This is a genomic window from Corallococcus sp. AB030, from assembly GCF_003668965.1.
Classification (GTDB): domain Bacteria; phylum Myxococcota; class Myxococcia; order Myxococcales; family Myxococcaceae; genus Corallococcus; species Corallococcus exiguus.
This window is the reverse complement of the sequence record NZ_RAWQ01000060.1, coordinates 1-45275: the sequence shown is the minus strand read 5'-3', so window position 1 is coordinate 45275 and position 45275 is coordinate 1. Positions and strand designations below refer to the sequence as shown.

37 protein-coding genes and 1 pseudogene are annotated in these 45275 nt (G+C 69.0%); 31 read left to right on the top strand and 7 right to left on the bottom strand.

Annotation, left to right across the window (positions count from 1 at the left end; all coding sequences use genetic code 11):
* Positions 1 to 250 precede the first annotated feature (250 nt).
* The 3 genes from D7Y15_RS16645 to D7Y15_RS16635 all read left to right on the top strand — a co-directional run bounded on the left by D7Y15_RS16645 (position 251) and on the right by D7Y15_RS16635 (position 4521).
* Positions 251 to 1774: a hypothetical protein gene (locus D7Y15_RS16645; RefSeq protein ID WP_148712785.1), complete on the top strand. Its 1524-nt coding sequence runs from the start codon at positions 251 to 253 to the stop codon at positions 1772 to 1774.
* A gap of 24 nt (positions 1775 to 1798) precedes the next feature.
* On the top strand, positions 1799 to 3715 hold the full coding sequence (locus D7Y15_RS16640) for a hypothetical protein (RefSeq protein ID WP_121753194.1): 1917 nt from the start codon (positions 1799 to 1801) through the stop codon (positions 3713 to 3715).
* Positions 3716 to 3777: 62 nt separating this feature from the next.
* A complete protein-coding gene (locus tag D7Y15_RS16635; protein ID WP_121753193.1) occupies positions 3778 to 4521 on the top strand; it encodes a glutathione S-transferase family protein in 744 nt (247 codons plus the stop codon).
* Positions 4522 to 4539: 18 nt separating this feature from the next.
* Here D7Y15_RS16635 and D7Y15_RS16630 read toward each other — a convergent pair whose 3' ends face one another.
* Positions 4540 to 4923, bottom strand: coding sequence for a hypothetical protein (locus D7Y15_RS16630; RefSeq protein ID WP_121753192.1), 384 nt, complete (start codon positions 4921 to 4923; stop codon positions 4540 to 4542).
* 153 nt (positions 4924 to 5076) lie between these two features.
* Here D7Y15_RS16630 and D7Y15_RS16625 point away from each other — a divergent pair, with 153 nt between their 5' ends.
* From D7Y15_RS16625 to D7Y15_RS16605, 5 genes are all read left to right on the top strand, one after another.
* Positions 5077 to 6264: a hypothetical protein gene (locus tag D7Y15_RS16625; RefSeq protein ID WP_233604978.1), complete on the top strand. Its 1188-nt coding sequence runs from the start codon at positions 5077 to 5079 to the stop codon at positions 6262 to 6264.
* The gene (locus tag D7Y15_RS16620; protein WP_121753190.1) at positions 6261 to 6623 is read left to right on the top strand and encodes a hypothetical protein; all 363 of its coding nucleotides are present in this window, start codon (positions 6261 to 6263) and stop codon (positions 6621 to 6623) included. Before D7Y15_RS16625 ends, D7Y15_RS16620 begins: the two co-directional genes overlap by 4 nt.
* 409 nt (positions 6624 to 7032) lie before the next feature.
* Positions 7033 to 8217 carry a TIGR02269 family lipoprotein gene (locus tag D7Y15_RS16615; protein WP_233604977.1) on the top strand — a complete coding sequence of 395 codons (1185 nt, stop codon included), beginning with the start codon at positions 7033 to 7035 and terminating at the stop codon, positions 8215 to 8217.
* A complete protein-coding gene (locus D7Y15_RS16610; protein WP_120581761.1) occupies positions 8214 to 8576 on the top strand; it encodes a DUF2019 domain-containing protein in 363 nt (120 codons plus the stop codon). Before D7Y15_RS16615 ends, D7Y15_RS16610 begins: the two co-directional genes overlap by 4 nt.
* A 10-nt stretch (positions 8577 to 8586) precedes the next feature.
* Positions 8587 to 8949, top strand: coding sequence for a hypothetical protein (locus tag D7Y15_RS16605; protein WP_121753188.1), 363 nt, complete (start codon positions 8587 to 8589; stop codon positions 8947 to 8949).
* On the opposite strand, the gene D7Y15_RS16600 is transcribed toward D7Y15_RS16605, so the two are convergent.
* Genes D7Y15_RS16600 through D7Y15_RS16590 form a run of 3 tightly spaced genes read right to left on the bottom strand, consistent with a single transcriptional unit; the run spans position 8950 to position 11892 of the window.
* Positions 8950 to 9723: a hypothetical protein gene (locus tag D7Y15_RS16600; RefSeq protein ID WP_120580756.1), complete on the bottom strand. Its 774-nt coding sequence runs from the start codon at positions 9721 to 9723 to the stop codon at positions 8950 to 8952.
* On the bottom strand, positions 9720 to 10700 hold the full coding sequence (locus D7Y15_RS16595) for an RNA ligase family protein (RefSeq protein ID WP_120580755.1): 981 nt from the start codon (positions 10698 to 10700) through the stop codon (positions 9720 to 9722). The genes D7Y15_RS16600 and D7Y15_RS16595 overlap by 4 nt, the downstream gene beginning before the upstream one ends.
* A 4-nt stretch (positions 10701 to 10704) precedes the next feature.
* Positions 10705 to 11892 carry a DUF4388 domain-containing protein gene (locus tag D7Y15_RS16590; RefSeq protein ID WP_120580754.1) on the bottom strand — a complete coding sequence of 396 codons (1188 nt, stop codon included), beginning with the start codon at positions 11890 to 11892 and terminating at the stop codon, positions 10705 to 10707.
* A 244-nt stretch (positions 11893 to 12136) separates the two neighbouring features.
* On the opposite strand from D7Y15_RS16590, the gene trpS reads away from it, so the two are divergent.
* The 23 genes from trpS (at position 12137) to D7Y15_RS16475 (ending at position 41029) form a co-directional block, all read left to right on the top strand.
* Entirely contained in the window at positions 12137 to 13150 is a 1014-nt protein-coding gene (trpS, locus tag D7Y15_RS16585; RefSeq protein WP_120580753.1) for a tryptophan--tRNA ligase, read from the top strand.
* Positions 13151 to 13288: 138 nt separating this feature from the next.
* Complete coding sequence (locus D7Y15_RS16580) at positions 13289 to 14164, top strand: ScpA family protein (protein WP_120580752.1); 876 nt, start codon at positions 13289 to 13291, stop codon at positions 14162 to 14164.
* On the top strand, positions 14151 to 15152 hold the full coding sequence (gene scpB / locus D7Y15_RS16575; protein WP_120580751.1) for an SMC-Scp complex subunit ScpB: 1002 nt from the start codon (positions 14151 to 14153) through the stop codon (positions 15150 to 15152). Before D7Y15_RS16580 ends, scpB begins: the two co-directional genes overlap by 14 nt.
* Positions 15153 to 15179: 27 nt before the next feature.
* The gene (locus tag D7Y15_RS16570; protein WP_121753187.1) at positions 15180 to 17771 is read left to right on the top strand and encodes a pseudouridine synthase; all 2592 of its coding nucleotides are present in this window, start codon (positions 15180 to 15182) and stop codon (positions 17769 to 17771) included.
* Between the two features lie 97 nt (positions 17772 to 17868).
* Positions 17869 to 19986 (top strand): HEAT repeat domain-containing protein, encoded by a 2118-nt coding sequence (locus tag D7Y15_RS46755; protein WP_121753186.1) that lies wholly within the window; start codon positions 17869 to 17871, stop codon positions 19984 to 19986.
* The gene (locus D7Y15_RS16560) at positions 19987 to 21894 is read left to right on the top strand and encodes a cyclic nucleotide-binding domain-containing protein (RefSeq protein ID WP_121753185.1); all 1908 of its coding nucleotides are present in this window, start codon (positions 19987 to 19989) and stop codon (positions 21892 to 21894) included. It begins immediately after the preceding gene.
* 108 nt (positions 21895 to 22002) lie between these two features.
* The gene (locus D7Y15_RS16555) at positions 22003 to 22917 is read left to right on the top strand and encodes a hypothetical protein (protein WP_126935366.1); all 915 of its coding nucleotides are present in this window, start codon (positions 22003 to 22005) and stop codon (positions 22915 to 22917) included.
* Positions 22918 to 22923: 6 nt separating this feature from the next.
* Positions 22924 to 24639, top strand: a complete 1716-nt coding sequence (locus D7Y15_RS16550; protein WP_120579052.1) for an AMP-binding protein — start codon at positions 22924 to 22926, stop codon at positions 24637 to 24639.
* Positions 24640 to 24653: 14 nt separating this feature from the next.
* The gene (locus D7Y15_RS16545; protein WP_120579051.1) at positions 24654 to 25040 is read left to right on the top strand and encodes a DUF4280 domain-containing protein; all 387 of its coding nucleotides are present in this window, start codon (positions 24654 to 24656) and stop codon (positions 25038 to 25040) included.
* The gene (locus D7Y15_RS16540; protein ID WP_121753183.1) at positions 25033 to 26112 is read left to right on the top strand and encodes a type VI secretion system protein IglI family protein; all 1080 of its coding nucleotides are present in this window, start codon (positions 25033 to 25035) and stop codon (positions 26110 to 26112) included. Before D7Y15_RS16545 ends, D7Y15_RS16540 begins: the two co-directional genes overlap by 8 nt.
* Before the next feature lie 5 nt (positions 26113 to 26117).
* Positions 26118 to 27014 (top strand): hypothetical protein, encoded by an 897-nt coding sequence (locus D7Y15_RS16535; protein WP_120579049.1) that lies wholly within the window; start codon positions 26118 to 26120, stop codon positions 27012 to 27014.
* Positions 27015 to 27150: 136 nt separating this feature from the next.
* Positions 27151 to 27795: a type VI secretion system contractile sheath small subunit gene (tssB, locus tag D7Y15_RS16530; protein WP_121753182.1), complete on the top strand. Its 645-nt coding sequence runs from the start codon at positions 27151 to 27153 to the stop codon at positions 27793 to 27795.
* A gap of 41 nt (positions 27796 to 27836) precedes the next feature.
* Entirely contained in the window at positions 27837 to 29324 is a 1488-nt protein-coding gene (gene tssC, locus D7Y15_RS16525) for a type VI secretion system contractile sheath large subunit (protein WP_120579047.1), read from the top strand.
* 55 nt (positions 29325 to 29379) lie between these two features.
* Positions 29380 to 29964 (top strand): hypothetical protein, encoded by a 585-nt coding sequence (locus D7Y15_RS16520; RefSeq protein WP_120599257.1) that lies wholly within the window; start codon positions 29380 to 29382, stop codon positions 29962 to 29964.
* Positions 29965 to 30050: 86 nt separating this feature from the next.
* On the top strand, positions 30051 to 31301 hold the full coding sequence (gene tssK, locus D7Y15_RS16515) for a type VI secretion system baseplate subunit TssK (protein WP_120579045.1): 1251 nt from the start codon (positions 30051 to 30053) through the stop codon (positions 31299 to 31301).
* 5 nt (positions 31302 to 31306) lie between these two features.
* Positions 31307 to 31696 carry a GPW/gp25 family protein gene (locus D7Y15_RS16510; RefSeq protein ID WP_120579044.1) on the top strand — a complete coding sequence of 130 codons (390 nt, stop codon included), beginning with the start codon at positions 31307 to 31309 and terminating at the stop codon, positions 31694 to 31696.
* A complete protein-coding gene (locus D7Y15_RS16505) occupies positions 31696 to 33384 on the top strand; it encodes a hypothetical protein (RefSeq protein WP_120579043.1) in 1689 nt (562 codons plus the stop codon). Before D7Y15_RS16510 ends, D7Y15_RS16505 begins: the two co-directional genes overlap by 1 nt.
* Positions 33385 to 33397: 13 nt before the next feature.
* Positions 33398 to 34024 (top strand): hypothetical protein, encoded by a 627-nt coding sequence (locus tag D7Y15_RS16500; RefSeq protein ID WP_120579042.1) that lies wholly within the window; start codon positions 33398 to 33400, stop codon positions 34022 to 34024.
* Positions 34025 to 34076: 52 nt separating this feature from the next.
* Positions 34077 to 35723, top strand: a complete 1647-nt coding sequence (locus D7Y15_RS16495; RefSeq protein WP_120579041.1) for a type VI secretion system baseplate subunit TssF — start codon at positions 34077 to 34079, stop codon at positions 35721 to 35723.
* A gap of 12 nt (positions 35724 to 35735) precedes the next feature.
* A complete protein-coding gene (locus D7Y15_RS16490; protein ID WP_120579040.1) occupies positions 35736 to 36377 on the top strand; it encodes a DotU family type IV/VI secretion system protein in 642 nt (213 codons plus the stop codon).
* A complete protein-coding gene (locus D7Y15_RS16485; protein WP_233597241.1) occupies positions 36374 to 36691 on the top strand; it encodes a hypothetical protein in 318 nt (105 codons plus the stop codon). Before D7Y15_RS16490 ends, D7Y15_RS16485 begins: the two co-directional genes overlap by 4 nt.
* Before the next feature lies 1 nt (position 36692).
* Positions 36693 to 40520: a type VI secretion IcmF C-terminal domain-containing protein gene (locus D7Y15_RS16480; RefSeq protein WP_120579039.1), complete on the top strand. Its 3828-nt coding sequence runs from the start codon at positions 36693 to 36695 to the stop codon at positions 40518 to 40520.
* A complete protein-coding gene (locus D7Y15_RS16475; protein WP_120579054.1) occupies positions 40517 to 41029 on the top strand; it encodes a hypothetical protein in 513 nt (170 codons plus the stop codon). The genes D7Y15_RS16480 and D7Y15_RS16475 overlap by 4 nt, the downstream gene beginning before the upstream one ends.
* Positions 41030 to 41035: 6 nt before the next feature.
* Here D7Y15_RS16475 and D7Y15_RS16470 read toward each other — a convergent pair whose 3' ends face one another.
* From D7Y15_RS16470 to D7Y15_RS16460, 3 genes and pseudogenes are all read right to left on the bottom strand, one after another.
* A complete protein-coding gene (locus D7Y15_RS16470) occupies positions 41036 to 43159 on the bottom strand; it encodes a hypothetical protein (RefSeq protein WP_121753181.1) in 2124 nt (707 codons plus the stop codon).
* Complete coding sequence (locus D7Y15_RS16465) at positions 43156 to 45081, bottom strand: hypothetical protein (RefSeq protein ID WP_121753180.1); 1926 nt, start codon at positions 45079 to 45081, stop codon at positions 43156 to 43158. The genes D7Y15_RS16470 and D7Y15_RS16465 overlap by 4 nt, the downstream gene beginning before the upstream one ends.
* Positions 45082 to 45088: 7 nt before the next feature.
* Positions 45089 to 45275, bottom strand: a pseudogene (locus tag D7Y15_RS16460) (hypothetical protein); the annotation flags it as partial.

Genomic DNA, 45275 nt, shown 5'->3' with positions numbered 1-45275 from the left:
ACCCTGGACCGCGGGGAGGGGGCGGGGCGTGCGTCACGCGAGAACGCAATCGCTTGCGGTGAAGACGCGCTTCGAGCGGGTGGGCGTGCCGCCGAAGCCGGCTCGCAGAGGAAACGACGCATTCCTGGGAAGTGGATCGCCGTGTGCAGTGCAGGGCGGACGCGGCGGACAGCGGGTCCGCCGCCCTGTCGCACGGTCTCGCGTACCACCCCACTCGGGCGCGGTGTGGCCCACGAAGGTCTGCTCGTCCATGAAGCGTTCTCGCCAATCCCTGATGTCAGGCGTCCTGAGCCTTACCGGCTGCGTGGCGCTGTCCCTCTCCGGCTGCAAGGTGCCGGAGGCCGACGCGGCGGAATCAAAGTCTCCGCCCAAGAAGGCGCCCACCGCCAACGTGGTGCCGGTCTCCGCCACCGCGCCCGCGGAGCCCGCGAAGGCCCGCACGCCGTTCGCCGCGGCCCGCGAGGCGTTCGAGCGCAACTCCGTGAACGCCAACCCCTTCGCGGACAGCAACGGCAGCATTCCGCCGTCCTGGCAGTACTCGGGCCCGATGTTCAGCCTGAGCCACGACTATCCGCAAACGCCCGTGGCGCCGCCCGCCAATCCGCCGTGGATCGCCGCGCTCAGGGGGCAGCCCATCTCCAAGGCGAACGCGCTCGCGTACGTCAACGCGCTGAAGGCCTACATCGCGCCGTCCATGCAGACGCTGCTCTACAACTATCCCCGGTGGGATGCGGCGAAGGAGGGTTGGTACAACGAGCCGTGGCTCGCCTCCATCCGCGAGAGCATCCACGGCACGTACGTGGGCTCCGAGTTCCCCGCGGCCACCTTCGCCGCGTCCGGCCTCAAGGTCGACATGACGACGTACGTGCTCACCTACTACGACAAGGTGGCGGCGTCCGCGCTGGGGCAGGTGTGGGGCAAGACGGCCATGAGCCCCACGCTCACCAACACGTCCGCGCAGTTCCCGGAAGGGTCCATCGTCATCAAGGTGGCGTTGACCAGCGCGCTGGCGAAGGACTGGCCGGTGATGCAGGGCGCGTCGCTGTGGCCCGTCTACGTGCCGCCGCCCAACGGGCCCACGGGCGCGAAGCCGGTGACGATGAACGCGTCGATCATGCAGTTCGACATCATCGTCAAGGACACCAAGTCGTCGCCCAAGACGGGCTGGGTGTTCTCCACGCTCGTCTACGACATGCGAGTGCCGGGCAGCCCCTGGGACAAGATGATCCCCCTGGGCGCGATGTGGGGGGATGATCCCAACGTCAACTCCACGCTGAACCCGGGCACGCCGCTGCAGGAGACGGTCATCAACCCCGCGGCGCCCGCGTACTCCACGGCGACGCTGGGGTGGGGTGGCCGTCTGTCCGGCCCGAACGACGGCGCGGTGGTGGCACCGGCCTCCATCAACGGGCAGATCGTGCCGGCCGTGCAGGCCTCGTCGTGCATGAGCTGCCACAGCGTGGCGGAGTGGCCCATGAAGACGTTCCTGCTGCCCACCACCACGATGCCGCCGACGGTCGTGGGCGACGCGCTGGTCCTCGAGCAGCCCGGTTCCGCGGCCTGGATGAAGTGGTTCCAGGACAACCCGGGCAACGTGCCGCTGGATCCCGGGACGGTGCCCATGGACTTCGACATGGTGTTCGCCTTCAAGTCGCTGCCCGCGTGGCAGGCGGCGACGCAGGGCAACAGCGGCATGAAGGCCTTCGAGGCCGTCGACCTGCTCCGTGGCACGCAGCCCGTGAACCCGCGCGACCTCAAGTACAACGGCCAGTAGGCCCGTGACCTCCGGGAGGACCCCATGTCCATCTTCGACAAGGCCATCATCGGCGCCGGTGGCGGTGCCATGTATTACCTCGATGCGCGCATGGGGTCCGACCTCACGTCGGACGTCCGGGAGCAGTTCAAGAAGCAGTTCGGGAAGATCAAGAACGAGGAGGCTCGCAGGAAGGCGCTGAAGCACCTGCTGTTCGTCGGTGACAAGGACATCGACATGCAGAAGGCCCCGGAGGACAAGTCGCTCCTGGACCTCACGTCCGAGCGCGCCGTGCTCAAGAACACGGTGCTCATCGGCATGAGCAATCCGTGGCACATCGGCAAGAACGACCGGTACACGGGGCGAGGCGGCAACTACGTCGTCAATCACACCCGCCAGGTCATCAGCACCCGGCCGCTCTCTTCCTTCAAGAACACCCAGTCCCGGAGCAAGGTGAAGGAAGAGTGGGAGCGGGTCTTCAACACGAGTGACCCCGTCGACGGAGAGGATGTCCTGTTCGAGCAGTCCCAGGGCTACACGACCCGCGAGAGCTTCAAGGACGAATGGTTGAACGTCATCGGCCGCGCCATGAACCGGGGCCTGACCCGTGTCTGGGGCAACGTGACGAAGATCGAGTGGAAGCCGAACATCGACGAGGACAAGGCGCACTTCGAGATCACCTTCACGCCGATGAAGTCCGAGAAGGTGCGTGACCCCATCAAGGCCCGCGAGCTGCTCCTGATGACGGGCAACGGGAGCTACCTCAAGCCCACGGAGGCCAACGGCATCAAGGTCCCCAAGGGGTGGGAGCGGGACCGGCGGATCATGGACATGGATCAGCTCATGCGCTTCCTCGTGGTGAACGGGAAGAAGCGCAAGCGGATCGTCGTCCAGGGTGGGAACGCGGCGATCGACGCGGTCGAACAGGCCATCCGCTATGGCCATGAGGTGCACTGGCTGGTGCGGTCCGGCGTGAACATCCTCGCCAACTCCCTGCTCGTGCACGCGCCCAGGCTCGCCAAGAGTGGGACCTACGTGAACCAGTCCGTCACGTCGGAGTTCAAGAAGGGGGTGAGCCTGGCGGAGGTCGCAAGCTCCAGCAGCACGCAGCTCCGCGTGCAGGCCTACTCGCTGGAGGATGAGAAGGCGGGCAAGGGCGAGAACGAGGTCATCACGAAGAAGAAGACGCTCGTCACGGACATCCAGGACGTCGACATCTACGTCTACTGCATCGGCCAGGAGGTGAATGACAGCCCTTCGGGGGTGGCGAAGCTGCTGGTCAGCAGCGACCTCCTCAAGCAGAAGGGCCGGGGGGTCGACGAGTCAGAGCTGGAGCTCATCTGCGACGAAGGCTGGCTCTTCCGGAGCCTGTCGCACCGCGAGAACGCCGTGAAGGAGGCCGCCATCGGGCTGCGGAAGAGGTTCTCGGAGCGATGCCGCATCGACGTCCTGGGCGCGGCTTCCTTCATGCTGGTCTCGCCCCAGGGAAATCTCGGGAGCAAGCTGAAGCCCCTGACGAACTATCAGATTCAATCCGTCGCGGACGTGCGCCAGTTGGCGGCGCTCAAGGACGTGATGCGGGCGTACTGCAACACCCTGAGCGGCGCCTCGCTGGATCCGAAGAACGTCAACTTCCTGGGCGGCACGAAGAACGAGATCGCCGCCTTCATCGCCATGCACCACGAGTTCATCCCCCCGGTCGTCGCGGACGAGCTCACGCACTTCCTCATGCGCGTGCGGACCCGCGAGGAGTTCACCAACGGCTACACCGGGGACGAGATGGCGGACATCCGGGAAGCACTGAAGGGGATCGACGACTACTTCAGGATCCGTGAAGAGGTCCGGACGTTCCTCGAAACGAAGATGACCCAGGTGGTGATGGACTACCGGAAGCTCATGCTCGCTCCGTTCCAGGAGGAGATCTCCACCCTGAAGTGGGCAGACATCCTCCGGGAGGACTGAGCCGGACCGCCTTCACACTATCCTGACAGACGGCTGTCACAGCGGAGGCATAGCGTGGCTTCATGACCCCGAACGCCTTGCCACCCCTGACCCTGCTGGAGCTGGCCGACACCGGCCTGCCTGGCGTCGAGAGCTACTCGCCGTTCTGCCTGAAGGCCCACCGGGCCCTGAAGTACGCGGGGCTGCCCTACGCGCGAGGCTGCGCGGACAACCCGGCCTCGCACCGCGCGCACAATCCCACGGGACAGGTGCCTGTGTTGCTGGTGGGGGCGGAGGCGGTGCCGGACTCCACGGCCATCCTCGCGCGCATCCAACAGCTGGCGCCGGGCCGCATCGACGCGTCGCCAGAGGCGCTGCTCTGGGAGGAGCTGGCGGACACGTCCCTCAATGGCTTCCTGGTCGCGGCGCGCTGGGCGGATGACCGCAACTGGCCCCGGACGCGCGCCACGTTCTTCCACTTCATGCCGGCGCCAGTGCGCGCGGTGGTTCCGACGCTGATCCGGCGCAAGCAGGTGGAGCGGTTGGTGGCGAGGGATGTCTGGCGCGCGGGCCCGGAGGCCTGCTGGCGCCGGTTCGGGGCGCTGTTGGATCAGCTGGATGCGCGGGCGCCGGAGCAGGGCTTCTGGTTGTCAGGGGCGCTGAGCGTGGCGGACCTGGCCCTGTTCGCGCAGCTGCACAGCCTGCGGACGCCGCTCACGCCGTGGCAGGGCGCGGAGGTGGATCGGCGCGAGCGGTTGAGCGCGTGGCTCGGGCGGGTGGATGTGGCGACCCGGATGGCGAGCGTGCCCCTGCGCGCCGCGAGCTGATGGCGACTGGAGGCCGGCTCACCGGACGAAGCCGGCCACGGGACTTTCGAAGACCTTGCTCACGACGTTCATGGTCCGGAGCCAGGCCTGCGCCTCCTCGCTGAGCCGACCGTAGACGCGCACGTCCACGGGCTTCGCGACGCCGAGGAGCGCCTTGAACTCCGGCCACCCGGAGATCCTCCGGATGTGTTCCATGACCTGGCGCGAGTCCGCGAACGCGATGACCGCGCCGACCTCCGTGTCGTCGGGCCGGGCGTGAAATTGGATGCTGAGCAGGCTGCTCACGCCTTCGGTCTCCAGACGCTGCACCGCGGCCTGAAGGGTGGCGTTGAAGACAGGGAAGGGCGCCGTCCGTTCAAGCACCTCAACGAGGGTGATCCGCTCACGGGCTGCTGGGTCCATCCGCGCGCTCCCTTCTTCAAATACCCACCGGGCTTCCCCTCGGGTCGAGCCACACGCTAGGGAGTGGACCCGGAGGGGTCCATGGCCTTTCGAGTCCAGATCGCTGTCCTGATCCTCGCCTTGCTCAGTGCGTGTGCCACCCCAAGGGGCAGGGTGCGGCTGGATACCGGCGAAGGTGCACCCATCGAGTACAGCCCGCCTTCTCCCATCCAGGCCGTGACCGTGGGGCAGGGTGCCTTCGAGAAGGCGCTGACCGAGCTGGTTCTGGTGACACCCCTGCACCTCCGGGCTTCGCGGTCAGTGGAATGGGTCCGCGCGTCCTTCTCCCGAGGGCCGCAGGCGTCGGACCGTGCCTTCGGGGGCTACTGCGAGCCGGGACTTCGTAGGGGCGACTGCATCTCGCTGCTCGAAGACGTGATGGGGCTGAGCGACTGGGACAAGTTCGGCGTGGCGCTCGCGCTGTCCCTGGACCCACTCAAGGAGAGCATCTCCAGGGCCGTTGAGGAGACCCTGGCGCCCCAGCTCTTCTACTCGATGATTGCCACCGGACTCGTGACCTGGGCGGCGCTGGCCGCGAATCCCGAACCGGCCTTCACCAAGGCCGCCGCGGTCATCTCGGCGCTGCTGCTGATCTACCTGGGCGCGGAGACGTTCCTGGAACTGATTGAAGCAAGCCAGGACCTGAAGCTCGCGACGGACGGGGCCACCACCTGGAAGGAACTGGATGCATCCGGCCAGCGCTTCGCGGCCCGGGTAGGGCCATCCATCGCGCGAGTCCTGGTCCTCGCGGTCACGGTCGCTGTGAGCCATGGCATGACCGGTGGCGCGTCGTTGCTGGCGGCCCGGGTTGCGCCGCTGCCGAACTTCCCGGGAGGCGCGGCAGGGGCCTCACGTGTTGGCGTCAACGTCGCGAGCCTTGAGCAGGTGAGGGCGGTGTCCGTCTCGGGCGGCGTCATCACGCTCGCTCTGCCGTCCACGGCCGTCGCCATGGCGGCGAAGCCTCCGGCCAGCACCACGCCAGGCGGGGCGCGTTCCTGGAACTCCTTCAGCGGCCTCAAGCAGGCCCGAGGACCCGCAGGGCCAGGAAAGCAGTGGCACCACATCGTCGAGCAGACGGACGGCAACGTGCGGCGGTTCGGTCCCCAGGCCCTGCACAACACCGAGAACGTGATCGCCCTCGACGAATCCGTCCACCAACAAATCAGCAGGTACTATTCATCGAAGGATCCCTTCACCACGGGAGTACAAACGACTGTGCGGCAATGGTTGAGCGGTCAATCCTTCCAGGCCCAACGGGACTTCGGGATGATGATCCTCATGCGCTATGGCGTCGCCCCATGAGTGCCCGCAAATTTCAGAAGGCCAGCATCGAAGAACTCGTCCAGTGGTACGCGGAGGGGTCGGTCGCATACGGGAAGGCCCTGGAGGCCGCCGACTCGCGGGCAGCAAACCGCGCCAACGACAAGCTCGTGGGAGCCTACCAGGAGCTCCGGAGCCGTGGTGCGACGTCCCAGCTCATCCCGCTGCTCAAGAGCGAGGACGAAACCCTCCGGATGCACGTCGCGGCCCATGTCCTGGAATTCGCCCCCGAGCTTGGCGAGCCGACTTTGCTCTGGCTCGCCAAGCGTCCCGGGCTCCTCGGGTTCCGTGCAGAGTACGTCCTCAAGGCCTGGCGCGAGGGCACGCTCAAGTTCCCCTGAGTGCGTCCCGGATTTTCAGCTTCCGCCCTGGGAGGTGCGGAGGTGGAGCGGCCGGGTGGACGCGGCGACCCGCATCGCGAGCATGCTTCTGCGTGCCGTGAGCAGGGTGGCGACAAAGACAGGGAAGGGTGCCGTCCGTTCGAGCACCTCCACGAGGGTGATCCGCTCACGGGCTGATTGCTCCAACCGCGCCTTCGCTGTGGGATCTCATGACGCGTACCCATGGCCTGCGGTTTAGGAAACCGCAGGCTCCGCCTTCGGACCTGGCGCTCGGATCCCGCCCAGGCTCTTCCCCTCGGGTCGAGCCACACGCTAGGGAGTGGACCCGGAGGGGTCCATGGCCTTTCGAGTCCAGCTCGCTGTCCTGATCCTCGCCTTGCTCAGTGCGTGTGCTGCCTCAAGGGGCAGGGTGAGGCTGGATACCGGCGAGGGCGCCCCCATCGAGTACAGCCCGCCTTCTCCCGTCCGGGCCGTGACAGTGGGGGAGGAGGCCTTTGAAGAGGCGCTGACCGAGCTGGTTCTGGTGACACCCCTGCGCCTCCGGGCTTCACGGCCGGGGGAATGGGTCCGCGCGTCCTACTCCCGAGGGTCGCAGGTGTCGGACCGTGCCTTCGGGGGCTTCTGCGAGCCGGGGCTTCGTAGGGGCGACTGCATCTCGTTGCTCGAAGACGTGATGGGGCTGAGTGACTGGGACAAGTTCGGCGTGGCGCTGGCGCTGTCACTCGACCCACTCAAGGAGAGCATCTCCAGGGCCGTGGAGGACACCCTGGCGCCCCAGCTCTTCTACTCGATGATTGCCACCGGACTCGTGACCTGGGCGGCGCTGGCCGCCAATCCTGAGCCTGCCTTCACAAAGGCGGCCGCGGTCATCTCGGCCCTGCTCCTGGTCTACCTGGGCGCGGAGACGTTCCTGGAGCTGATTGAGGCGAGCCAGGACCTGAAGCTCGCGACGGACGGGGCCACCACCTGGAAGGAACTGGATGCATCCGGCCAGCGCTTCGCCACCCGGGTCGGTCCATCTATCGCGCGAGTCCTGGTCCTCGCGGTCACGGTCGCGGTGAGCCACGGCATGACGGGTGGCGCGTCGTTGCTGGCGGCCCGGCTTGCGACGCTGCCGAACTTCCCGGGAGGCGCGGCGGTGGCCTCACGCGTTGGCGTCAACGTCGCGGGCCTTGAGCAGGTGAGGGCCGTGTCCGTCTCGGGCGGCGTCATCACGCTCTCGCTTCCGTCCACGGTGGTTGCCATGGCGGCGAAGCCTCCGGTCAGCACCACGCCAAGCGGGGCGCGTTCCTGGAACTCATTCAGCAGCCTCAAGCGGGCCCGAGGACCCGCAGGGCCAGGAAAGCAGTGGCACCACATCGTCGAGCAGACGGACGGCAACGTGCGGCGGTTCGGCCCCCAGTCCCTGCACAACACCGATAACGTGATCGCGATCGACGAAGCCGTCCACCAGCGGATCAGCGCGTACTATTCATCGAAGGAAGTCGCTCTTACGGGAGTGCAGACGATTCGGCAATGGTTGAGCGGCCAGTCCTTCCAGGCTCAACGAGACTTCGGCATGAAGACCCTCATTCGCTTTGGAGCTGTCCCTTGAGTACCCGCAAGTTCCAGAAGGCCAGCAACGAAGAGCTCGTCCAGTGGTACGCGGAGGGGTCGGTCGCATACGGGAAGGCCCTGGAGGCTGCGGACTCGCGGTCAGCCAATCGCGCCGCCGACAAGATCTCTGGAGCATACAGAGAGCTTCGGAGCCGTGATGCGACGTCCCAGCTCCTTCCCCTTCTCCAGAACGAGAACGAAACTGTCCGAACCAACGTTGCGGCCCATGCCCTGGAGTTCGCTCCTGAGTTCGGCGAACCCGTACTGCTCTGGGTCTCTAAGCGTCCGGGGCGCAATGGGCTCGCTGCGGAATACGCACTCAAAGCCTGGCGCGAGGGCACGCTCAACTTCCCCTGATCGTCAGCCCATGAGTGCCCGCAAGTTCCAGAAGGCCAGCATCGAGGAACTCGTCCATTGGTACGCGGAGGGCTCCATCGCCTACGAACAAGCGCTGGAGGCTGCGGACTCGCGGTCCGCCAATCGCGCCCAGGACAAGGTAACGGGGGCGTATCGCGAGCTTCGAAACCGGGCAGCCACCTCGTTGCTCCTTCCCTTGTTGCAAAGCAAGGACGAGATCATCCGGTCCTTCGTCGCGACACATGCCCTGGAGTTCGCACCCGAGTATGGCGAGCCCGTCCTTCTTTGGCTCGCGGCTCGGCCGGGGCCCAACAGGACCCCTGCAAAGTACGCGCTCAAGGCCTGGCGCGAAGGCACGCTCGAGTTCCCCTGATCAGGTTCCGGCCGCGTGGGGAACGGGCTCCTGGTCCGCATCCAGGAAGACCTGCCGTGCGGCGTCCACCGTGTTGCGCAGATACTGAAGGTAGCTGGCCGAGCCCCCGATGCTGGCACCCGGATCCTGGCGCTGGAGTTCCTCGAAGAAGCGCTCTCCATACCGGTCCAGTGTGAGCCGGAGGACCGCGAGCCGGAGCACCGCGGCCGTCTCACTGGAGTCCCGCGAAAGCAAAGCCAGCGCCTGGATGTGGTGGCGCACGTCCAGGTGTCCCGCGAGGGAGACCGCAGCCACCCACTCGTTCGCGCACTGCTCCGGATTTTCTTCCGCGACGAGCGGCGCGTAGTGCGTCCACGCGTCTCCACAGAGTGGATCCAACTGGAGGGCTTCGCGAAGGCCCGCCTTTCGTGCCTCGGGCTCGGAGAGCCGTGAGGCCTCGGCGGCGCGCATGGAGGCCCGCCGCACTTGACGGTGTCCCTCGCCAAAGTCCTGCTGGAGCAGGGGCGTGATGTAGTGGCGCAACACGCGGGCCGCGTCCAACCGGCTGTTTCCGTCAAACCACTGCGCATAGAGTCGCGACGCCGTGTCGAAACTTCGCAGCGCGAAGTGCGCGTCCGCGAGCAGCGCCGTGGCGAGCGGATCATTACCTCGCTCCACGAGCTGCTCGGCACATGCCCGGGCCTGCCGACGACAGCCACGCGCGAGCAGGGCGCGTACCTGGTCGTGCGGCTTGAGGCCCGATGCGAGCGGGGACGTTCGTTGGCGGAGCGTCATTCGGACTTCAACGCGACATCCACGGCCTCCCGGATGAGCGGCCGGGCAAGCTCACGAACATGTGCGGACAGCCGTTCCTCGCTCGCCGGATCCAGGGCCTGACACGCGGTGGGGAAGGCCAACTCCAGATCCACCCGGACATCCAGCTCCACCTCGCTCAACACGGCCTCGGCATCATCGCGCCCGCACTTCGAGAGGGCACTGGAGATCCGCGCGGGATTCACCAGACGTGAGGACCAGTCCTGCAGCTCCGCGAAGGACAGCCGCTGGTGGGCATCCCATGCCGTGCTCTCGTCGAAGCGGGCCTCGTTGAACTCCTCGATCTTCCGCTTGAAGGCGACGCGCTGCCCCGGTGACACGGGCTGCTCACTCTTGATGACGAGCCCCTCCGCATGGTTGTCGGCCAGCGGGGGCAGGCCCAGCATCGCCGGGAGCCGCGTCAGCGCTCGCGTGGGCGCGGCTTCCATCTGCGCCCGGGTTCCTCGCGCCACGAGGGGAGGGACGAGCACCCCGGCGGCCCTCGCGGCCGTCTCCACGTCGCGATGCGAGAGCATCACCCCTTCGTCCTCGTCCGACCGGGCCACGAGGATATCGAACAGCACCCAGTGAAGGCCCGGCGCGTACCAGATGCCCGTCTGGACCGGCATCATTCCAGGCACGGCCGGGACCTCCGGGTGGGGATAGCGGCCTCCCAACAGCTCTCCGTACAGGTAGACGCGCGCGCCGGTGAGCCCCAGCGTCCGGACCGCCTCCAGCGCCGCGTTGCTCAAGGACAGGCGCAACAGCTGCCATCCAAAGAAGGAATCTCCCTCCTCGAGCCAGGCCTTGCGCTTGCCAAAGTGCACCGCCCCGTCCTGCACGCCCAGGACGAGCTGCGCGCCATGGAGCTTCTCCAGTGCCACCCAGCTCCCGGAAGGACTGGCCTGCCCCCGTGCATCACCCGCGGAGGACATCTTCAGGAAGGGTCGGAAGCGCATGGCCTCAGTTTCCGCCGAGGTCCCCCAGATTCAAACCGTAGGGATCCGTCGTCGTCCGCCTCGGTGCCGGCTCCGGCGTACCAGGCGCCAGCGGGGCCACGCGGATCAGCCCCGCGGCCCTCAGCCGCTCCACGGACCGTGACGCGGCCAACTCACCCATCGCCGCCGTGCGCAACGCCTGACGGATGCTCCGGCTGCCCCTCAGCTTGGAATAGAGATACAGGTCGTCCGCCGTCAGATCCGCCGGGGCAGGGCGGGGAATGGGCTCGAACACCAGCCTCCCGTCCAACGCGAACAGCGCGTCACTCAACGCCAGCGTCAGCCCCACCTCCGCCTCGCGGTACAGCGCGTGCGCCTCCGGCACCGGCCCCCGCTCCAGCACCTGTGCCGCCAACGCCACCGCCAGGTCGTACTTGCGCGACGACAGGAACGCGCGCACCAGCGCCAGCAGCTCCGTGAACTCCGTGGACTCGCCCACCGTGAGGCCCGTCGCTCGGTGCGGCGCCAGCGCTCCCCGCCGGTACAGGTGCAGCACCCAGCGCGCCGCGAACAACGGGGCCTCCCTCGCGCTCGCCAGCAGTTCGCCCAACGTCGCGCCTCCGGCCGCCAGATCCAGGAGCACGTCCTCCTCCTCGGAGAACGTCTCCACCGCGAACTCGCGGAACACCCGGAACGTGGTGTCCAGGCGCGGGAAGATGTCCCGGAACTGCGCCCACTCCTGCACCCTCGCCACCGCGTCCCGGTGCAGCGTGCTCAATGGCAGCCGCAGGCCCACCGCCCGCCCGGACAGGGGCAGCCCCGGCGTGAACTCCACCTCGCCCGACTCCCAGGCGTAGCAGTCGAACAGCGCCTCGCGCGCCTTGTGCTCCATGGCCTCCGTCAGCTGCGACAGCTCCACGAAGCAGCGCTGCACCAGGAACGTGCCGTAGGGCAGGTTCGCCCCTTCCGCCGCCTCGAACGCCGCCGCCGCCCGGGGCGCGTCCAGGATGCGCAGGTTCACCAGCACCTGCGCCAGATGCTCCCTCGGATCCGTGGAGGCCACCCCCACCAGGTGCCCGTCCCGCAGGTAGAACTCCCGGCGCACCGCGCCCCGCTCCACCCGCAGCGTCCCCTCCACTCCAGGCGTCGCGAACAACGGAGGCAACACCAACTGGAGCCGGTAGCTGGCCAGGTTTCCTGTGAACGCTTCCATCCGTGGGCGCCCTCCAAGGCACGTCGCATGCTGCGCCGGCCGCCAGGGTACCTGGGAGACTTGAGCCCTCTCAACCCCCTGAAACTGCTGGTCTTTTCCTGCCCGGACGAAATGTTCCAGAAATGCCGGGCGCGCGAGTGTCAGGCATTGGAATGGCTCACCTGTCCCAACGGAAGGTTGCAGCATGACGGCGGGTGTGCGAACGAGCCGTGTCCTCCACCCGTCATTGGGAGCACGAATCGCGATGCGGATTCTCTCAGGCGTCCAGTCGTCCGGAAAGCTGCACATCGGCAACTATTACGGGGCGATGCGGCAGTTCGTGCAGCTCCAGGACCAGGGCGAGGCCTACTACTTCATCGCCAACTACCACGCGCTCACCACCGTCCGGGACCCGAAGCTCGCGCTGGAGCTGACGCGCGACGCGGCGCTCACGTACCTGTCGCTGGGCCTGGATCCGAAGAAGGCCGTCCTCTTCCGCCAGAGCGACGTGAAGGAGGTGCTGGAGCTCAACTGGATCCTCGGCACCGTGGTGCCCCAGGCCCACCTGGAGCGCGCCCACAGCTACAAGGACAAGGTCGCCCGCGGCATCAGCGCGGACTTCGGCCTCTACGCGTACCCCGTCCTCATGTCCGCGGACATCCTGCTCTACAGCGCGGATCAGGTGCCGGTGGGCAAGGATCAGATCCAACACATCGAGTTCGCACGCGACTGGGCCGTGAAGTTCAACACCCAGTACGTCCCCGGCTACGACCCGGCGGATCCAGAAGGGAAGGAGCGGGGCCACGCGCCCGGCATCCTCAAGCTTCCTGCCGCCTTCGTGCAGGAGAACGCCGCCACCGTGCCCGGCATCGACGGACAGAAGATGTCCAAGTCCTACGGCAACACGCTGGAGCTGTTCGGCGAGGAGAAGGACATCAAGAAGCGCATCATGTCCATCAAGACGGACTCCACGCCCGTGGACGCGCCCAAGCCCACCGTGGACGCGCCGCTGTATGACCTCCTCAAGTTGATGCTCCCGCCCGGCGAGTTCTCCGACGTGGACGCGTCCTGGAAGGCCGGCGGCAAGGGCTACGGCGACTTCAAGAAGAAGCTCCTGGAGGCCTTCCACGTCACCTTCGGCCCCGCCCGCCAGCGCCGGCAGGAGCTGCTCAACGACCCCGGGGAACTGGAGCGCATCCTCGCGGACGGCGCCAACCGCGCCCGGGCGGAAGCCACCCGCCTGATGGACCAGGTGAGGCGGGCAGTGGGAATCCCCTGAACGCCCGTTCCTGTTCAAATGTTTGACCCCCCTGGGAGGCATTGCTAAGGAGGTCTGTCCCCCCGGCGCGCGTAAAGGCCGGAAATTCGGACCCTTACGCATGACGAAGTTCCCATCCCCCCAGAAGGACGCCGGCCGGTGAGCGAAGGTCGCAAGCCCCCACCGCCGGACGACCTCCCGCCGGACCCCGACGGGGAGGGATTGCCGCGCACGCCCGGAGACGCCTTCCGGGTGGCGCTGCCCAACTTCGAAGGTCCCCTGGACCTGCTGCTCCATCTCATCAAGGAGCACCGGGTTGACATCTTCGACATCCCGCTGGCGCTGATTACCGGCAAGTACCTCGAGTACCTGGAGCGGATGCGGGAGCTGAACCTGGACATCGCCGGGGAGTTCCTGGTGATGGCCTCCACGCTCGCCCACCTCAAGAGCCGCATGCTCCTGCCCCGGCAGGACGCGGCCCAGGTGCCGGAAGGGGCGGACGCGCTCGCGGCGGTGGAGGAGGCGCAGGACCCTCGCGCGGAGCTGGTGCGCCGACTGTTGGAGTACCAGAAGTACAAGGACGCCGCGGAGCACCTGGCCAAGCAGGACATCCTGGACCGGGACGTGTTCGCCCGGAAGGTGCCCGTGGAGGCGGTCCCCATCCCCGAGGACGAGGTGGGGCTCCAGGAGATCTCCGTCCTGAAGCTGGTGGAGGCGCTCGACCGGGTGCTCGAGCGGCTGACGCCCAAGGTGCAGCACGAGGTGGTGCTGGAGCGCGTCAGCCTGTCCGAGGCCATCCTCCGGTTGGCGGAGCGCGTGAAGAAGGACGGGCAGGTGGTGTTCGAGGCGCTGTTCACGGAGGCGGCCACGCGCCAGGAGGTGGTCATCACCTTCATCGCCATGCTGGAGATGGTGAAGCGCCGCCTCATCAAGGTCTTCCAGGAGGAGCCCCTGGGCCCCATCCAGGTGACGCCCAACGGGGACGCGCTGGAAAAGCTCATCCCCACGGAGGTCGACGAGAGTGACTACCGGTAACGGTCCCGACGACGGTGACGAGACGCCCGCCCCCGGCACGCCCGGCGGCCCCGGACAGTTCTCCGAGGAGGAGATCGCCGCGGTCACCGGCCCTGGCCCGGACGACGCGGAGCTGGACGGGGTGGAGGCGGCCGCCATCGAGGAGGACTCGGACGACACCGAGAACGTCCCGGACCTCCAGTCCTCCTTCGAGAAGCTGCTCGCCAAGAGCCGCAACCTCTCCCCGGACCGCATCCGCACGGTGCTGGAGAGCGTGCTCTTCGTCGCCGAGCGCCCCCTGTCCGTGGACGAGCTCTACCAGGCCACCGGCATCCCGAGGGATCCCATCCTCCAGGCGCTGGATCAGCTCTCCGGCATCCACCGCGAGGGCATCAGCGGCGTCGTCCTCTACGAGGTGGCGGGCGGGTGGCAGTTCCGCACGGACCCCCACTCCGCGGAGTACGTCCGGCGCTACCTCCGGGTGAAACCGCAGCGGCTCACCCGCGCGGCGGTGGAGACGCTGGCCATCATCGCGTACCGCCAGCCCGTCACCCGGCCGGAGCTGGAGGACATCCGCGGCGTGGACTGCGGCGCGGTGCTCAAGGCGCTGATGGACCGCAAGCTGGTGAAAATCCTGGGCAAGCGGGAAGAAGTCGGCCGCCCCATTCTTTATGGAACCACGCGCGAGTTCCTGGAGTTCTTCGCGCTGAAGGACCTCTCCGCGCTGCCCACGCTCCGGGAATTCCATGAGTTGACCCAGGAGCACCGGGAAATCGTGGAGAAGGAGGCGGCTCCGCCGGTACCGGTGGCGTCGGGGACGGTGGCGGCGCTGTCGGACCCGGGGTTCACGAAGCGGATGGAGAAGAACGAGGCGGCCAGCGAGGCAGCCTTGGAGGAGCTGGAGGAGGCCATGGCGGCCGCGGAGCGGAGCCAGAAGGTCAGCGCCAGCATCCTGGAAAGCCCCCCTTCGCCCGAGAAGGGTGATAGCGAGGGCCCCAAGCCCGAGTGATGGGCGGCAACTGGAAGAAGGCACGGAATGGCGGCGGAACGTTTGCAGAAGTACCTGGCTCGCGCGGGAGTTGCTTCGCGCCGGCACGCGGAAGAACTCATCACCTCCGGTCGCGTCGGAGTGAACAACGAGACGGTGACGGAGCTGGGCAGCCGGGTGGAGCCCGGAGTGGACCTGGTGACCGTCGATGGGAAGCTCGTCACGCCGCCGGAAGAGTCGTCCTACTACCTGCTGTACAAGCCCGTGGGCGTCGTGACGACGCTGTCGGATCCGCAGGGCCGGCCCACGGTGGCCAGCTATGTGGAGGAGACGGGCCGCCGCCTGTTCCCCGTGGGACGTCTGGACTACGACGCCGAAGGGGCGCTGCTCTTCACGGATGACGGCGCGCTGGCGCACAAGCTCACGCACCCGAGCTTCCAGGTGCCGCGCACGTACCTGGCGAAGGTGAAGGGCGTGCCGGACTTCCCCACGCTGGAGAAGCTGCGCGGTGGCGTGCGGCTGGAAGACGGCATGGCCACGCCGGTGTCCGTGGACATCTTCGAGAAGGCCGAGCGCAACACCTGGCTGAAGATCGTCGTGGCGGAAGGTCGTCCGCACCTCATCAAGCGCCTGTGCGCGGCGGTGGGGCACCCGGTGGTGCGCCTGTTCCGTCCGAACTACGCGGGCGTGGGCGTGGAAGGGCTGCGCCCTGGCGAGCTGCGGCCGCTGAAGGTCGCGGAAGTGCTGCAGCTCACGGAGGTGGCGGAAGGCCGTGCTCAGCCGGCGTCCTCGGACCTGAAGCTGCCGCCGCGCCGTCACGGGCGTTCGGCGCCGGGCTTCGGCGGGGCGGATGACGACGACATCGAGTTGTCGATGGACGACGACGCACCGGCCGCGCCGCGCAAGACGGAGCGCGCGGCGAAGAAGGCTCCGACGGGGCCCAAGACGCGCGAGGCGCGCCCGGAGCGCAAGGAGTGGAAGGGCGTGCAGGACGGAGGCACGCGTCCGCCGAAGTTCGCGAAGCGCGGGGCGACGCTGGAGACGGACAACGACGCGGATCTGGATGACGTGCCGACGTTCGACGACGACGGTGACGAGGCGGAGTCGGACGTCGCCGAGGGAGCCACCTACGGCAAGGCCGCGCGAGGCGCGGGCCGTTCCGGCAAGCCCGAGGGTGAGCGTGCCCCCCGTGGCGCCGCGCGGTTCGGCAAGCCGGCCGGTGCGGGTCGTTCCGAGGGTGATGCGCCGCGCGGTGGTAGCCGGTTCGGCAAGCCGGCGCGCGGTGGTGACGAGGGCGGTGCTCCGCGCGGTCGCAGCTTCGGCAAGCCGGCCGGTGCGGGCCGTGGCAGTGATGAGGGCGGTGCTCCGCGCGGTCGCAGCTTCGGCAAGCCCGCCGGTGCGGGCCGTTCCGAGGGCGGTGCCCCTCGCGGTCGCAGCTTCGGTGACGAGGGTGGAGCTCCTCGCGGTCGCAGCTTCGGCAAGCCCGCGGGTCGCTTCGGTGACGAGGGCGGCGCGCCTCGCGGTCGCAGCTTCGGCAAGCCCGCCGGTGCGGGTCGTGGCGGTGACGAAGCTCCTCGCGGTCGCAGCTTCGGCAAGCCCGCGGGCCGCTTCGGTGACGAGGGTGGTGCTCCTCGTGGCCGCAGCTTCGGCAAGCCTGCTGGCCGTTTCGGTGACGAGGGCGGCGCTCCTCGCGGTCGCAGCTTCGGCAAGCCTGCCGGTGCGGGCCGTGGCGGTGACGAGGCTCCTCGCGGGCGCAGCTTCGGCAAGCCTGCTGGCCGTTTCGGTGACGAGGGCGGTGCGCCTCGCGGCCGCAGCTTCGGCAAGCCGGCCGGTGCGGGTCGGGGTGGTGACGAAGCTCCTCGTGGTCGCAGCTTCGGCAAGCCCGCAGGCCGTTTCGGTGACGAGGGCGGTGCGCCTCGCGGTCGCAGCTTCGGCAAGCCCGCCGGCCGCTTCGGTGCGGAGGGCGGCGCTCCTCGTGGTCGCAGCTTCGGCAAGCCTGCCGGTGCGGGTCGTTCCGAGGGCGGTGCCCCTCGCGGTCGTAGCTTCGGTGACGAGGGCGGCGCTCCTCGTGGCCGCAGCTTCGGCAAGCCCGCCGGCCGCTTCGGTGCAGAGGGCGGCGCTCCTCGTGGTCGCAGCTTCGGCAAGCCTGCCGGTGCGGGCCGTGGCGGTGACGAGCGCGCCCCGCGCGGTCGCTCCTTCGGAGACGAGGGCGGCGCTCCTCGTGGCCGCAGCTTCGGCAAGCCCGCCGGTGGTGGCCGTTTCGGTCGTGAAGAGGGCGGCGCTCCTCGTGGCCGCAGCTTCGGCAAGCCCGCCGGTGCCGGTCGCTCCGAGGGCGGTGCTCCTCGTGGCCGCAGCTTCGGCAAGCCCGCCGGCCGCTTCGGCGCGGAGGGCGGTGCTCCTCGCGGTGGTGCCCGCTTCGGCAAGCCCGCCGGTGCAGGCGGTGCTGCTCGCGGAGACCGTCCCGAGCGTCGCGAGTGGAAGCCCCGGGGTGAAGACTCCGGCAGCCGGTCTCGCGGCGGCGGTGAGTCCTCGTCCAGCGGCACTGGCGAGCGCATCGTCCGCGCGGGCGTGAGGAAGGCCCCCCCGGGCGAGCGTGGAGGGGCAGGCCGTCCGCCCCCTCGTGGTGGCCGCTCCCGCTAGAACACCCCTCCTCCTGGGTCGCTCCGTCGGTGGGCGGCCCGGGAGGGCGTTGATATAACCGCCGCCTACCTCCAGCGTCCGCCGCTCCGGGAGAACGATGCGAATCCGCGTGCGACCCCTCTTCCTCGCCCTGACCCTCCTCGTCGGGTGCAACGGCAACCGGGATCAGCTCCTCGCGGAGATCCAGGACCCCCGTCCCGAAACCCGCGCTGCCGCCGTAAGGAAGCTGGCCGAGCAGAACAACGCGGACGACCTGGTCCTCTTCACCCGGGCCGCCAAGGACCTCTCCGCCTTCGTCCGCGGTGAAGCCGCCAGCGCGCTCGGGGAGAGCCAGGACCCGCGCGTCGTGGATCTGCTCGGAGAGCTCCTGGAGGATCCGGACGAGGCCGTGCAGGGCCAGGCCGCCCTGGCGCTCGCCAAGGTGAAGAACGACAAGGCCAAGGCGTACCTCACGCTCCAGTACGGACGGCGGGGTCGCGCCACGCGCCAGGTCATCGTCCAGGCCCTCAAGAGCACCAACGTCCCTGGCGCCATGGCCTCCGTCGTCGCCGCCGAATCCAAGGGCCTCTGGGACCGCAACCTCCTGGCCCTGACCGAAGGCGTGCTCCCGGAACGCGTGGGCGCCGCGGAGGAGCTGGGCAAGAGCGGCCGCCCGGAGGCGGTGAACCGGCTGCTCCCCATGGTGCGTGACAGCCAGGTCATCCTCGCCGCCGCCGCCGTGCGCGGGCTGGGTGACGCGGGCGACACCCGCGCGGTGGCCCCCATCGCGCTGCTCCTCGACGAGAGCTTCCCGGAGCTTCGTGAGTCCGCCATCAGCGCGCTGATGAAGCTTCAGGATCCCACGGCCGCGACGAAGCTCCAGGCGGTGGCGGTGGAGAAGAGCGCGGTGAGCCCGCTGGCCACCGACGCCATCCTGACCTTCCCGCGCACGCCCGCGACGGACGCCGCGCTGTGCGCCATCGCGCTCGACGGCGCCCGGGACGAAGCCCTCGACGCCGCCCGCGCCATGCGTTCGCGAGGCGGCTGCCCGGCGGACCCCATCGCGGACCGGCTGTCGCGCCCCGCCTCCGCGGCTTCAGGGCTCCAGGCGGTGACGGGCCTGGGCCCGGCGGCGCAGGCGCTGCTGCCCAAGGTGACGCCGTGGCTCAACCAGCCGGACGTCGGGCTGCGCACGCTCGCGGTGGAGGCGGTGACGCACGTGGGCGATGCCTCCGTGGTGCCCGTCATCCAGAAACTCTACGAGCAGGAGGTCGCCGGGCTCGCGGCGCTGCGCGCGGACTGGATCCCGCAGGCGCTGCCACGGAAGTACGCCGCGGACCTGGATCCGTCGGCCCCGCGTGCGGAGGTGGCGAAGGCGAAGGAAGACAACCGGTCGTCCAAGCACGCGCAGCTCTTCGAGCGGCTCCAGGCGCTCAACGCGGCCCGCGCCAAGGAGGCCGGGCGCGTGGTGGTGCCTCCGCGAGTCCCCTCGGAGCTGAGCGACGACGTGGAGCCCGCGAAGCTGCAGCCGCTGGCCACGCTGCTCACCGCGCTGGGTGCGCTCAAGGCGCCCGGAGCGCTGGAGATCCTCAAGGGCTACACGGACGACGCGAGCCCGGTGCTGCGCGCGGCGGCGCTGGTGGGACTCGCGTCCGTGGGGCCGGAAGGCATCGAGGTGACCCGCACGGCGCTGCTGGAGCCCGACCGCGAGCTGCAGAAGACGCTGGCGCTGGCGCTGGCGGAGCAGGGTGAGGCCGGGCAGCTCGCCCTGGTGGCGTCGCTGCCGAAGATGGGCAGCGAGAAGCTGGTGGTCCTGGATGCGCTGACGCGCGTGGGACCGCCGCCGGCGTCCGCGTCCGAGGCGTTGCAGGGCGTGGTGAAGGAGGGTGGGGCGGAGGCGGCGCTCGCGGCGCAGCTCCTGGGGCGGATGGGCGCGAAGGACGCGGTGCCCACGCTGCTCAAGGCGCTGGACGACTCCAACAGCGTGGCCCGGCGCGACGTGCTGCTGGCGCTGGGAGTCATGGGCGACGCGAAGTCCGCGGAGGTGGTGGGGCGGGACCTGTACCACGACCTGCCGGAGATCCGGGCCGCGGCGGCCACGGCGCTGCGCAAGATGAACACGGGCGCGCAGGCCGAGCCGCTGGACGCGCTGAAGGGCGACTACTTCCGCGAGGTCCGCGTCGCGGCGGGGGCCTCGATGACGAAGGAAGGCACGGCGGCTGGCGGGGCGCGGTGAATGGAGTCGCGCGCGCTCAAGGACAAGGCGACGGAGGCCTTCGGCAAGGGCCGCTTCGCCAAGGCCGCCGAGCTGTACGAGGACTACTGCCAGGCGGAGCCGAAGGATCACCAGAGCCGCTTGCGCATGGGGGATGCGTGGTCCAAGGCCGGTCAGCGTGACCGCGCCGTCTCCGCGTACCAGTCCGCGGCGGAGGGCTTCGCGAAGGAGGGCTTCCTCCCGCGCGCCATAGCCGCGAGCAAGCTGATCCTCGAACTGGATCCGTCCCACCAGGGCGTGCAGCAGATGCTCGCGGACCTGTACGCGCGAAGGGGCACGCCGGCCACCTCCAGGGCGAAGCCGAAGGACGCCGCGCCCCCATCCACCCCTGCGAGCCTCATCACCCCTCGGGAGGTCCCGCCCGAAACCACCAGCCCCAGGCCCGTGCCCCCGGAGCCGCTGGAGGCCGGCGGGGCCCCGGTGGACCTGTCGGATGCGCTCCCGCCCGAGCTGGCCCTGTCGAACGCGCCCGTCGCGGATGACACCGAGGTGGTCCTCTCCGTCGAAGTCGAGCTCGAGCCCACGCAGGACGAGCCCAAGGCACCCACGGTGACCGAGGCCGCCGCGCCGCCACCCGCCGTCCCCGCACCCGCGGGCCAGTCCGTCCGAGTCGCACCGCCGTCCCCATCTCCCATGCCCGAGCTTCCCCAACTCCGGACGCCCAGCGGACGCTGGCAGGCGCTCGCGCCGCCCATCACGGGCCCCGAAACCACGCCGGCCTCCACCGCGCCGAAGCCTCCCTCACAGGCCGCGCCCCCGGGCCTGCGCCCCCGCCGCGTCGACACTCCGTCCAGGCCCATGGCCACGGTCGCCGCGGGTGCCTCCGTGGTGCCCACCACCGCCGGAGCCCCGGAGCCCTGGCGCGCGTCCCTGAGCGTCTCCAGCTTCACGGAGCTGGAGATCGAAGCGGACTCGCTGCTGCACGCGGTGGAGCTGGCGGCCCAGCGGGGACTGGCCGAACACGCGCAGGAAGAGGAGCCCGTCTACGAGCTGACCGAGGAGGCCGAGCCCACCTCGGACACCTGGGACGCGCTGCCGTCCATCCCGCTCTTCTCCGACCTGCCGCGCGACGCCTTCATCCAGCTCTTCGAACGCTGCCCGCTGCGCCGCTTCGGCCCCGGCGAGCGCATCCTCGCGCAGGGCTCGCACGGCGACGCCTTCTACGTCATCTGCGAAGGCAACGTGCGCGTCTTCCGCGAGGAGGACGGCCGCCGCCAGGACCTGGCCACGCTGGAGGTCGGCGCCTTCTTCGGCGAGATGGCGCTCCTGTCCGGAGCCCCGCGCGCCGCCTCCGTGGAGTCCGCGTCCGACGACACGCAGGTGCTCGAAATCTCCGCCGCCGTGCTGGCCACGCTCTCTCGGAGCCATCCGCCCGTGGCGAAGGCCCTCAAGAAGTTCTGCCGCGAGCGGCTCCTCGCGAACGTGATGAACAGCTCCGCGCTGTTCCGTCCCTTCAACCGCAAGGATCGCCGCAACCTGGTGGAGCGCTTCCGGGCCCGCGACGTGGAGCGCGGCGAAGTCATCATCCGCGAAGGCGACGCCACGGACGGCCTCTACGTCGTCCTCTCCGGCGAGGTGGAGGTCCACAAGGGCGGGCAGCGGCTGTCGACCCTGAAGGAAGGGGATCTGTTCGGAGAGATCTCCCTCCTGCAGAAGACCCCGGCCACCGCCACCGTGGAGGCCACGCGGCACACCACGCTGCTGCGCCTGCCGCGCGAGGACTTCGACTCGCTCATCTCCAGCCACCCGCAGGTCCTGATGCTCGTCTCGGACCTGAGCGACGAACGCCTGCGCCGCACGCAGCACGTGCTGGACAGCCAGACGGGGACGACGCCGGACGACGAGGAAGAAGACCTCATCCTCGTCTGACCTGCCCTCGCGGGTCCCCGGCCCCCAATCCCACCCCGCGAGTCACCTGACGCAGCCAGACAGTGCGCCAGGTTGTGACGCCCGGAAGCCCCCGCTATCCTGCCCGGCATGGCTGGAGGCCAGCACGCGACAGCGGGATTGGGGCCCGACGACATCGCCGAGCTGGAAGCCATTGGCTCCGAGCCCGGCTATGACGTGTTCCTGGCCCCTGCGCGCGCCCTCGAAGGCGCCGTGGAGGAGTGCCGCTCCAACATCGCGCTCGCGTTCCACAACACGAAGCGCGGGGTGGAGAGCGTCCTCGCCCGAGAGGCGGAGGTCGCCGCGCTCCCGGGTGTGAACGTGGAGGAGCTGCGCGAACTGCCGCTGCTCGCGCAGGGCCTGGCCTGGGCCGCGTTGCGCGTCCAGCGCGACATGCGGGCCAGCTCCTTCGGAGCCCTCTTCGACCGCGCCCAGCAGCTGCGCCGCAAGCTGCTCAAGACCGCGGAGGCGCTCGCGGAGTCCTCCTTCCTCGCCGCCGCGGACGTGACGGCCGCCCACGGAGAGGGCCACCGCGACGTGGTGGGGGACTGCCTGGGACTCGTGGCGCTGTTCCGCAGGCACGAGGAGAAGCTCGCCGGCCGTTCCCCTGTCACCCCCGAGGACGTGAACGAAGTGGAGCGCGTGGCGCAGCAGCTGCGCGCCCTGCTCGCTGCCCCGGGAGAGGCCCGCGAGGACGACAGCTCGCCGCTGCTCTTCGAGGCCACGGAGACGCGAGACCGCCTCTGGACGCTGCTCACCCGGCGCCACGACATCCTCTGGCGCTGTGGCGCGTGGCTCTTCGGCCGGGACGTGGACATGCACGTGCCGCCGCTCCTGGCCCGCCACCCGCTGGTGCGCGCCGTCGAGCCCACGTCCATCGAACGCGCGAAGCAGCAGACGCCAGGAAAGCGCGGGGCGACCCCGATCGACTACGCCCCGGAAACCAACGTGCGCTCCAAGGTCCGTTTCATGGTGAAGGTCGGCTTCGACTTTCCCTCCCGCTAGAGACCCATGCCTTTCGACGTGAAGGACATCCTCCGGCAGCTGGAAGCCGGCTTCGCCCCGGATTCAGGCGCTCCGAAGTGGTGGCAGGAGAGCTGGGAGGATCCGGAAGGGTTCGCCGTGGCGCTCGCGGAGGCCCACGCGGGCCGAGGCGTCCCGCCGCCCAAGAGCCGCCCGGGCCAGCAATACGACTTCTTCCATGATCTCATCGTGCGCCACGTCGCGCTGGAGCGCCCCGCGTTCCGCACGCACCAGCGCATCCAGGGTTGGCAGGCCCTGGCCTACCGCACCCTGCACGACCTGGCCTCGCGCCGCGCCAGCGAGTGGGCGGATCAGGGCGTGGAGCCGGGCGCCAAGGTGTGCCTGGTGCACGGCGTGGGGCAGGAGCTGCTCGTGTCGCTCCTGGCCACGCTGAAGCTGGGGGGCTGCTTCACGCTCCTGCCGCCCATGGGCCCGCGCGCCATGGCCACGCGGCTGGAGTCCCTGACTCCGGACTTCATCGCCGCGGAGCCCCACCAGCTCCCGCTCCTCAAGGGCCACGAGCAGCTGCTGCTCAAGAGCCAGGGGAGGGGAGCGCCGGGCTTCACGTCGCACACGTACAAGCCCTCGGATGTGGTGGGGCTGCTCTTCTCGCCGCTGGTGGATCCGCCGCACACGCCCGTGCCCCTCACCGCGGAGAACGCGTGGAAGGGCGCCATTGGCGACGGGATGCTCACCTTCGGCCTGTCGCCGGGGGACCTCCTCGCGGCGCCGGACTTCCCGGTGCTCCAGCACCTGCCCGCGCTCCTCTTCGCCACGCTCCTGCGCGGCGCCACCTACCTGCACCTGGAGATGGCGGACCTGGCGCTCAACCCGGCCCCGCTCCTGGAGCACCCGCTGCGCGCCCTGGGCGTCACGCCGAAGCTGCGCGATCTGCTCGTGCGCCACCGCGCCTCCCTGCGCAACGTGCAGCACTGGTTCCGCAGCCCGGAGGAGCCCTTCGACGCCCAGGCGTGGCGCGCGTGGGTGAAGCAGTGCGGCCTCCAGGCCGTGCCGTCCTCCAACATCCTCATCGACGCGTCCGCTGGCGGCGCGGTGCTGGCCTCGTCGCGCGGCGTGAGCGAGGCGACCACCGACGTGCACACGGACGTCTTCCCCGTCCCGGGCCGCGCGTGGACGCTGAAGGATCCGAACCAGAGCGGGCAGGGCGCTCCCACGGACGTGGGTGTCTTCACGCTCCTGCCGGACAAGGAATACCCGCCGGGCCACGTCCTGCTCGCGCGGATCCGCCAGCGCTACCACTACGCGGGCACGCTGGGCTTCCGGCACGACGGCCGCACCTACTCCGCGAAGGAGGTCACCGCCGCGCTGGAGGGCCTGCCGTTCCTCGCGGGCACCAGCGTGGTGCCGGTGTCCACCGGCGGCCTGGCCAGCCACTCCCGCTTCCTCCTCCTGGCCTTCACGGGGGCCACGCCTGCTCCCTCGTCCGGCGAGCAGGAGATAAACCGACGCATCGAAATGTTGCTGGGCGGGGATTTCCTGCCCGACCGGATCGAGTTCTTCCCGCTCTTTCCCCACCGGGTGAAGGGCGCGGTCGACGACGCATGGTGCGCCTCGCAGTTCTTCACCGGCGCGCTACACAAGAAGGCGAAGGACCCGATGTTCCAGGCCCTCACCGCCCTGCGGGGACGAGTGCTGGAAAGCTCCGCGGCTTCGGGCGAAGATGATCCGTCGCCAGCGCGCTGAAAAAGGAACGGCACATGGGTGCTCAGGTCGTGATGGGAGCGATGCTCCAATGCAGCTTCGGGATGGCGCCCTCGTCGCTGATGGTGCTGCCCGTGAACCGGATCATGGCCACCACGCCCGCGGCGAACATCATGGACAACAAGCCGTTCATGAACATCCTGCCCTTCGGCATGTGCCAGTCCCTGGCCAACCCCATGGTGGCGGCGGCGACCGCGGCGGCCCTCGGCGTCCTCACCCCCATGCCCTGCATCCCCGCCACCGCGGCCCCCTGGGTGCCCGGGTGCCCCAAGGTGCTCATCGGCAACATGCCGGCGCTGGAGAGCAACTCCAAGTGCATGTGCAGCTACGGCGGCGTCATCCAGGTCGTCTCCCCCGGACAGATGGTGGCCATCGATGGGTAGCCCCGCGCAGGTGTTGGAGGCCGTCGACTTCACGCTGCTCGACGTGGAGTTCACCACCGCCCCCGTGCCGCTCGACGAGTCCGAGGGCCCGGATCCGCGCCTGGAGGCCATCACCGGCTTCGTCGCCAAGAGCGAGTACGCGAACGCCGCCCGTGCCGCCGAGGGGCTCCTGCGCCAGGGAGTGCGCGACGTGCGCGTGGTGGGGCCGTACCTCTTCGGCCACTTCTTCGCGGAGGGCATGAAGGCGCTGCCCGTCCTGTTCCGTTCCCTCAAGCGCACGCTGACGGAGAACTGGGACTTCTTCGGCCCGATGGAGAAGAAGCTCGTCTTCGCGGACACCGGCCTGCGCTGGCTGCTGAAGATGATGGGCAAGCACCTGGAACACCACTCGCGCCTCAAGGACGCCCAGTGGCAGGCCTGGACCGCGCCCGGCAATCGCGAGCCCATCGAGGAAGCCCTGACCCTCGGGGATCCACTCATCGCCGCGCTCGCCATCCTGCAGAAGCCCGCGTGCATGGACGCCATGCGCTCGCTGCTGGGCGCGCTGCGCTCCCACGCCCAGGGCGTGCCCTTCCTACCCCCGCCGGATGAGCCCCAGTCCGAGGCCCCGGAGCCCGAGCTCGCCGCCGCTCCGGACGACGACGAGGAAGAGGACGACGAAGGGGAGGAGGAAGAGGAGGTCCGCCCCGTGCGCCGCAAGAAGGCCGCACGCCAGGAGGAACAGGACTCCGGCCCCAGCGTGCCCATGTCTCCCGCGCTCGCGCTGCTGGTCCGCAAGCTGTCTGCCTTTGAGGCGCTGGTGGAGAAAGAGGACTACTCCAAGGCGAGCGTCATCGCCGTGGACGTGCTCGCCACCGTGGAGCGCTTCGACCCGCGCGTGTTCCTGCCGCAGCTCTTCTCCGGCTTCTTCAATGGACTGGCGCAGCACGCGGAAGCCATTGAACCCATGCTGCACAACACGGAGACGCTGTCCTTCCGCGCCATGGATCAGCTCTACCGCGTGGACCTGGACGCGTTCCTCGTCGCGCAAGCGCGCCAGCCGCGCGGCGGCGGCTCGGAATACGACGAATAGCCCCCATGGCCCTGGAGCGCGAACAGCCGAACCGCAAGCTCACCGTCGAGGAGCGCATCAGCGAGCGCATCCGCAGCTTCGACGTGCCGGCCCTCCTGGATCTGCTCGCCAAGGAAGGCTACGGCGAGGCGGAGGTGGAGTTCCGCAGCCACCGCAGCACCGTGCACCAACCGCACCTGGTGCACGCCATTGAATTCACCCGCCACCCGCGCAAGCGCGTGGTGATCACCGTCAACCTGGGCCTGCTCAGTCTCCAGACGCCGCTGCCATCCTTCCTCTTCCAGGCCATGGATCGCCTGGAGCAGGACACGATGGCTGACTTCCTGGGTTACTTCGACCACCTGTTGCTGCGGACCCGGTTCGCGGGCCAGTTTCCTGATCGCGACGAATCCCTGCTGCCCGGCTGGGAGCACTCCACCGCGCACCGGCTGCGCCTGCTTCGCCTCGCGTGCCCCAGCAGCCTGCACTGGCTTTTCGCCAAGGTCTTCCCGGAGGCGGAGGTGGTGGTGCGCCGAGAGACTCGCCGCCAGCGCATCGAAGCCAAGGGCATCCGCCTGGGCGCCGCGGCGCTCGGAGACGGCAGCGCGGTGGGCGGCTTCGCCACCGTCCCCACGGGCGGGGTGGAGGTGCGGCTGTTCCTCAACGAGCCGCACTCCGGCACCGGCACCCCCTGGGCCGTGGAGGCACGCAGGCGCCTCAACGCCCGCATCCTTCCGAGCCTCGCGGAGACCCCGCTCGTGCTCGCCGTCATCCTGTGCCTGCGTGATCAGAGCAGCTACGCCCGGCTCATCGACGGAAGTCATCTGGGCTACGAACCGCTGGTAGGCGGTCCGGAGCAAACCCAGGAGGTCCTCCTGTTCACGGGGGACACCGCTCAACTGCGATCATCGGAACCTCGGTAGACCTGTCATGTCGGCTGGTTGACGGGAATTCCTGATCGCGCCTAGGCTGTAAATGTTCACTCGGCAGGGCGTACTCCCGGGGCGGCTCCAGTAGGACGGGGGGAATAAAGCGCTCTGCGATTGTCAGGGAGTCACCGTGGCCATTCAGGACCAGCTTCCCAAATCCCGCATCACCCTCACGTACCGGACCACCATCAACGGCGAGCAGGAGACGGTGAACCTGCCGTTGCGCCTCCTGGTCATGGGCGACTACTCGCTGGGGACCTCCGAGGACCGCAAGACGGACCTGGAGACGCGCAAGCTGCGCTCCGTGGACGGCCGCAACCTGGACGAGTTGATGAAGGACATGAAGATGTCCGCCAACTTCCAGGTCGCCAACCGCATCAACCCGGACGTGGAGGAGGAGCTGAACGTCACGCTCCCCATCGACCGGATGAAGTCCTTCCACCCGGATGAGATCGTCAAGCACGTGCCGAAGCTCAAGGCGCTGCTGCTCCTGAAGACGCTCCTCGTGGAGATGCAGTCGAACATCGACAACCGCAAGGACCTGCGCCGCGAGCTCTACGAGCTGTTCTCCAAGCCGGATGCGCTCAAGGAGCTGCTCAACGAGCTGAAGGGCTACGAGACCATGCGCCTGCCCGCCGGAGAGACGGCGAAGACGGACGCGCCCGCCGCCGGTGCCGCCGCCGCCGCTGGCAAGCCCGCCGGGGGTGCCGCCGCCGCCACGGCCGCGGTCGCCGCCACCGTCGCCGCGGGCGCCAAGCCCCCGGCCGCTTCCTGATCCGCCTTCCCAACCCCTTCGACTTCTAAAAGGACTCCGCCATGGCTGAGACCACCTACCTGAAGCGCCTGTTCACCAGCGTCCGGCTCGATCCGCCCCAGGAATCGGCGCCGATGATCACCACCAACTTCGCGCCCGCCGGCGACGAGCAGCAGGTCACCCTGGAGAGCCGCTTCCTCTCCAGCGTCGCCGCGCTGCTGCAGAACGTGGCCCCCGTGGAGGGCCCGGACAACACCGCCCGCTTCGACAAGGGCCAGGTGCTGGACGTCATCAGCCGCATCGATCGCATGATCGACGTGCAGATGAACGAGATCCTCCACAACGACACCTTCCAGAAGCTGGAGTCCACGTGGCGCGGCCTGGAGGACCTGGTCGACCACACCAACTTCAAGGCCAACATCGCCATCGACATCCTGGACGTCGCCAAGGATGAGCTGGCGGAGGACTTCGAGAACAACTCCAGCAACATCTTCGCCGGAGCGCTGTTCGACAAGGTCTACATCCAGGAGTACGACCAGTACGGTGGCCGTCCCTTCGGCGCCATCGTCGGCCTGTACGACTTCTCCTCGTCGCCCGCGGACCTCACCTGGCTGCAGCGCATGGCCAAGGTCTCCAACGCCGCGCACGCGCCGTTCATCTCCGCCGTGAACCACAAGTTCTTCGGCTGCGAGACCATCGAGGAGATGGAGGCCATCAAGAACCTGGAGGGCGTGCTCGCCCACCCGCGGTTCGGCCGCTGGAACGCGTTCCGCGACACGGAGGAGGCCGCGTACGTGGGCCTGACCTTCCCGCGCTACGTGCTGCGCCTGCCCTGGCACCCGGACAAGAACCCCTGCGACGTCCTCAACTTCACCGAGACGGCGCGCGGCGACTCCGACAAGTACCTGTGGGGCAACTCCGCCATCCTGCTCGCGCGCAACATGGTGAAGGCGTTCGAGATCAGCGGCTGGTGCCAGTCCATCCGCGGCCCCAAGGGCGGTGGCCTCATCTCCGGCCTGCCCGTGGACACCTTCTCCCTGCGCGGCCAGGAGGAGATCAAGGCCCCGGTGGAGATCGCCATCCCGGACTACCGCGAGTACGAGTTCGCGAGAAGCGGCTTCATCCCGCTCGTGTACCGCAAGGGTTCCAGCGACGCGACGTTCTTCAGCACCCAGTCCGCCAAGGTCTCCAAGACGTTCAAGGACCCCAAGGACTCGGAGAACTCGCAGCTCGTCACGAACCTGGCCTACACGTTCTCCATCACGCGTCTGGCGCACTACGTGAAGTGCATCATGCGCGACAACATCGGCAACACGGCGGACGCGCCCTACATCCAGCGCCAGCTGGACTCGTGGCTGTCCAACTACGTCACGACCGTGGCCAACCCGGACGACCTCACCGTGCGCCGCTTCCCGTTCAAGGCGAGCAGCGTGGCGGTGTTCCCGCGTCCCGGTGAGATCGGCTGGTACGACTGCAAGCTGGCCGTGCTCCCGCACATCCAGTTCGAAGGCCTCAACGTGGAGCTGATGCTCGAGTCGCGGCTCGGTTAAGCCGCATCCCACCTGGGGCAGGTGAGTGCCTGCCCCGCTTACCCTGGAGTGACAGATGCCCCAGTTTTCGCGGAACCTGGACGTGTATCAGGGCTTCAACTTCAAGAAGGACAAGCAGTCCCCCGTGGGCTACATCACCGCCATCACCATTGGCGGTCAGGCCCTGGCGCCGGATCAGGAGACCATCAAGGATCCTGAGAACCCGGACGCGGCCATCGGCGACAAGGTCGTCGCGGTGCTCAACCACTACCTGTGGGAGACGGGCGTGACGGACGCCATGTACTTCTCCGGCCAGGTGTCGGTGGCGAATAAGCAGAAGGTGGCGGAGATGCTGCTGGGCAACTTCAGCAACATTGAAGTCAACTTCAAGTACGTCATCTACGAGTACGACCCCATCGGGAAGAAGTACTTCAAGTCCAACTTCCTGGACGCGGAGATGAAGGGCCTGCTCGAGAAGAACGGCGACGACCTGAACATGTCCGTCGCGGACAACGAGTCGCGCGAGGTCCAGTCTCCCAAGAACTTCACGTTCCAGATTGGCATCAAGCCGCAGGCAGCCGAGCAGTCGCTGAACCTGGCGACCTCGTCCGCCAAGAAGATCGCGAAGAAGTGGGGCATCACCGAAGCGGCCGCCAAGTAGCGTTGGCCGCGGTCTGAGTCTAAACCGGGCTGGGAGCAGGTCTCGCTCCCGGCCTGGGTCAGGCGGGTGGAAGGAAAGAACGGCGTATGCAGCGGTACAAGCTCGCACGGGTCCGCTGGCACGTAGGCCAGACGCTTCTTCCGGAGCATTTCGTCGCGCAGGAGGACGCGCTGGACGCGGAGATCCGCCTCCATGCCACCCTGTCCGGCCTGCCGTCGTACGGCATCGCGAACATGGCCTGGAACGAGTCGCTCCTCCAGAGCGGCAGCCTGTCCATCTCCGCGCTCACCGTCGTCACCAAGGCCGGGGACCTGATGGACGTCCCGGGCAACTCCGTCATCGCGCCGCTGTCGCTGGAAGCCGTCGGCAAGACGGAGTTCATCGTCTACCTGCACGTGCTGAAGGAGACCGTCAGCGCGGAGGGCATCCGCCTGTACGCGGATGATCCGCCGGTCATCCAGCGCGTGCTGCACAAGCTGCAACTGTCCACGGAGCCGGTGCTGGACGGGACCGTCGCGTCCCTGGGGCTGGCCGCCGTATCCCAGGACGAGGACGGCGCGTGGCACACGTCCGCGGACTGGGTGCCCGCGCTCCTGCTCGTGGGGCCCAACCCCTTCCTGGAGAAGCTGCTCTCCACGCTGGATGATCTGCTGGATCAGGTGCGCCAGCAGCTGCTCACCAACATCTCGGACACGTACCTGCGCACGGACCGGCTCACCAACGCGCGCCGGGCGCTCTTTGAAGTGCAGCGGCTGATCGCGCTGCGCCGGGACATGTTCCGGCAGGTGTACGTGCACCCGTACCACCTGTTCGACGCGCTTCGCCGGCTGTACTTCGAGGCGTGCTGCTACCTGGAGATGCTCCCGGACGAGCAGATGCCGGTGTACCAGCACGAGGGGCTGAACGAGGCCCTGGGCGGGTGGATCCGCCTGCTCCAGCGCAGCTTCCAGCCCGAGGCCACGCGCTCCACGCACAAGGCCTTCCAGGCGAAGGAAGGGCAGTACCAGATGACGCCGCTGCCGCCGGAGATCCGCTCCGCCAGCGAGGCCTACCTCCTGGTGCAGCGCACCCAGCCCGGGGAGCGCACGCCGCTGGACGGCGTGAAGCTGGCCAGCCCCACGAGGCTGCCGCTGGTGCGCAGGCAGGCCCTGAAGGGCGTGCCCTTCAAGCACGTGCCGTATCCGTCCTTCCCGCACGCGCTGGGGCCGGAGATTGACTGGTACCTGCTGAGCAACGGCGAGGAGTGGCAGCACGCGCTGCGCGAGGACGGCCTGGCCTTCTACGTGACGCCCGCGCTCCGGGGCGCCCAGACGTCGCTGTTCTGGCGGAGGAGCTAGACGCCATGGCGCGCGCACCGTTCCTGGACAAGTTCGCGACTCGCAGGGAGCGCACCAACTCGCGCGACAGCCTGGAGCACGTGATGCGCAACATCGAAGCCGTGCTCAACACGAAGAAGGGCTACGGCTTCTTCATGCATGACTTCGGGCTGGGCGGGTACACGGAGAAGCTGGGCACGCGCGAGCTGGTGGAGGCGCTCACCGCGGAGATCCAGCAGGAAGTCACCCAGCACGAGCCCCGGCTGGTGGGGCCGGAAGTGAAGCTGCGCGGACGCGACAGCTCGCTGTGGCTGTACTTCGACTGCAAGGGCACCTTCAACGGGCAGCCGTGTCACCTGTCGCTGTTGTTCCACTCCACCACCGGCCGGGTGCGCGTGCAGGCGGAGGACACCTGATGGCCTTCGCCGACCGCCTGGACCTGGGCCTGACGCTCACCATCGGCGGGACGGCGCACGCCATCCCCTCGGCGGACGTGCTCGCCTTCGAGTTGGACCTGCACGGCTGGGGGCACGAGGGGAGGGTGGAGTTCCGCGTGCTCGACGAGACGGGGCACGGCGGACAGAAGCAGGACAAGCTGCTGGCGGACTTCCTCAAGCCGGACCTGGTGGAGGTGGCGCTGGAGCTGAAGGCCGTGCACTCCGATACGGCGACGAAGCCCACCTTCACGTCGCTGAAGGTGAAGGGGCTGGTGCAGGACAAGTCCCTCACGGAGGAGGGCGTCGCCCAGGCCAAGGGCGCGGGCATCACCTACCGGCACTACACCGTGCGCTTCGTGGACCCCGCGCGGCTCCTGTGGAAGCAGCATTACCCGTGCGTGCTCTACACGCAGAAGACGCTCCAGGACGTGCTGGACGCGCACAAGGGCGACAAGATCACCCTGGCCAACGACTGGGACGCGCAGCTGGCCAAGACGCTGCCGCTCATCTTCCTGGGCCTGTCCCCGGAGTCCGGCGCCAGCTTCTACGACTTCGTCGTCTGGTTCGTGCACACGCGCAACGGCGTGCTGGCGTACGACTACACGGCGCAGGGCTATCAGCTGCGCGCGGCGAAGGACGCCAGCCCCACGCCCCTCACGCTGCGCGCGGCGGACGTGGACCGCGTGTCGGTGGTGTTCCCGGAGGTCGCGCGCCACGATGTGGCCATCCTCAACGCGGCCGCGGAGAGCCCCAAGAACCAGGCCATCACCAACGCCCAGGCCGTCACCGGCGTCCGTCAGGACGTGCTCCTGCGCACGGACATCGCGGACGACGTGCAGGCCCGCGCCACGCTGGAGACGGCGCGCCTCAAGGTGCGCGGCCTGGAGGTGGAGCTCACCTGGAATCGCTTCCCGGCGGTGGCCTTCGCCCCGGGCGCGCTGGTGAAGCTGCCGGACACCGCGGGGTGGACGGCGGCGGGCGTGCCCGTCACGCAGGACTTCCGGGTGCGCCGGATGCACCTGCGCGCGGATCCGCTGCCCGTGGAGGAGGGGGAGATCCCGGCGGGCGGGGAGGCGTCCGGGCCCGGAGGAGAGGAGCCCACGCGCCGGCCCAAGCCGGAGAGCCGCTATCTCATCTCCTTCACCACGCGGCTGGAGAAGAAGGCCGAACTGCACACGGACCTGCCGCCCTTCACCGCGCCGGTGTTCCCGCGCTTCGTGGAGGGGCTCATCGTCAGCGAAGTGGGCGAGAAGAAGGACGAGACCTGGCAGGCGTACACGGACGAGGCCACGTCGCTGGACAGCTACAAGGTGAAGCTGCCGCTCTTCGCCAACCAGATCATCCAGGTGCCCTTCAACGCGAACCTCCAGCCGGGGCACTTCTACTTCCCGGCCTACAAGGGCGCCCGGGTGCTGGTGGCGCTGGACTTCCTGCGCGCGTGGCTCAAGCGCAACCTGGACTGGCGAGCGGGCGCGCGCCTGCCCTCGGACGGACAGGGCGTGCACCTGCTCGTCGGCAAGACCACGACGAGCGGCACGTCCATGCGGCACTTCTACGAGGACAACAAGCCGCTGTGGCGCCTGCAGCGCACGAACGAGAGCGACACGGAGAAGGTCGAGCTCAAGGAAGGCAACCTGCTCATCCTGGTAAAGGAAGAGTCCGCCTGAGGCGGGAGGGACGATGGGAGCTTCAGGACCGGGAGCGGCAGGAACGCTGGTCTGCAAGATCGAACTGGACAAGAAGGGGGGCATCACCGTCCAGGTCGAAAACGGGGATGATCAGATCACCCAGACCATCGTGATGGACGGCACCAGCATCACCATCACGGTGAAGGGCCAGCAGGAGACGAGCACCATCGTGCAGAAGCAGGACAGCATCGTGGTGACGGTGAAGGACCTGACGTTCGACACCGACACCATCACGATGAAGTCCAAGGGCGTGTCCAAGTGGACCAGCCAGGACACGTTCACGGTGGAGAGCACCAAGGACATGACGCTCAAGACGAGCGCGAAGCTCACGCAGACGGCCACCAGCGACGCGAAGCTGTCCTCCAGCGCGAACGTGAACATCGAGGCCACGTCCAAGCTGGCCATGAAGGGCAACATGGGCGCGGAGATGGTCACGTCCGGCGGCGAGGCCAAGGTGGACGGCGTGACGCTGAAGCTCGCCGGCAAGTCGCAGGCGGAGATGTCCGGCGCGATGACCAAGGTGTCCGGCACCGGCAAGCTCGATTTGGAGAGCTCCGGCATGGCGAACCTGAAGGGCTCCATCACCAGCGTGGGCGGCACCCTGGTGAAGCTGGGCTGAAGACGACTGACTCACACATGGCAACGACAGACGTACGGCGGGAGAGCGGGCGGTGAAGGACTTCTCCGAGAAGATCTACCTGGATTTCCTGTCGGAGCTGGACGGGCTGGAGCGCTTCCGTCAGCGCTTCCAGGAGCGGCACCCGGCGGCTCCGTTGGATCGCGAGGACCCGGACGTGCGCCGCCTCATCGAGGCGATGGCGTTCTTCTCCGTCCAGACGCGGCACGCCACGCTGCACAACCTGCGCTCCACCTGGCGCCGGCTGTTCGCGGGCTTCTTCGACTTCCTCCTGGAGCCCGTGCCCGCCACCGCCATGGCGCAGGCCGTGCCCACGGAGAAGATGGTGGAGCCGGTGCTCCTCACCCGGGGCACGGAGCTGCGCCTGACGCCCGCGGAAGGGGTGGCGGGCTCCTTCCGGCTCCAGCGCGACCTGCGCGTGCTGCCCATCTTCCTCAAGGGCACGGACGTGGTGCCCCAGGTGCGCAGCGGCCACCGGCTGATCCTCCGCTTCGAGTCCCGCTTCGCGCGCAAGGACGCCATCGACGTGCTCAGCCTGCACGTGCGGCACCTGGACGACTACCGCTCGTCGCTGGCGGTGTTTCATGCGCTGCGCAAGCACGTGAAGCAGGTGAGCGTCGTCTACGACGAGGAGGCGGATGAGCACTCCGTGGGCAGCCCCTGCGAGGTGTCCTTCAACCGGGATCCGCCCGCGCCGGACGACAGCGGCCTCTACGCGCATCCGTTCCAGCGCCTGCGCGCGTTCTTCCAGTTCCCGGAGCAGCAGCTCTTCGTGCACGTGAAGGTGCCGCCGCCTCGTGGCAGCTCCTGGATGCGCTTCTGCATCTGCCTGGACCTGGACAAGGACTGGAACGTCGGCCGCTCGCTGCACCCGGACTTCTTCCAGCTCTTCACCGTGCCGGTGGTGAACCTCAAGGCGGAGCCCGCGCAGGTGGTGGTGGCGGACGGCACGCGCGCGGAGCACCCCATCATCAGCATGAGCGCGGGGCGCGAGTTCTCCCTGCACTCGGTGACGGGCGTCTTCGAGATGACCAAGGTGGGCCTGGCCCCGCTCAGGCCCGCGTTCCTGCCCGGCAAGGGCCCCAGCTACGAGGTGGACGAGACCTTCGACGAGAAGCTCGCGTCCCGGCAGAGCCTCATCGTGCGCATGCCGGAGGCCTTCACGGCGCCGCGAAAGATCGTCCTGGAGGCGCTGTGGCACCAGCCGCAGTTCTCCGCGCAGGCGGCGGGCAGGGTGGAGGTGTCCGTGCCGGGCCGTCACATCGAAGGCTTGAAATGGCAGACGGTGGGCAGCCTGCAGCCGCACCGCGACAGCGTGCTACGGGATGATGTCGAGGCGTTGACCCAATTCCTCGCGTGGAAGGCCAAGCCCACGCTGGGCCGCGACGAGGTGGTCGCCCTGCTGGGTCACCTGGGGACCCCCGCGGAGAGCCCGTTCCGCCGCGTCCTTCCCTGGCTCAAGGAGTTGAAGTTCAGTGTGGTGCCCGACAGCGCTCTCAAGGGTTCGGGGATCCGCCACGCTTACGAGGCCGTGATGGAGCCCTTCGACCAAAGCTTCGAGCCTGTCGTCATCTGCTTTCTTGAGCAGTTGAGGGACCTGCTTGATGCTTGGAACAACGAGGCGACTGTTGATCTCAAGGCCTCGGTGGCGGGATTGGGACCGCTACAGCTTCCAACATAGACAAACACACGCATGAAACTGGAGCATTGGAACGCACTCCTGGCCACGCAGCGTCGCGTGCGTCAGCTCCTCGACCGGGCACTGCCCGCCGAGCCCGCCCCGGGTGCGCGCCGGCCGCAGGGCAGGGTGGGGCCGGAGGCGCTGGGCCACCTGGAGCAGGCGCTGATGGTGGAGCTGGAGCGCCTGCGCGCCGCGTTCGGCGCGGACATGCGCCCGGACGAAGTGGAGGATCTGATCCGTCCCTTCGTCTACTTCCTCGATGAGTGGGTGCTGCGGCGGCTGGCGGACGCGGAGCAACATCTCTGGCCACTCCTGCAGCAGAATCTGTTTCAGGTTGATGCAGGCGGAGACCTCTTCTACGACTTCGTGGAAGAGAAGTTGCGTCGCAACGATACCCCCTCCATCGTCTTCGAGATGATCCGCTTCTGCCTGGCCGCGGGCTTCACGGGCCGCCTCGTGGGGCAGCCGGAGCGCATCCGCGAAATCAAGGACCGCATCTCGCAGCGCATCCCGCAGCCGGCGGCCATGGCGCCGTCCGCGCCGGTGGTGCCCGCGGCGGTGCCCACCGTCTATGACTTCCCGGTGCACTACTACGCCGTGACGGCGGCCATCGTGCTGGGGCTGCCCATCTTCCTGTGGTGGGTCTCCAATTGAGGCCCTTCCCGACACACGACGCACGGCCTCCCGCGCCGGCGCACAAGGCTCCACCCAAGACGCTCGCGCTGCTGGACGCGCTGGAGCAGCAGGTGGGCTCGGAGCTGGGGTCGCTGAAGGAGGGCGTGCAGCCGCTGCTGGACTCCGTGCGTGAGGGCCTGGTGGCGTTGGATCCACCGGGGGATGGAATGCTTCCGTCGCCGCAGGAGCAGGAGAAGCTGCGCGCGAAGCTGACGTCCACGCTGGAGGAGGCGGAGGATGTCCTCGAAGCGCTCCAGTTGGCCGTGAAGCCGGGCGGAAGGAGCGGCGGCTGACGTGGGCGCGATCCAGTCCATGCTGGCGGCATTGAAGGCCCACTGGGTGCTCGTGTTGGGCATCGTGGTGGTGCTCGCGGCCATTGGCGTGGGCGTGACGCTCTGGTGGCGCAAGCGGCAGCAGCGCGGCCCGTCGCTCGCGGGCGAGCAGAAGCCGCTCGGGTCCGGGCAACTGCTGGCCATCCGCAAGCAGTTCCTGGCGAAGCTGCCGTGGCGCTTCCGCGCGTCCGTGCGGGACTTCCCCACGCTGGTGGTGCTGGGCCCGGCGGGCAGCGGCAAGTCGGACCTCATCGAAGCGGAGGTGGACTGGGAGCGGCAGCAGCGCCAGTTCATGCCCAGCTACACGGACGACCCGCTCCTCAAGATGTTCCTGGGGCCGGAGGTCGTGGTGCAGGAGCTGGCCGCTCCCGTGCTGGAGGATGACTCACGCCACGCGCGGCGTGCGCTGCGCCGGCTGTGGAAGGCCACCTTCGGGCGCCGGCACGTGGGCCGGGCCGTCATCGTCCTGAAGGTCAACTGGCTGCTGGAGACGTCTCCGGACGAGGTGAAGCGCGTCACCCAGCTGCTGCGCGGCAAGGTCAATCTGTTGTCGGAGGTGTGCCAGTCGCCCGTGGAGACGCGGCTGGTCCTCACGCACATGGACACGCTGGACGGCTACGCGGACTTCGCGCAGCTGCTGCGCCAGAACGGCGTGCCGCTGGAACTGACGGTGCCGCCGCCCGGCAGGGAAGGGGAGCTGGGGGAAGCGCTCCAGCCCATGGAGAAGTACCTGGCGCTGGGGCTCACCTCGCTGGCGCCGGACGCGTTCGAGCGGCTGGCGGCCTTCTACTCGCGCGGCGGCGAGGCGTTCGCTGCGCTGGGACGCTTCGTGTCCACGCTGTTGGAGGGCGGCTCGCTGGCGTACCCGCTGAAGCTCCAGCGCGTGTACCTGTCCTCGGGAGGGGCGGATGCCCGGCCCACCGGGGCGCTGGCGGTGCAGGCGGATCAACCGGCGGAGCTGCTCGTCCGGGACTACCGCTGGACGCACCTGCGCCGGTGCGCGGCCATCCTCGCGGTGGGATGCCTGCCGGTGCTGCTGGCGTATGGGCACTTCTACCGGCTGCTCCTGCGCGCGCAGGACAAGCTGGACGCGTTCCAGGTGACGGTGCAGCGGCTGGAGGATCGCAACCAGAGCGTGTCCGGCTCCGTGGTGGAGTCCCAGACGACCGACGCGGTGAAGGCGATGGAGGACCTCTGGGGCGCCACGCGCTACTGGCCGCCCCTGGCCCACAGCTTCACCGACGAGTGGGAGGAGCTGCGGGCGCGGCTCGCGCGCAGCATCCGGATGTCCTACCTGAAGCCGATGCTGGAGAAGTGCCAGGACCAGTGCCGGCGCTGCCCGAGCCTGATTCCCGGCTGCCAGCCCGCGCCCGCGTTCGCCAGCCGGGGCACGCGCGCCACGCCGCTGATCCCGGCGCCCTCGGTGGATGACAGCTGCCACCTGGAGACGCTGTGCCGTCCGGAGCAGGTGCTCTACACGCTGGGCGTGCTGTACGCCTCGCGCAATGAGGCCCTGGGCCAGTTCGTGCTGCGCAGCGTGCAGGGGACGCACAAGAAGCAGCTGGGGTGGACGACGGAGGCCTTCGGGCTGAGCCTGGCCAGCACCGACCAGGAGCACAACTGGCTGGAGGCGATGGGCCTGGCGGAGCCGATGATCGCCAACTACGTCATCGCCAGCGACAAGCCCTTCGACGAGAACGTCCCCTGGACTCGCTGGCCCTTCGCCTGGCTGACGATGGATGGCCTGCTGGGCCCGTGGCGCGACCACTTCATGCAGCTGCAGGACACGCTGGCCGCGAAGGAGCTGGATCTGGCCCGGTGGCGCGCGCTGGCGGACGACCGTGAGCGCCTGCGCGCCTCGCTGGCGGAGAGCGCGCCGTACAGCTCCGCCCGCAAGGTGATGGACCTCATCAACGCGTCGGACGCGGAGCCGGACGCCAGCCAGCTGAAGGGCGTGGGCAGCCTGTTGGACTCGCTGGACTGGCTGCGCCAGAACCGCCAGACGCTGGAGGCCATCCTGCGCATGGAGGACGAAACGGACGCCGCCCTGCGCGCCGCCGCCCGCATGACGCCCGCGGAGCTGCTCACCCGCGCGGACGGCCTCTTCGCCCCCAGTGACGGCGACGCGCGCTACCAGGTGGAGGTCCTCCGGCGCGACTTCGTGTTCCGCCCCATGGACGTGTCGCGGCAGCTCCTGGACAAGACGCTGCGCTCGCTGAAGGAGACGGGCCGCACGCCGTTCAACGCGGATTCGTTCAACCCGCGCGCGGGCGAGACGACGTCGGAAGTGGCGACCGAAGGGGTGGGGGACGACGACACGGAGTTCACCAGCGGGACGCTCCCGGTGGTGGGCAAGGTGCTGGGCAAGGCCGCCTTCGAGGCGCAGCTGGCCCCGCTGGTGGACGAGTTCACGGAGCGGCTCGCCAAGTCCAGCCTGTCGCGCGAGGAGGCCGTGGAGCGCGCCACCTTCGTGCAGGGCAAGGTGCAGACCTTCGCGAAGCGCTACGGCCAGGACCTCTACGCGACCTACCGGGGCTACCGTTTCCGCACCACGCCGCGAGGTTCGCTGTCCAGCGACCTGTCCGTGCTGCTGCAGCCGTCGTCACCGCTGGAGGCGATGCTGCGCGACGTGGCCACCCGCGCCAGCGTGGGCCCGCTGGAGAGCGAGTACTACGCGCCCATGCGCGACGCGGTGGCGCCCTTCAAGCCGATCGTGCAGCTGATGACGCCGGACAAGAGCGGCGCGATCGTGGAGCTGGCGGCCTACACCACGCTGGTGTCGCAGCTGCAGCAGGAGCTGTCTGGCGCGAAGCCCGCGGCCGCGAAGCCCGCCGCGCCCAAGGACCCCGCGGCGCCTGGAGCCGCTGGCGCGACGGCGTCCTCGGCGGGGTCGCAGCTGGCGGAGATGCTGTCGCCGGTGGGGCGCGTGGCGCTGAGCATGCTGCTGGAGGAGGAGGACTCGTATCTGCGCCGGGTGGACGCGTGGCTGGATCAGCACGGCCTGGTGGGCGAGTTCCGTCAGCCGTTCCGCCAGCCCTTCATCGTCGTGCGCAACCGGGGCCGCGCGGAGCTGGAGCGCGTCATCGCGGAGCAGTGGACCTACCAGGCCCGCCGCACGCTGGACCCGCTGGTGAAGCGCTATCCGTTCAACCCCAGCGCGTCGCAGGAAGTGGATCCGGTGGAGCTGGAGGTGCTGCGCCGCAAGGACGGGGCCTTCTGGGGCTTCGTCACGCAAGTGCTGGCGCCGGTGGTGGAGGAGCGGGGGACGGACTGGTCGGTGCGCTATCCGCTGAAGTCCCGGCTGCTGCTGCCGCCGCGCATGCTCTCCGCGCTGGGCCAGCTGGGCCGCCTGTCGAAGCTCCTGTGGGACGACGAGGGCAAGGCCCGTCCCATCGCCATGCAGGTGCGGCCGCTGCCGCTGCCGACGGCGCCCACGCCGGACAGCTTCGTGACGCTGTCGTTCCTGAAGTGCGGCGGGGCGGCGTCATTCGGCTTCAACCAGCGGCCGGCGTGGGGTGATTTCCCCCTGAGCTGGTGGAGCCCGCAGCCGTCGTCCATCGGCGTGGAGCTGCGCTCGCCGCAGCGGGATGGAAAGCGCTACCGCTCCATGGAGATGTCCGAGTCGTCCTGGAACTGCTTCCGCCTGCTGGAGTCCGCGACGCTGACGGACCAGTCGAACGTGGTGTGGGTGCTGCCGGGTCGCGGGTTGGCGGCGAACGAGAAGGTGCTGGAGATCAGCTTCGGGTTGCGCGGCGAGCCTTGGGCGCCATTCCGTGGGGTGGTGCCATGAAGGACAGGGGCGTGAGGCTGGCGGCGGGTCTGGTGACAGCGGTGGTGGTGGGCAGCTGCGCGGCGCCCAGCCTGACGGTGAACGTCAACGCGCCCGCGGGCACCAACCAGGGCCGGCCGCTGTACATGCTCATCCGCACGGTGTCGAAGACGTCGATGACGGAGGGCTACGCGGACGTCGCGGCCAAGGTCATCAGCCCGGACGACTCCGTGCTCCAGACGGTGGTCATCTACCCGAGCCGCACGAAGCAGGTGAAGATTCCCCTGCCGCCGGAGCAGGCGGTGGCGGTGAGCTTCCTCTTCACCACGCCCAACGGCGCGTGGCAGGCGCTGCTGGATGTGCCGGTGCCCAAGACGGTGGACATCGAGCTGCAGGAGAGCCGCATCCGCACGGACCTGCAGAAGAGCCTGTCCGCCCAGGACTCCGCGCCGGCCCCGGTCGGCCCTCCGAAAGCCCCGGAAGCGCCCAAGGCGCCCGAGCCTCCGGTGACCCTGGCCTCGCCCAAGTAGAAGGACTCAGGACGCGAGCGCGTCCAACTGGGGCCCCAGCGCGTTGAGCGCGGACGTCACCCGGCCGTTCGCCGCCGTCACTGGCTTCGCGAAGGCGCCCCCCTGGAGCTGGGTGCCAATCGCGTCCAGAGGGGAGAGGAGCTGCGGCTTCTGCCCCGTGGCCTGGGTGGAGATGGAGTCCACCTGCGTCTGGGCGCCTGTCTTCAGGCCCTCCGCGCGCTGCTTGAAGGCCGCGAGCGCCGAGTCCGCCTGGGTGGCGAGCGACGTGTCCGCGCTCTTGCGAGCCTGCTCCAGCGACGTCAGCCCGGCCGCCACGGACGTCTTCGTGCCGCCCAGCTGCGAGTCCAGCCGGCCCTTGGCGGACGTCACCTGGCCCTCCGCGGAGTCCCTCGCCGTCTGCATGGCCTGCACCGCCGCGTCGATGCCGGAGCGCACCTGCGCGTCCAGGGCCTCCAGGCGCTGGGGCACCTGCGTGTCCAGCGGCGTCACCCGGGCGGCGACCTGCTGCTTCATGGTCTCAATCTGCTGCACGCCCTGGTCCTTCACGGTGCCAATCTGCGTGACGGCCGCAGCGACAATCTGGCCCACCTGCGCGGTGGCCTGCTCGATGCCCTGGAGGATGGACTGGGTGAGCGTGCCCATCTGCGTCACGGCCTGCGTCGTGGCCGCGTCAATCTGCGTCTGGGCCTGGGTCTGCACCGTCTCCACCTGCGACACGATGGTCTTCTGCACCGCCTGGAGCTGCGTGCCCACTTGAGAGGAGAGGGTGCCCAGCTGCGTGGTGATCTGCCCCACCACCTGGCTGATGCCCTGCACCGCGGGGTTCACCAGCGGCTTGGGCAGGTCCGCGGCCGGGATGGCGTCCAGGAGGCCCATGGCCCGCTCCAGCAGCGACTCCAGCGAGCCGACGATCTGCTGGAAGAGGGTCTGGAGCTGCTCGAGCATCTGCGGCAGCGCTTCGAACAGCGCCATCACCTGTTGCTTGAGGGCGCTGATGGTCGCGACCAGCGTGTCCAGCGTGGTGAAGGCCGCCTCCAGCGTGGCCTTCAGCGGCGCCTTGACGGTCTCCACCGCCGTGAGCGCGCCCTGCACCACGCTGTCGATGGTGCCGCTCACCGTCTTGATGGCGGTCTCCACCTGCTTCTGCACCTGCTCGATGAGCTTCTCCACCGCCGTGAGCTGCGCCGTGACGCTGGCGACCTGTCCGCCAATCGTCTTGCCCAGCGTGTCCAGCGCTCCGTCCGCCTGCGTCTTGCCCGCCGTCAGCGACGGGGCCACCTGGGTGTCCAGCGGATCCACGATGGCGGCCGCCGCCGCCGCCGCGGCCATCAGCTGATCCACCAGCGTCTTGCGCTGGCCCTCCAGCACGGACTGCTGTTGCTTGTGGGTTTCCTTCGCCGTGGTGCCCGCGTTGAGGATCTCCTGGTGCAGCGTCTTCAGCGCGCTCACGGGGTTCTTCACCGCGCCGTCCAGCGTGGAGGTGAGCTGGGTGCTCCGGCCCGTCGCCGCGTCGCGCGACGTGGTCAGCCGCACCAGCACCGCCGCCAACGCCGCCGTGAGGGTGGACCCCACGCCCGTGAGGTCCTGCGTGAGCTGCGAGCGCGTTTGATCAATCAGCGCGTAGCCCTGCGCGCGGCGGGCCTCCGTCTCCTCCTTGGAGCCCTTGCGCTTCGCGAGCTTCGCGTCGAAGGACTTCTTGTCCGCGTCGCACTTCTGGGCCACCTGCTGCTGGAGCGCGGTGAGCTGTCCCTGCGACGACTCCACGGACGACTTCGCCTGCGCCTCCATCCCCTGGCTCTTCGCCGTCGCTTCCTTCCCCAGTGACTCCGCCTGCGTGCGCGCCGTGGTGCTGGAGGCGGTCAGCGTCTGCTGGTGGCCCGCCACCTCCGTGGCCAGCGCGTCGAAGCGAGGGGAGGGGTCCGCCAGCGTCACCTTCGTCGCGTTCACCTGCGTGAGCAGCGCTCCCAGCGACGCGCTGATGGAGGGACGGAGTGCGGCGACCTGCTGCACGACGCCCTGGGCCAGGGTCTCCACTTCGCCCTTCGCGGTGGCGAGGCGCGGCGTGATGCCGGAGCCGAAGCCCTCCACGGTTGCCTTGTGCTTCGCCACGGTGGCGCGCAGTTCGTTCATTTCAGCCCCGCGAGCGCGGCCTTGGCTTCAGCGGCTGCGCCGGAGAGCGCGCCCGTCTGGCCATCCACGCCGTTGAGCGCGCCAGTGAGTTTGGCGCGGGATTCAGCGGCCTTGCCCTTCACCTGGGCCTCCGCGGCGGAGAGGGCCGCGCCCGTCTCCTCCGTCGCCGCGTTCAACTTGGAGTTCACCGCCGCCGAGGACTCCTTGTACGCCGCCGTCGCGTCGCTCACCGCGCCGTCCACGCCCGCGGTGAGATCGCCCTTCGCCGTCTCCACCTGCGGCGTCACGTCGTACGTGGGCGTGGTGGCGGCGCCGCCGGGGTTCTCCTTCGTCTGGATGAGCAGGTGCCCTTCCGACAGGCGGATGATCTCCGTGTCGTTGGAGTTCACCCGCCCCAGGTTCCACACCGGCTTGTTGTCCTTGAAGTCGTGCGTGAGCGCCGTCTGGTTCGCGCCGTTCTTGCCGAAGAGGATCTGATCGCCCTGGCTGTCCTGGGGCATGCGCACGCCTTCGCCCCAGTCCAGGAAGCGGTGCAGCGCCGCGTGGTCGAAGTGCAGCGCCACCAGCACCCGCTCGTTCTTGTACGGCGGGAAGTAGAACTCCCCCGGGAACTCACCGGGCTCCGCCGGCACGCTCACCGTCTTGTTCCACAGGGGAATGGCCACCCGGTAGTTCGTCACGGACGTCTTCTGATCATCCACCTGCAGGTAGATGCGGTCCGTGGCCTCGCCGCCGGGGCTGTGCATCTTGCCCTCGACGTAGATGGGGTAGCGGGGCGGCCGGTACGCGGGCAGCTCCGGCACCGGATCCGACTTCTGCTCCAGCAGCACGGACAGGGAGACCGTGTAGCCCTGCATCGTCTCCTGCTGCCCGTCATGCGGACCGGCCTGGAGCCCCACTCCGTCGAAGGCCAGCTCCGCGACGCGATGGTCTTCCCCCAGGCCCGTGAGGTCCGGGCTCCACCGCCCGCCGTCCAGCTTGATCAACGCCCCCGGGTGCAGCGCGATGGGCGGCACGTCGGAGAACGTCAGCCGCAGCCGCCGCTTGCGCACGCGCAGGCGCCCCTTCTCCACGGACTGACGCTGCTCCGCCTCCGTCGCGATGGGCGTGCGCACCAGCATGTCGTGCTGGATGCCCGCCACCGACTGGGACTGCTCCAGCGCCACCGTGGTTGCCCCGGCCCCGAAGCCGTTGAGCACCCGCGTGCTGTGCCGGATGACGGGCGGCATCTCCACGTCCACGCGCGACACGTGCTTGCGACTGAGTCCGGTGACGGTGCCCGTGGCCAGCTTCTTCGCGGAGAAGGTGTACGTGTCCTTGGGGCTGTCGTAGGTGAGCACGCCGCCGCGCGTGTCCACGAACCAGAGGACGAAGTCGTAGAAGCTCGCGGCCGCGTGGTCGTCCCCGATGCCCAGGCACACCACGGCCTGCTTCGCCTCCAGCGCGTCCCAGTCGTAGGTGAGCAGCAGGCCGCCGGGCTTGTGCGCGTCCAGCAGGTCCGACAGCTTCTTCGCCGTGTGCAGCTCCACCGGGCGGTGCTGCTTCCAGAGCACGCGCGCGGGGTCCTCGAAGAGGACCGTGTACTGGCGGAAGGCCACCGCCACGCTGTCCTTGTTGCCGTGCGCGGTGCCGCTGACGCGCTTCTCCGTGACGATGCCTTGCACCACCAGCGGCGTGGGCGGCGGGTTGAAGACGCCGGACAGCGCCAGCCGCACCCGCACCAGGTCCGGCTTGCTGAACGCGGTGAACAGCGCCGCGTCCGCCTTCTCCAGCGAGGTCCAGAACGTCAGCTCGCAGCTGAAGCCCGTGGGCGTCATCCGCAGCGAGAAGTCCCGCACCTGCCCACCGGGAATGGCGAAGGCCTGCTCGCCCGCGGTGACGGTGAGCTCCAGCTTCAGCTTTTCGGAGAAGAGGAGCGTCATGCTGTTTTCACCGTGCCTTTGCCTGGACCTCTTCGCGGGTCAACGCGCCCCGGGCCTCCAGCGCGTCCATCATCGCGCGCATCACGCGCGCCTGCTGCGCCACCATGCGCTCCAGGTCCGCCACCTGCTGCGTGAGCGCCTCCACCTTCGACGCCAGCTCCACGTCGCGCACCACCGGCGGCGGGGTGGGGGGG

Coding starts and splice junctions, on each gene's coding strand:
- tssC (WP_120579047.1), top strand. CDS start 27,837: ATGGCTGAGACCACCTACCTGAAGCGCCTGTTCACCAGCGTCCGGCTC.
- D7Y15_RS16545 (WP_120579051.1), top strand. CDS start 24,654: ATGGGTGCTCAGGTCGTGATGGGAGCGATGCTCCAATGCAGCTTCGGG.
- D7Y15_RS16600 (WP_120580756.1), bottom strand. CDS start 9,723: ATGACGCTCCGCCAACGAACGTCCCCGCTCGCATCGGGCCTCAAGCCG.
- D7Y15_RS16630 (WP_121753192.1), bottom strand. CDS start 4,923: ATGGACCCAGCAGCCCGTGAGCGGATCACCCTCGTTGAGGTGCTTGAA.
- D7Y15_RS16475 (WP_120579054.1), top strand. CDS start 40,517: ATGAAGGACAGGGGCGTGAGGCTGGCGGCGGGTCTGGTGACAGCGGTG.
- D7Y15_RS16505 (WP_120579043.1), top strand. CDS start 31,696: ATGGCCTTCGCCGACCGCCTGGACCTGGGCCTGACGCTCACCATCGGC.
- D7Y15_RS16645 (WP_148712785.1), top strand. CDS start 251: ATGAAGCGTTCTCGCCAATCCCTGATGTCAGGCGTCCTGAGCCTTACC.
- D7Y15_RS16605 (WP_121753188.1), top strand. CDS start 8,587: ATGAGTGCCCGCAAGTTCCAGAAGGCCAGCATCGAGGAACTCGTCCAT.
- D7Y15_RS16535 (WP_120579049.1), top strand. CDS start 26,118: ATGGCCCTGGAGCGCGAACAGCCGAACCGCAAGCTCACCGTCGAGGAG.
- D7Y15_RS16540 (WP_121753183.1), top strand. CDS start 25,033: ATGGGTAGCCCCGCGCAGGTGTTGGAGGCCGTCGACTTCACGCTGCTC.
- D7Y15_RS16500 (WP_120579042.1), top strand. CDS start 33,398: ATGGGAGCTTCAGGACCGGGAGCGGCAGGAACGCTGGTCTGCAAGATC.
- trpS (WP_120580753.1), top strand. CDS start 12,137: ATGCGGATTCTCTCAGGCGTCCAGTCGTCCGGAAAGCTGCACATCGGC.
- D7Y15_RS16590 (WP_120580754.1), bottom strand. CDS start 11,892: ATGGAAGCGTTCACAGGAAACCTGGCCAGCTACCGGCTCCAGTTGGTG.
- D7Y15_RS16640 (WP_121753194.1), top strand. CDS start 1,799: ATGTCCATCTTCGACAAGGCCATCATCGGCGCCGGTGGCGGTGCCATG.
- D7Y15_RS46755 (WP_121753186.1), top strand. CDS start 17,869: ATGCGAATCCGCGTGCGACCCCTCTTCCTCGCCCTGACCCTCCTCGTC.
- tssK (WP_120579045.1), top strand. CDS start 30,051: ATGCAGCGGTACAAGCTCGCACGGGTCCGCTGGCACGTAGGCCAGACG.
- D7Y15_RS16570 (WP_121753187.1), top strand. CDS start 15,180: ATGGCGGCGGAACGTTTGCAGAAGTACCTGGCTCGCGCGGGAGTTGCT.
- D7Y15_RS16620 (WP_121753190.1), top strand. CDS start 6,261: ATGAGTGCCCGCAAATTTCAGAAGGCCAGCATCGAAGAACTCGTCCAG.
- D7Y15_RS16510 (WP_120579044.1), top strand. CDS start 31,307: ATGGCGCGCGCACCGTTCCTGGACAAGTTCGCGACTCGCAGGGAGCGC.
- D7Y15_RS16465 (WP_121753180.1), bottom strand. CDS start 45,081: ATGACGCTCCTCTTCTCCGAAAAGCTGAAGCTGGAGCTCACCGTCACC.
- D7Y15_RS16470 (WP_121753181.1), bottom strand. CDS start 43,159: ATGAACGAACTGCGCGCCACCGTGGCGAAGCACAAGGCAACCGTGGAG.
- D7Y15_RS16550 (WP_120579052.1), top strand. CDS start 22,924: ATGCCTTTCGACGTGAAGGACATCCTCCGGCAGCTGGAAGCCGGCTTC.
- D7Y15_RS16595 (WP_120580755.1), bottom strand. CDS start 10,700: ATGCGCTTCCGACCCTTCCTGAAGATGTCCTCCGCGGGTGATGCACGG.
- D7Y15_RS16520 (WP_120599257.1), top strand. CDS start 29,380: ATGCCCCAGTTTTCGCGGAACCTGGACGTGTATCAGGGCTTCAACTTC.
- D7Y15_RS16490 (WP_120579040.1), top strand. CDS start 35,736: ATGAAACTGGAGCATTGGAACGCACTCCTGGCCACGCAGCGTCGCGTG.
- D7Y15_RS16635 (WP_121753193.1), top strand. CDS start 3,778: ATGACCCCGAACGCCTTGCCACCCCTGACCCTGCTGGAGCTGGCCGAC.
- D7Y15_RS16555 (WP_126935366.1), top strand. CDS start 22,003: ATGGCTGGAGGCCAGCACGCGACAGCGGGATTGGGGCCCGACGACATC.
- D7Y15_RS16560 (WP_121753185.1), top strand. CDS start 19,987: ATGGAGTCGCGCGCGCTCAAGGACAAGGCGACGGAGGCCTTCGGCAAG.